Annotated in this window: 50 protein-coding genes and 1 tRNA gene (2 of these 51 only partly in view); 22 read left to right on the top strand and 29 right to left on the bottom strand. The window is 68.6% G+C overall.

Going from position 1 to position 57319, the window contains the following annotated elements:
• The 3 genes in view from ACFWZU_RS03685 to ACFWZU_RS03675 are tightly spaced (at most 46 nt apart) and all read right to left on the bottom strand, a layout consistent with a single transcriptional unit that may run on beyond the window.
• A protein-coding gene (locus tag ACFWZU_RS03685) for a peptidase domain-containing ABC transporter (protein ID WP_439700175.1) crosses the window boundary here: on the bottom strand, positions 1-56 show its beginning. It extends 1111 nt beyond the left edge of the window; the window shows 56 of its 1167 coding nt (coding positions 1-56); its start codon is at positions 54-56; its stop codon lies beyond the left edge, outside the window.
• Positions 57-102: 46 nt separating this feature from the next.
• Positions 103-1044 (bottom strand): cysteine peptidase family C39 domain-containing protein, encoded by a 942-nt coding sequence (locus ACFWZU_RS03680; protein ID WP_439700054.1) that lies wholly within the window; start codon positions 1042-1044, stop codon positions 103-105.
• Positions 1037-2314 (bottom strand): HlyD family secretion protein, encoded by a 1278-nt coding sequence (locus tag ACFWZU_RS03675; RefSeq protein ID WP_439700053.1) that lies wholly within the window; start codon positions 2312-2314, stop codon positions 1037-1039. Before ACFWZU_RS03675 ends, ACFWZU_RS03680 begins: the two co-directional genes overlap by 8 nt.
• 250 nt (positions 2315-2564) lie before the next feature.
• On the opposite strand from ACFWZU_RS03675, the gene ACFWZU_RS03670 reads away from it, so the two are divergent.
• From ACFWZU_RS03670 to ACFWZU_RS03625, 10 genes are all read left to right on the top strand, one after another.
• The gene (locus ACFWZU_RS03670; RefSeq protein ID WP_439700052.1) at positions 2565-5165 is read left to right on the top strand and encodes a glycosyltransferase family 2 protein; all 2601 of its coding nucleotides are present in this window, start codon (positions 2565-2567) and stop codon (positions 5163-5165) included.
• Between the two features lie 88 nt (positions 5166-5253).
• Positions 5254-7011, top strand: a complete 1758-nt coding sequence (locus ACFWZU_RS03665; protein WP_439700051.1) for an autotransporter assembly complex protein TamA — start codon at positions 5254-5256, stop codon at positions 7009-7011.
• Between the two features lie 118 nt (positions 7012-7129).
• Entirely contained in the window at positions 7130-10876 is a 3747-nt protein-coding gene (locus ACFWZU_RS03660) for a translocation/assembly module TamB domain-containing protein (protein ID WP_439700050.1), read from the top strand.
• 367 nt (positions 10877-11243) lie between these two features.
• A complete protein-coding gene (locus ACFWZU_RS03655; protein ID WP_439700049.1) occupies positions 11244-11423 on the top strand; it encodes a hypothetical protein in 180 nt (59 codons plus the stop codon).
• 42 nt (positions 11424-11465) lie between these two features.
• Positions 11466-11648 carry a hypothetical protein gene (locus ACFWZU_RS03650; protein ID WP_439700048.1) on the top strand — a complete coding sequence of 61 codons (183 nt, stop codon included), beginning with the start codon at positions 11466-11468 and terminating at the stop codon, positions 11646-11648.
• Between the two features lie 56 nt (positions 11649-11704).
• The gene (locus ACFWZU_RS03645) at positions 11705-11938 is read left to right on the top strand and encodes a KGG domain-containing protein (protein ID WP_439700047.1); all 234 of its coding nucleotides are present in this window, start codon (positions 11705-11707) and stop codon (positions 11936-11938) included.
• Positions 11939-12119: 181 nt separating this feature from the next.
• Positions 12120-12443, top strand: a complete 324-nt coding sequence (locus ACFWZU_RS03640) for a hypothetical protein (protein ID WP_439700046.1) — start codon at positions 12120-12122, stop codon at positions 12441-12443.
• Between the two features lie 15 nt (positions 12444-12458).
• Entirely contained in the window at positions 12459-12665 is a 207-nt protein-coding gene (locus tag ACFWZU_RS03635) for a DUF2795 domain-containing protein (RefSeq protein WP_301143854.1), read from the top strand.
• Positions 12666-12686: 21 nt separating this feature from the next.
• Positions 12687-12866 carry a hypothetical protein gene (locus ACFWZU_RS03630; RefSeq protein ID WP_439700045.1) on the top strand — a complete coding sequence of 60 codons (180 nt, stop codon included), beginning with the start codon at positions 12687-12689 and terminating at the stop codon, positions 12864-12866.
• 48 nt (positions 12867-12914) lie between these two features.
• Positions 12915-13202, top strand: coding sequence for a KGG domain-containing protein (locus tag ACFWZU_RS03625; RefSeq protein WP_209616755.1), 288 nt, complete (start codon positions 12915-12917; stop codon positions 13200-13202).
• 498 nt (positions 13203-13700) lie between these two features.
• Here the strand turns inward: ACFWZU_RS03625 and murD are convergent, their stop codons facing one another.
• The 7 genes from murD to ACFWZU_RS03590 all read right to left on the bottom strand — a co-directional run bounded on the left by murD (position 13701) and on the right by ACFWZU_RS03590 (position 23441).
• Positions 13701-15059 (bottom strand): UDP-N-acetylmuramoyl-L-alanine--D-glutamate ligase, encoded by a 1359-nt coding sequence (gene murD, locus ACFWZU_RS03620; RefSeq protein WP_439700044.1) that lies wholly within the window; start codon positions 15057-15059, stop codon positions 13701-13703.
• On the bottom strand, positions 15059-16411 hold the full coding sequence (murL, locus tag ACFWZU_RS03615; protein ID WP_439700174.1) for a UDP-N-acetyl-alpha-D-muramoyl-L-alanyl-L-glutamate epimerase: 1353 nt from the start codon (positions 16409-16411) through the stop codon (positions 15059-15061). Before murL ends, murD begins: the two co-directional genes overlap by 1 nt.
• Before the next feature lie 12 nt (positions 16412-16423).
• The gene (locus ACFWZU_RS03610; RefSeq protein WP_439700043.1) at positions 16424-16822 is read right to left on the bottom strand and encodes an endonuclease domain-containing protein; all 399 of its coding nucleotides are present in this window, start codon (positions 16820-16822) and stop codon (positions 16424-16426) included.
• 488 nt (positions 16823-17310) lie between these two features.
• A complete protein-coding gene (locus tag ACFWZU_RS03605; RefSeq protein WP_439700042.1) occupies positions 17311-19929 on the bottom strand; it encodes a bifunctional aspartate kinase/diaminopimelate decarboxylase in 2619 nt (872 codons plus the stop codon).
• 536 nt (positions 19930-20465) lie between these two features.
• The gene (locus tag ACFWZU_RS03600; protein WP_439700041.1) at positions 20466-21980 is read right to left on the bottom strand and encodes a fumarate hydratase; all 1515 of its coding nucleotides are present in this window, start codon (positions 21978-21980) and stop codon (positions 20466-20468) included.
• 253 nt (positions 21981-22233) lie between these two features.
• Entirely contained in the window at positions 22234-22722 is a 489-nt protein-coding gene (locus tag ACFWZU_RS03595) for an outer membrane beta-barrel protein (protein ID WP_439700040.1), read from the bottom strand.
• A gap of 56 nt (positions 22723-22778) precedes the next feature.
• Positions 22779-23441, bottom strand: a complete 663-nt coding sequence (locus ACFWZU_RS03590) for an outer membrane beta-barrel protein (RefSeq protein ID WP_439700039.1) — start codon at positions 23439-23441, stop codon at positions 22779-22781.
• A 140-nt stretch (positions 23442-23581) separates the two neighbouring features.
• On the opposite strand from ACFWZU_RS03590, the gene ACFWZU_RS03585 reads away from it, so the two are divergent.
• From ACFWZU_RS03585 to ACFWZU_RS03555, 7 genes are all read left to right on the top strand, one after another.
• Entirely contained in the window at positions 23582-24457 is an 876-nt protein-coding gene (locus ACFWZU_RS03585) for a PhzF family phenazine biosynthesis protein (protein ID WP_439700038.1), read from the top strand.
• A 124-nt stretch (positions 24458-24581) separates the two neighbouring features.
• Complete coding sequence (locus ACFWZU_RS03580) at positions 24582-25895, top strand: APC family permease (RefSeq protein WP_439700037.1); 1314 nt, start codon at positions 24582-24584, stop codon at positions 25893-25895.
• Between the two features lie 264 nt (positions 25896-26159).
• Positions 26160-26687 carry a (2Fe-2S)-binding protein gene (locus ACFWZU_RS03575; RefSeq protein WP_439700036.1) on the top strand — a complete coding sequence of 176 codons (528 nt, stop codon included), beginning with the start codon at positions 26160-26162 and terminating at the stop codon, positions 26685-26687.
• Positions 26684-28936, top strand: a complete 2253-nt coding sequence (locus tag ACFWZU_RS03570; RefSeq protein WP_439700035.1) for a molybdopterin cofactor-binding domain-containing protein — start codon at positions 26684-26686, stop codon at positions 28934-28936. The genes ACFWZU_RS03575 and ACFWZU_RS03570 overlap by 4 nt, the downstream gene beginning before the upstream one ends.
• A 1186-nt stretch (positions 28937-30122) precedes the next feature.
• Complete coding sequence (locus ACFWZU_RS03565; protein WP_439700034.1) at positions 30123-30545, top strand: lysozyme inhibitor LprI family protein; 423 nt, start codon at positions 30123-30125, stop codon at positions 30543-30545.
• Between the two features lie 531 nt (positions 30546-31076).
• Positions 31077-31403, top strand: coding sequence for a nucleotide pyrophosphohydrolase (locus tag ACFWZU_RS03560; protein ID WP_439700033.1), 327 nt, complete (start codon positions 31077-31079; stop codon positions 31401-31403).
• A 261-nt stretch (positions 31404-31664) separates the two neighbouring features.
• The gene (locus ACFWZU_RS03555; protein ID WP_439700032.1) at positions 31665-32027 is read left to right on the top strand and encodes a hypothetical protein; all 363 of its coding nucleotides are present in this window, start codon (positions 31665-31667) and stop codon (positions 32025-32027) included.
• A 156-nt stretch (positions 32028-32183) separates the two neighbouring features.
• On the opposite strand, the gene ACFWZU_RS03550 is transcribed toward ACFWZU_RS03555, so the two are convergent.
• The 5 genes from ACFWZU_RS03550 to ACFWZU_RS03530 all read right to left on the bottom strand — a co-directional run bounded on the left by ACFWZU_RS03550 (position 32184) and on the right by ACFWZU_RS03530 (position 36893).
• Complete coding sequence (locus ACFWZU_RS03550) at positions 32184-32789, bottom strand: flavodoxin family protein (RefSeq protein ID WP_439700031.1); 606 nt, start codon at positions 32787-32789, stop codon at positions 32184-32186.
• Positions 32790-33235: 446 nt separating this feature from the next.
• A complete protein-coding gene (locus tag ACFWZU_RS03545) occupies positions 33236-34399 on the bottom strand; it encodes an acyltransferase family protein (RefSeq protein ID WP_439700030.1) in 1164 nt (387 codons plus the stop codon).
• On the bottom strand, positions 34392-35144 hold the full coding sequence (locus ACFWZU_RS03540) for a queuosine precursor transporter (protein ID WP_439700029.1): 753 nt from the start codon (positions 35142-35144) through the stop codon (positions 34392-34394). The genes ACFWZU_RS03545 and ACFWZU_RS03540 overlap by 8 nt, the downstream gene beginning before the upstream one ends.
• Positions 35145-35445: 301 nt before the next feature.
• Positions 35446-35982: a peptide deformylase gene (def, locus tag ACFWZU_RS03535; protein ID WP_439700028.1), complete on the bottom strand. Its 537-nt coding sequence runs from the start codon at positions 35980-35982 to the stop codon at positions 35446-35448.
• Positions 35983-36116: 134 nt separating this feature from the next.
• Positions 36117-36893: a DUF4197 domain-containing protein gene (locus ACFWZU_RS03530; RefSeq protein WP_439700027.1), complete on the bottom strand. Its 777-nt coding sequence runs from the start codon at positions 36891-36893 to the stop codon at positions 36117-36119.
• Positions 36894-37201: 308 nt separating this feature from the next.
• Here ACFWZU_RS03530 and ACFWZU_RS03525 point away from each other — a divergent pair, with 308 nt between their 5' ends.
• Together ACFWZU_RS03525 and ACFWZU_RS03520 are read left to right on the top strand one after the other, a co-directional pair.
• Positions 37202-39286 (top strand): carbon starvation CstA family protein, encoded by a 2085-nt coding sequence (locus ACFWZU_RS03525; protein ID WP_439700026.1) that lies wholly within the window; start codon positions 37202-37204, stop codon positions 39284-39286.
• Positions 39283-39477 carry a YbdD/YjiX family protein gene (locus ACFWZU_RS03520; RefSeq protein WP_439700025.1) on the top strand — a complete coding sequence of 65 codons (195 nt, stop codon included), beginning with the start codon at positions 39283-39285 and terminating at the stop codon, positions 39475-39477. Before ACFWZU_RS03525 ends, ACFWZU_RS03520 begins: the two co-directional genes overlap by 4 nt.
• 88 nt (positions 39478-39565) lie before the next feature.
• Here ACFWZU_RS03520 and ACFWZU_RS03515 read toward each other — a convergent pair whose 3' ends face one another.
• From ACFWZU_RS03515 to xerD, 6 genes are all read right to left on the bottom strand, one after another.
• Complete coding sequence (locus ACFWZU_RS03515; RefSeq protein ID WP_439700024.1) at positions 39566-40462, bottom strand: DMT family transporter; 897 nt, start codon at positions 40460-40462, stop codon at positions 39566-39568.
• An 83-nt stretch (positions 40463-40545) separates the two neighbouring features.
• Positions 40546-41394: a glycosyltransferase family 2 protein gene (locus tag ACFWZU_RS03510; RefSeq protein WP_439700023.1), complete on the bottom strand. Its 849-nt coding sequence runs from the start codon at positions 41392-41394 to the stop codon at positions 40546-40548.
• A gap of 569 nt (positions 41395-41963) precedes the next feature.
• Positions 41964-42659 (bottom strand): hypothetical protein, encoded by a 696-nt coding sequence (locus ACFWZU_RS03505; RefSeq protein WP_439700022.1) that lies wholly within the window; start codon positions 42657-42659, stop codon positions 41964-41966.
• A 132-nt stretch (positions 42660-42791) separates the two neighbouring features.
• Complete coding sequence (gene purL, locus ACFWZU_RS03500) at positions 42792-46652, bottom strand: phosphoribosylformylglycinamidine synthase (RefSeq protein WP_439700021.1); 3861 nt, start codon at positions 46650-46652, stop codon at positions 42792-42794.
• Positions 46653-46810: 158 nt separating this feature from the next.
• Positions 46811-47581, bottom strand: coding sequence for a DsbC family protein (locus tag ACFWZU_RS03495; RefSeq protein WP_439700020.1), 771 nt, complete (start codon positions 47579-47581; stop codon positions 46811-46813).
• A 123-nt stretch (positions 47582-47704) separates the two neighbouring features.
• Positions 47705-48616 carry a site-specific tyrosine recombinase XerD gene (xerD, locus tag ACFWZU_RS03490; protein ID WP_439700019.1) on the bottom strand — a complete coding sequence of 304 codons (912 nt, stop codon included), beginning with the start codon at positions 48614-48616 and terminating at the stop codon, positions 47705-47707.
• Positions 48617-48662: 46 nt separating this feature from the next.
• Here xerD and ACFWZU_RS03485 point away from each other — a divergent pair, with 46 nt between their 5' ends.
• The 3 genes from ACFWZU_RS03485 (at position 48663) to ACFWZU_RS03475 (ending at position 51326) form a co-directional block, all read left to right on the top strand.
• Positions 48663-49166, top strand: coding sequence for an RDD family protein (locus tag ACFWZU_RS03485; RefSeq protein WP_439700018.1), 504 nt, complete (start codon positions 48663-48665; stop codon positions 49164-49166).
• A gap of 43 nt (positions 49167-49209) precedes the next feature.
• Positions 49210-49956, top strand: coding sequence for a class I SAM-dependent methyltransferase (locus ACFWZU_RS03480; RefSeq protein WP_439700017.1), 747 nt, complete (start codon positions 49210-49212; stop codon positions 49954-49956).
• A 92-nt stretch (positions 49957-50048) separates the two neighbouring features.
• Positions 50049-51326 (top strand): polyhydroxyalkanoate depolymerase, encoded by a 1278-nt coding sequence (locus tag ACFWZU_RS03475; RefSeq protein ID WP_439700016.1) that lies wholly within the window; start codon positions 50049-50051, stop codon positions 51324-51326.
• On the opposite strand, the gene ACFWZU_RS03470 is transcribed toward ACFWZU_RS03475, so the two are convergent.
• The 8 genes from ACFWZU_RS03470 to tolB all read right to left on the bottom strand — a co-directional run.
• The gene (locus ACFWZU_RS03470) at positions 51311-52216 is read right to left on the bottom strand and encodes a glycoside hydrolase family 43 protein (RefSeq protein ID WP_439700015.1); all 906 of its coding nucleotides are present in this window, start codon (positions 52214-52216) and stop codon (positions 51311-51313) included. The genes ACFWZU_RS03475 and ACFWZU_RS03470 overlap by 16 nt on opposite strands.
• A gap of 113 nt (positions 52217-52329) precedes the next feature.
• Positions 52330-53355, bottom strand: coding sequence for a low-specificity L-threonine aldolase (gene ltaE / locus ACFWZU_RS03465; protein ID WP_439700014.1), 1026 nt, complete (start codon positions 53353-53355; stop codon positions 52330-52332).
• 89 nt (positions 53356-53444) lie between these two features.
• A tRNA-Lys gene (locus tag ACFWZU_RS03460) sits at positions 53445-53520 on the bottom strand.
• Positions 53521-53659: 139 nt separating this feature from the next.
• A complete protein-coding gene (gene queC / locus ACFWZU_RS03455) occupies positions 53660-54355 on the bottom strand; it encodes a 7-cyano-7-deazaguanine synthase QueC (protein ID WP_439700013.1) in 696 nt (231 codons plus the stop codon).
• Positions 54356-54453: 98 nt separating this feature from the next.
• Complete coding sequence (gene queE, locus ACFWZU_RS03450) at positions 54454-55137, bottom strand: 7-carboxy-7-deazaguanine synthase QueE (protein ID WP_439700012.1); 684 nt, start codon at positions 55135-55137, stop codon at positions 54454-54456.
• Between the two features lie 10 nt (positions 55138-55147).
• A complete protein-coding gene (ybgF, locus tag ACFWZU_RS03445; protein WP_439700011.1) occupies positions 55148-56008 on the bottom strand; it encodes a tol-pal system protein YbgF in 861 nt (286 codons plus the stop codon).
• Entirely contained in the window at positions 56008-56514 is a 507-nt protein-coding gene (pal, locus tag ACFWZU_RS03440) for a peptidoglycan-associated lipoprotein Pal (RefSeq protein ID WP_439700010.1), read from the bottom strand. Before pal ends, ybgF begins: the two co-directional genes overlap by 1 nt.
• A 258-nt stretch (positions 56515-56772) precedes the next feature.
• Positions 56773-57319, bottom strand: the end of a protein-coding gene (gene tolB / locus ACFWZU_RS03435) for a Tol-Pal system beta propeller repeat protein TolB (RefSeq protein WP_439700009.1). Its footprint extends 770 nt past the window's final position; the window shows 547 of its 1317 coding nt (coding positions 771-1317); the start codon falls outside the window, past its right edge; its stop codon occupies positions 56773-56775.

Here is a 57319-nt window from a genome sequence, read left to right as displayed (position 1 = left end):
GCACGACGCAACGGGTTGAAGAAGCACCACCGGAGAAGTCCGTAGAGAACGAACAGGCCAGCGACGAGCGCGGTGAGCGGCAGGTGTAGAAGCCCATCACGATCAGCGCGTCGCCAGCGACATCAGACCATCGAGCAGAGAACCGATGAATTGGGTGGTCAGCGTCCTCTGGATGGTCTGCGACGACCCGAGGCGGGATACCACGTCGCCCATATGGCGCTTCTCGAACCAGTCCAGTGGCAGCTTGAGCAGGTGGCCGACCAGGTTGCTTTGCCATTGCACTGCAACGGTCGCACCGAGCCAGGCGACAACCCAGGAACGGGCCGCCCCGACCAGCGCCTGGAATATCGCCATCGCGCCATACCCCAGTCCCAACAAGGTGAGGAGATCGCGGTCGGCCGAGACCAGCACCTGGTCGAGCACCCATTGGGTGTAGAAGGGCGTGGCCAGCGAGAAGATTTCCAGCACGAGGGCCAGCACCAGGATCTGCGCGAAGGCGGACGCGATGCCTCGAAACGATCCGGTCAGGGCGCGCAAGGAGATGCCATGGCGCTCGTTCACGGGCTGGAAATCCGCCCCGGGGCTCAGCTCCAGCGCCACGCCAGTGAAGTGCTCGGACACCTCCGCCAGGCGCAATGCACGCACCCCGCGGGCGGGGTCATGGATGACGATACCGCGCGCGGTTACGCGCTTGAGGACCACGAAGTGGTTCATGTCCCAGTGCAGGAGACACGGCCGCTTGAGTTGCCTGAGGTCTGGCAGGTCGAGCTTCAACGGGCGGGTGGCGAAGCCCAGCTGCGCCGCCATCGACATCACCTGCGCCAGATTCACACCTTTGAGCGAGGTGGAGAAGCGACGGCGCAGGCCAGCGAGGTCCACGTCGTGGCCGTGGTAGACCGCAACCATGGCCAGACAGGCCAGCCCGCATTCGGCCGCCTCGGTCTGCAACATCATCGGCAACGCGCGGCGCCAGCCGAATTGCAACGCGGCGCGATAGCCCTCCGTGGACGCCGACCGCCGCTCCTGCCCAACGCCGTCAGCCACGGGACGGACCTCCGGCGAGGCGGTGCCCGATACCGTACAGGGGCTCGAACGCCCATTCGATCAGGCGCCGCCGCTCCATGAGGATGTCCGCCTGCAGGGCCATGCCCGGTTTCAGTGATTCGGCCTTGCCATAAGCCGGCACCGACTGCCGGTCGAGGGCGACCTGTACGCGATAGAGTGGTTCCTTCGGCTGCTGCCCCACCAGCACACCGACCTCCGCCGGAGAGAGCGCACTGCGCGAGATATCCGTAACCCGGCCATACTGCTGGCCGAACTTCTGGTACGGAAAGGCCTCGTAACGCAGCACGACACGGCTGCCAGGTTCGACGAAACCGACCGCCCGACTGGGAACCAAAAGCAAGGCCTGCAACCGCGAACCGGCCGGCAGGACCGAAAGCAGTGGCTGCGCGGCCGCGACCGTCTGCCCGACCTTGGCGATCACCGCCGAAACGGTCCCGTCGCCCGGAGCGCGCAAAACGATGGCCCGCTGCATCTCGTTCTGCGCGATGGATTGCCTGATGGCGGCAAGCTGGCGCTCCGTCTCGTTCTGCCTGGTGGAGGTGTCGAGCGGGAGCTGGTCCAGCTGCTGTTGCACGGTCGCCAGCGCCTGTCGTGCATCGAGTTGCTGTCGGACCAGTGTCCGGAATTGCGTCCTCGCTTCGAGCACTGCAGCCTCCTGCTGCTGGATCTGCAACGCGGAGACATAGCCTTTGGCGCCCAATGGACGTATGCGTTCGAGCAGCGCCTGCGCACTGGCGGCCTGCTGCTTTTGCAGCGCGACCTGATCGGTAACCTGCGCCAGCTGGGCCTCCAGCAAGCGGGCCTTGTCGTGCAACGCATCCGTCTGCTGTGTTGCAAGCTGCTGCTGCGTGGCGAGGTCGGCCTCCAACCGCTGCTCCTGCAGTTGCAGCTGGTGCCCGACCAACAAATGGGTGTCGCCGAGCAAGCTGTTGTCCTGGTTGCTGGAGATCTCAAGCAGGACGTCGCCCGCCTTGAACCGGTCGCCGTCGCGGACGAGAACGCGAGTGACCGTGCCCGGGCCGGGTGCCGCGACACCAAGCAGGCCGGCGCTGGGAACCAATTGCCCGACAACGCTCTCGCGGTGGGTGTAATGGCCCAGAACGAGGAACAGTACTATTGCCGCGCCCAACGTCGCGGCGAGGGCCAGCAAGGTCCACCGCGACAGCGGCGAGGCAATGGCGATGTCGCCCAGCCAGCTTCCGTGCCTGGCCTTCAGCACTTCCGGTCGAAAAAGCGATTCCTGGGCCACTGCAAATCCATTTGCCGAAACAGGTCGGTGGCATTACACGCGACCTTCACCGCGTCAACCATCGGAAAAATTCCCGGGTTGGCCATGCCAGCAGAACCCGTTACTCGCGCAGGCGAACCTGCGACAAACCCGGCGCCCCGCTGACCTCGCGCTGACCACCCCGCAAGGCCTTTATTGAGCCATCTCCCCCGGATCGTTAAGCTCCGCGGGCTAACTTGGCCTCACATGGAGGCGTCCGCCGGGGAAAGTCTTGAGCGCCACAGCACCCACCCACGACAGCCGGCATCCGCTGCTTGCGGCCATCCTGCTCGCCTTGCTCGTGGCCGCGCTCAATATCGCCCTGTGGTGGTGGAGCAACCGCCCGCACGGCCCGGAAGACTTCCACGGGCCGATCAGTGGCTACTCGGTGTCGGTGTTCCAGCGCTACCAGAACCCACTCAAGCAGGATTTCCCCTCCGACGAGGAGATCGACGCGGACCTGAAGCTGCTGCGCCGATACACCCCGCGCATCCGTACCTATTCGACGCTCGAGAACCCGCAGGTCTACCGGCTGGCCGAGAAGGAAGGCCTCAAGGTGATGGCCGGCGCGAACATCGATACGCGCCTGATCAACAACGAAAAGGAACTCGACGCGCTGATCGCGTTGGCGCGGCGCTATCCGGAGACGATCCATCGCGTGATCGTGGGCAACGAAGTGCTGTTCCGCGGCGACCTGAGCGTGGAGCAGATGGAGGACTACCTCGACCGCGCCCGTGCCGCGATCCGCCAGCCGGTGTCGATTGCCGAGCCGGACTACATCTGGCTGAAGTACCCGGAGCTGGCCGACCACGTCGACTTCATCACCATCCACCTGTTCCCGTTCTGGAACGGCATCGCGCGCAAGGATGCGGTCGATGCAGCGCTCGGCGCCTACCAGAACATCGTCCAGCACTACCCGGACAAGCCGGTGGTGGTGGGCGAGATCGGCTGGCCGTCCAACGGCGATCGCCACGAATACGCCGATCCGTCGATCTCCAACGAGGCGATCTTCATCCGCGACTGGCTCAATGCCGCCAAGGCGCGCAACATCGATTACTACCTGCTCGAAGCGTTCGACCAGCCGTGGAAGGAGAACCTGGGCGAGGGCCGCACCGGCGCCTACTGGGGCACCTTCAACGCCGACCGGCAACTGAAGTTCCCGTTCACCGGCCCGGTCACCGAGGACACCGCCTGGCCCTGGAAGGCGCTGGCCGCGAGCCTGCTGGCGCTGATCCCGATGATCTGGTTCGCGCGCAAGTTCAAGCGCTTCAAGCTGATGGGCCGGCTGTTCTTCTGCCTGCTGATCCAGCTGGCCTGCGGCCTGATCGTCTGGTCGGCCACCCTGCCCTTCAATTTCTATCTGAGCTGGATCGACTGGACCATGCTGGTCCTGCTGTTCCCCGCGCAGGTGGCGATCCTGGCGATCCTGCTGATCAACGGCTTCGAGTTCACCGAAGTGCTGTGGCGCCGCCGCTGGCAGCGCCACGCCGCCATGCTCAAGCCCGACCGCGCGGAGCGGCAGCCGTTCGTCTCCATCCACCTGGCCTGCTACAACGAGCCGCCGGAGATGGTGATGCTCACGCTGGATTCGCTGGCCGCGCTGGACTACGACAACTTCGAAGTCCTGGTGATCGACAACAACACCAAGAACCCGGACGTGTGGAAGCCGGTCGAGGCCTACTGCGAGCAACTGGGCAAGCGTTTCCGCTTCTTCCACCTGGAGCCGTGGCCGGGCTTCAAGGCCGGCGCGCTCAACTTCGGGTTGAAGGAAACCGACCCGCGCGCCGACGTGGTGGCGGTGATCGACGCCGATTACGTGGTGCGCGAGGACTGGCTGTCCACCCTCACCGGCTATTTCCACGACCCGAAGGTGGCGGTGGTGCAGTGCCCGCAGGCCCACCGCGACTTCGAGCACAACCGTTTCCGTCGCATGACCGCGTGGGAGTTCGACGGCTTCTTCCGCATCGGCATGCACCACCGCAACGAGCGCAACGCGATCATCCAGCACGGCACCATGACGATGGTTCGCCGCTCGGCGCTCGAAGGCACTGGCGGCTGGTCGGAGTGGACCATCTGCGAGGACGCCGAGCTGGGCCTGCGCCTGATGCACGCCGGCTACGAGCTGGTCTACGTCGACGAGCTGATGGGCAAGGGACTGACGCCCGCCGACTTCAAGGCGTACAAGAGCCAGCGCTACCGCTGGGCGTTCGGCGCCATGCAGATCCTCAAGGGCCGCTGGGACTGGATGACCAAGCGCGGCCCGCTTTCGATGGGCCAGCGCTTCCACTTCCTCACCGGCTGGTTCAGCTGGTTCGCCGACGCACTGCACCTGATCTTTACCCTGATGGCGATCTACTGGACCGCCGGCATGGTCGCCTTCCCGCAACTGTTCAGCCTGCCGATGCAGCTGTTCCTGATTCCGGTGATCGGGTTCTTCTTCGCCAAGGCGATCTTCGGCATCGTGCTCTACCGCGCGCGCGTGCCCTGCGGCTGGTACGACACGCTGATGGCTTCGGTGGCCAGCATGGGCCTGTCGCACGCGATCGCGCGCGGCATCCTGCACGGCCTGACGCGCGAGAAGACCGCGTTCGTGGTCACCGCCAAGAGCCGTCGCCTGGGCGAGTCCGGCTTCGCCGCCTTCGCGCCGGTGCGCGAGGAGCTGCTGATGGCCTGCGCGCTGGTCATGTGCATCATAGGCATGGGCCTGTCCTTCGGCACGCGCTACATCGAGGGCACGTTGTGGATGTTCATCCTGGCGGCGCAGTCGATCCCGTATTTCTCGGCGGTGGCCGGTGCGTGGATCGCGCACAAGGCGGGGGACAAGGTGGGCTGACCGCTCGCCGCGTGTTTATGCCGCGGCAACATCGGCGTGGTTAAGCTGGAGCGCCCCGCAGGCCTCCGCACAGGGACGTCCCCACCACATGCGCCGCCTCCGACGCCTGATCGTCTTGCTCCTGCTGCTGCCGCTGGCGGCGCACGCGGGCGTTCGGCTGACGGTCAAGGGCGTGGACGACCCGCTGAAGTCTGCCGTGCAGGCGGGCCTGACGCTGTCGCAGTACGCCAACCGGCCGGTCAGCGAGGCACAGATCCGCCGCCTCTACGAGGACGCCCCCGCCGAGGTCCGCGAATCACTGGAGCCCTACGGTTACTACGAGGCCAGCGTGCAGGGCTCGTTGACGCGCACCGGCACGGATGACTGGCAGGTCACGCTGACGGTCAAGCCCGGCGAGCCGGTGCGCATCACCGAAGTGCACGTGAAACTGGACGAGACGGCGCTTGCGATCCCGGCGATCCGCCGCGCCGAGCGCGAGGTGGAACGGCTCAAGGGTGACGTGCTCGACCACGGCGCCTACGGGAAAGCGCGCGACGACGTCAGCGGCGCGCTGACCGCGAACGGCTTTCTCGGCGCCAGGCTGGTCACGCACCAGGTGCGCGTCACCCGCGCCGACCACAGCGCCGTGGTCGACCTCGCCTGGCAGGCCGGCCCGCGCTACCGCTTCGGCACCGTGGCCTTCAAGGACTCGCAATTCGAGCCGGGCTTCCTCCAGCGCTTCGTGCCGTTCGACCGTGGCGACTATTTCGACCAGGCCGACCTGCTGCGCCTGCAGCAGGCGCTCAACGGCGCGGACTATTTCTCCGTGGTCAATGTACGCCCGGACGTCGACGACACGCGTCGCACCGTCGACGTCGAGGTGGAACTGCAGCCGGCCAAGCGCAGCGTCTACACCGGCGGCCCCTTCTTCGGCACCGACACCGGCTTTGGCGTCCGCGTCGGGCTGGAGCGGCGCTGGGTCAACAGCCGCGGGCACAAGTGGAAGAACGAGCTGGTGGTTGCGCAGCGGCTGAAGACGCTGTCCTCGCAGTACATGATCCCGCTCCCCGGCGGCGAACAGCGCAGCCTCAACTTCGGCGTCAACTTCCGAGACGCCGACACCGTCACCTCGCAATCGCGCACGCTGGAGCTGGTGGGCAACCATACCGACCTGTGGCACGGCTGGACGCGCACGGTCGGCGCGCATGCGCTGGTTGGCACCTTCACTGTCGGCAAGCGCGGCAACGAGCCGGACAACACGCCCGGCATCGAACGTGGCCAGAGCAAGCTGGTGTTCGCCGAAGCCTCGCTGTCGAAAAAGCACGGCGACAACCCCACGTTCGTGCGCCATGGCTGGTCGCTCAGCGTGTACGCACGCAGCACCGCCGGCTCGCTGCTGTCGGACACGCGATTCAGCCAGTTGGCGGCCGATGCGAAGTGGATCGACGCGTTCACCGAGCGGGACCGCCTGATCCTGCGCGCCAGCGCCGGCATCACCTCCACCGGCGACTTCTCCGACCTGCCGCCGCAACTGCGCTTCTTCGCCGGTGGCGACCGTTCGGTGCGCGGCTACGGCTACCAGGCGATCGGCCCGCGCAACAGCTTTGACCGGGTGATCGGGGGCCGCAACCTGCTGGTGGCCAGCACCGAAGTGGAGCACTACTTCACGCGCAACTGGGGCATGGCCGCCTTCGTCGACGCCGGCAACGCGTTCAATGGAACGGACTACCGGCCGCGCATCGGCGCCGGCCTGGGCGTGCGCTGGCTTTCCCCGGTGGGCATGATCCGCGTGGACGTGGGCACGCCGATTCACGATGACCACGCACACGGCATCCAGCTGCACGTGGTGATAGGGCCGGACCTGTGATGCGCATCCATCCGCCCTGCGCCGGCCGCGCAGCTTCCCTTCCGCCTGCCGGCACCTTCCCCCGCAAGCGCGGGAAGAATCCGGTCGCGCGGGCTCGCGGCAACGGGGGAAGGCGCGCGTGAAGTGGCTCAAGCGCATCGGCATCGCCCTGGTCGTCCTGCTCCTGCTGCTGGCGCTGGGCCTGTGGTGGCTGCTCGGTACCGGCGCGGGACTGCGCTTCGCGCTCGAGCGCGCCAGCGGCTTCACCGACGGCGCGCTCAGCGTGCAGCAATCCAGCGGCACCCTCGCCGGTCCGCTGCAGCTCAAGGGCCTGCGCTACACCGACGGCAAGGGCCTGGACGTCCATGTGGCCAGCGCCAGGCTGGACGTGCGGCTCTGGCCGCTGCTCGGCAAGCAACTGCACCTCGACAGCCTCCATGTGCAGGGCGTCGACGTCGCGCTGCCGCCACCGGCGCCGAGCGAACCGGGCAGCAGCCCGCTGTCGCTCCAGCCGCCGCTGGCGATCCAGGTCGACCAGGCGCACGTGGCCGACGTGGTGATCCACGAGGGCAAGCAGCCGCTGTTCACCGCCAACACGCTGGACATCGCCGGGCAGTGGAACGCGCAGGGCATCGCCATCCGCACGTTGCGCCTGCGCTCGCCGCAGGGCCACGCGGACGTGGACGGCACGCTCGCCATCGGCGACACCTGGCAGGGCAACGGCCAGGCGAGCTTCGCCTGGACCGTCGGCGACACCACCTACGCCGGCCAGTTGCAGGCGCACAGCGAGGGCGCCCACGCACGGCTCGCCCTCGCGCTCAGCCGGCCGATGGCGGCGCATCTGCAGGTCCAGCTCGAACAGGGCGGCGCGTGGCCGTGGACCGCCTCGCTGAAGGCGCCGCGCTTCGACCCCGCCCCCCTGCTCGGCGAGGGCACGCTGAAGAGCCTGGCAGTCGACCTGACCGGCAAGGGCGACCGCCGCAGTGGCACGCTCACCGGTGCCGTCGACCTTGATCAATGGCGCCTGCAACTGGCTCCGCTGCAGGCGCGGCTGAGCGACGACCTCAGCCGCCTCACGCTGGACACGCTCACCCTCAGCTCGCCGCAGATCAAGGGCACGCTGCAGGCGCACGGACAGATCCAGCTCGACGCCACACCGCCCACCGGCACGCTGCAGCTTTCCTGGCAGGGCCTGGAGCTGCCCGCCGAGCTGGCCGGCCAGCCGCTGGACAGCCACGGCCGACTCGACGTGCGTGGCAGCACGGCGCAGTTCCACGCGCAGGGCGACATCGCGGTCGGCCCGCCCGGCAAGCTCGCGCAGCTGGCGGTGAACGTCGACGGCACGCCACAGCAGTTGACGTTGCACACGCTGGAGGTCCGGCAGCCGCAAGGCGATTTGCACGCGCAGGGGACGCTCACCCTGCAACCGGTGTTCGGCTGGGAACTCGAAGCCGAGGCGAACGACTTCGACCCGGGCCAGCTCTTCGCCGGCTGGAACGGCGCGCTGGATGCGCAACTGACGACCCGCGGCACCCTGCCCTCGGGCCATCCCGACGCGACGCTCGACCTCGCCCGCCTGGACGGTCGCCTGCGAGGCCGCCCACTGCGCGGCCGGGGCCAACTGCATCTCTCGCCCAACCAGGTGGTGGACGGCACGCTTGCGCTTTCCTCCGGCAACAGCACGCTGTCAGTCGAGGGCAAACCCGGCACACGCAACGACGTGCAAGTGCAGGCGACCATCGCCACGCTCGCCGACTGGTTGCCCGACGCCGGCGGCCGGCTCCAGGCACGCGCCCACGTCACCGGCCTGCCGCCCGCGCTGGGCGTCGACGCCGAGGTCCATGGCAGCACGATCACCTACGCCATCCAACGCGTCGGCCGGCTCGACCTGCACGCGCACGTGCCGGACATCAGCAGCCCCAGCGGCAATGTCGAACTCGATGCCCGCGATGCGTGGCTCGGCGGCCTCGCCTTCGACACCCTGGCGTTGCATGCCGATGGCACCGAAACGGCCCACAAACTCACGCTCGACGCGAACGGCAGGCAGCTCTCTGCCCAGCTCGCGCTGCACGGCAGCCTGAAGCAGCGCCGCTGGAAGGGCACCCTCGACACGCTGGACCTGGAACCGCAAGGCCTGCCGCGCTGGCGGCTGCAGGCCCCCGCCACGTTGGATTACGCCGATGGTGCGCTGGCGCTCTCGCCGCTGTGCCTCACCGCAGGCGACCCGTTGCTGTGCGTGCAGGGCAAACAGGACAAGACCGGCAACCTCACCGCCAGCTACCGCCTGCGCGCGCTGCCGCTGGCGTTGCTGCTCAACGCCGCCGGTTACGCGGACCTGCCCATGCGCGCCGACGGCGAGCTGCATGGCGAAGGCACGCTCGAGCGCAGCGCGCGGGGCGCACTCAGCGGCAAGGCCACGCTCGCCTCCGACCAGGGCTCGGTGACCTACAGCCAGCAGGCGCAACGCCCGTTGCTGGCCTGGCGCGGCCTCACCGTCGACGCCGACCTCGCCCCTGGCCACCAGCAACTCGAAGCGCACGCCGCGCTCAATGCCAACGGCCGTCTGGATGGCCGCCTGACCATCGACGGCGACGCCCAGGCACTCGGCGGCCAGCTCAGCGTCAACCTCGACAGCCTCGCCCCGCTGGAGCTCCTCACCAGCGAAGTGGCCAACGTGCGGGGCCACCTCGACGGGCGCTTCGCCTTCGCCGGCACGCTGGCGCAACCGGCGGTCACCGGCCAGGCCACGGTGGACGGCTTCGCCGCGGAGGTGCCCGCGCTGGGCCTGGAGCTCACCGACGGCACGGTGGCGCTGCGCGCTCCCGACGCGCAGCACGTGGAGCTGGACGGCCATGTGCGCTCGGGCAAGGGCACGCTGCTGATCGGCGGCAGCTACGGGCTGACCGCGCAGACGCCCAGCGCGATCACGCTCACCGGCCAGGACGTCACCGTGGCCGACATTCCCGCGGCCCAGGTGGTGCTCACGCCCGACCTGCGCGTGCAGCGCGACGTCCAGGGAGTGCACGTCACCGGCGCGGTCACGGTGGACAGCGCCGACGTGAACCTCGACCGCCTGCCCGGCGGCGGCGCGACCAAGGCCTCGCCCGACGTCGTGGTCGTGGACGAACGCGAGCAGGAACAGGCCGCCGCGCAACTGCCCATCTACGCGCGCGTGAAAGTCGACCTCGGCCGCAAGACCCACCTGACCGGCAAGGGCCTGGACGGCAAGCTCACCGGCACGCTCACGGTGATCGAGGAGCCCGGCCGCGCCACCCGTGGCCAGGGCCAGATCGCGGTGAGCGGCACCTACCAGGCCTACGGCCAGGACCTGCATATCGAATCGGGCAAGCTGCTGTTCGCCGGCACGCCGATCGACAACCCCGGGCTGGACCTGCGCGCGGTGCGCAGCCTCAACCCCAACGCCACCATCGACGAGGGCCAGGAAGTGGGCCTGCTGATCACCGGCACGGCGCAGCGGCCGATCCTGACGGTGTTCTCCAACCCGCCGATGGAACAGTCCGACGCGCTGTCCTACCTGATCACCGGCAAGCCGCTGTCGCAGGTCTCCAGCGGCGAGGGCGACATGGTCGACGCCGCCGCGCAGGCGCTGGGTTCGGCTGCCGGAGACCTGCTGGCCAAGAGCATTGGCAGCAAGCTGGGCATCGACGAGATCGGCGTGTCGAGCAACGAGGCGCTCGGCGGCGAGTCGGCCTTCACTGTCGGCAAGTACCTCTCGCCGCGGCTGTACCTGAGCTACGGCGTGGGCCTGTTCGAGCCCGGCCAGGTGATCACCCTTCGCTACCGGCTCAGCCAGCGCTGGAACCTCGAGGTGCAGAACGCCACCGAGTTCAGTCGGGCCAGCCTGAACTACCGGCTGGAGCGCTGAACAAAGATCTCCCGCAGGAGCGCATCTGTGCGTGAGCGGATGCATGGCGGTCGCGCACACGTGCGCTCCTGCAAGGAACGCAGCGCGGCGTGCGGGCTCCACAGCCTCACCCTCCTCACCGAAAACGCCCTGCCCCGCGCGCCGCGGACCCGCGCACCACGGCGCGCGGATCCGCACGCCCGCCCACCGCGCAACCACCCGCCTGGCCGCGCCTGTAGTTCTTTCCCCGAACCTCGCCTTTTTTCAGCATGCGCTCTGCGCTGAGCAGCGAAACCCGCAGTGCTGAGCCATTCCGCTTCTGGCATCGCTGATGCAATCCCCTGGGTGCCCGGCACCTAGGGCCGGGTGTTCAACCACGGAGATGACCATGACTCGGCAACAGTCCTCCACCCATGACCAGGGCAACAAGAAATCCGCCAGCGCTTCGGCATCGCGCGCAAGCGGCCGTGGCAGCACCACCGTGCGCGAGGCCGGCCAGAAGGGCGGCCAGCGCGTGCGCGAACTGGTCAACGAAGGCCGCCAGGCCGAGCAACGCGGACGGCACTGAAGACGGGCACGGTCACCACGATCCATCACTGGAGCCAGACAGATGAGCCAGAAACAGCAAAACGATCGCGGCCAGCAGCACTCGAAGCAGGCCCAGGGCAGCGGCAAGGGCGACATGACCGTCCGCGAAGCCGGTCAGATGGGCGGCCACAAGGGCGGCCAGCGCGAGCGCGAGCTGGTCGAGAAAGGCCATGAGGCCGAGGACCGTGGCGGCCGCCGTCACTGATCCGCTGCACAGCGACCGCGCCAACTTTTTTTCTTTCCCCACCCAAGGAGACAACGATGAAGAACCAGAACAGCGACAAGGGCGACATGACCGTTCGCGAAGCCGGCCAGAAGGGCGGCGAGATCCGCAAGGAACAGTTGGGACCCGAGGGCTACTCGGCCATCGGCAAGAAGGGCGGCGAAGCGCGCAAGGAAGAACTGGGTCCCGAGGGCTACTCGGAGCTCGGCACCAAGGGCGGACACCGCGTCCGCGACCTGATCAACAAGGGCAAGCAGAGCGAGGGCGAGTAAGCAGGCAGGCGACCCGCACGCGCCCGCGAGGCAGTTCTTTCCACGGCAGGCGCAAATTACACGCCTGCCGCCCGCCTCCGGACCGTCAAGTGGCATGGCATGGCGCTTTGCGCACTGGCATACGGGTTGCAACACGTGCCTTGCCCGCCTGGCGGGCCCCCACCACAACCGGAGATCGACCATGGCAAACAACGACCGCAACAACCAGACCCCGTCCAACGCCAGCGGCAGCGGCGACATGAGCGTGCGCGAAGCCGGCCAGAAGGGCGGCGAGATCCGCAAGGAGCAGTTGGGCCCCGAGGGCTATTCGGACCTCGGCCACCACGGCGTCGAAGCGCTGCGCGAGCAGCGTGGTCCGAACGCGATGAGCGAGATCGGACGCGAGGGCGGCGAGACCCGCAAGCAGCAGTTGGGTCCGGAAGGCTATTCCGAACTCGGCCAGAAGGGCGGCGAGCGCGTGCGCGACCTGATCAACAAGGGCAAAGAGTCCGAGGGCGGCGAGTAATCGCGGAGGTTGACCATGACACGAGGTTTAGGAGGCAACTCGCCGGCCAACGTGCAGAAGTACCTGTCCGGCGTGAACTACCCGGCCGAAAAGCAGGACCTCGTCGAGGCCGCGCGCCGCAATGACGCCCCCGACGAGGTGATGCAGACCATCCGCAAGCTGCCCGAGGACCACTACGGCGGCCCGCAAGACGTGATGAAGGGCTACGGCGAGATCGAGTAGCCCGAAGCAGAGGAGACAAGCATGAGCAAGCAGACCCACGACAAGGGCGACATGACCGTCCGCGAAGCCGGCCACAAGGGCGGCGAGGCCCGCAAGGACGAACTGGGCCACGAGGGTTACCAGGAACTCGGCAAGAAAGGCGGCCAGCGCGTGAGCGAACTGGTCGACGAAGGCAAGCAGTCCGAGCGCAAGAACCACTGAGCCCGCGCGGGGCTCACTCCAACCACTGCCAACTGAGAGGTACGAACCATGGCAAGCAACAAGAACACCGGTGACATGAGCGTTCGCGAAGCCGGCCAGAAGGGCGGCGAGATCCGCAAGGAACAGCTCGGCCCCGAGGGTTACTCGGAGATGGGCAAGAAGGGCGGCGAGACCCGCAAGGAACAGCTCGGGCCGGAAGGCTATTCGGCGCTCGGCAAGAAGGGCGGCGAAGCACGCAAGGAAGAACTCGGCCCCGAGGGCTATTCGGAACTTGGCACCAAGGGCGGCCATCGCGTGCGCGACCTGGTGAACAAGGGCAAGGAGTCCGAGGGCTAGTAGCGCCTCGCGGCCGGCGGGCGGCCTTGCGCCGCCCGGCCGCGCCATCGCGGCGAAACGGCGGGTGTGCGCACACCCGCCAGCCTCGCCACCACGCATCGTCCGCCAGCGGGCTTCGGTCGAACCGGCAGGAGTCCACTGGCGGACGATGTTTTTCGGGTATGGGATCGCTACCTGCAGAGACATCCCCTGAGTACGCGCCAGGAGCGACCCATCCGCCTGTCGGCACCTCCCTGCGTTCGCGGGGGGACGGCCCAGCAGGGAGCTCCCCGCGCGCTGCCACACCAGGGCACGAGACTCGCCACACATCCTTCTCCCGCGCGCGGGGGAAGGTGCCCGAAGGGCGGATGGGGGAAGCCTCGCGGGAAACCTGCACTAGAGTCGCGCCAGGAGCACACGCCCCCCCAACCAGGGATGCGGGAGCGCGTGATCGAAAAATCCCGCCCGGCCGTTCGCCCTGACCGACGGCCGACGGCCGAAGTTGCAGGGCGCGCCCGCTCAGGCGACCCCGAGTCCCTCGATCCCGCTGATCGCCGTGCCATCGAATCCGGCCAGTTCGGCAAAGCGCCGCCCGCGCTCGGCGTAATCATGGAACTGGTCGAAACTCGGCGCGCCAGGCGACAGCAGCACGACGCCGCCGGCGGGTGTCAGCGCCCTCGCCTTCTGCACCGCCTCGGCCAGCGTCGCCACAAGCGCGACCTCGCCCAGCGCCTGCGCCTCCCGCAGCGCCGCCGCAATGCGCGGCCCGTTGGCGCCCTGCGCCACGATCGCCAGCCCGGCCTGGTCGCCCACCGCCTCGACGAACGCGGACCAGTCGAGCCCGCGATCATGCCCGCCGACGATCACCGTGACCTGCCGGCCTTCCAGGCTCGCCAGCGCCGCCAGCGTGGCCTGCGGCGTGGTGCTGATCGAGTCGTTGATCCAGGCAAGGCCCGCGCGCTCGCCCAGCGGCTGCAGGCGATGCGGCAAGGCGTGGAAGTGCGCGAGCGCCGGGACCGCAGCGCGTGCGTCATGGCCCATCGCCTCCAGTGCGGCGAGCGCGGCGCAGGCGTTGAGCGCGTTGTGCTCGCCGGGCACCGGCAGCCCGCTCGCGGCAAAGAGGCGCTCGTCGGCACGCCGGATCCAGCCGTCGTGCACATGCCAGCCCTCGGCCACGCCGAACAGCACGCGCCGCGGGTGCGCCGCCGTGCGTTCGAGCAGGGTGTCCTGCATGCCGTTGACCAGCAGCGTGCGCGCCGCCTGCGCGAGCTTGAGCTTGTCGGCAACGTAGCGCTCGCGCGAGCCGTGCCAGTCCAGGTGCTCCTCGTAGAGGCTGGTGATCACGCCCAGCGGCAAGGGCCCCGCCTCGCCGGTCTGGAAGCTGGACAGCTCCACCGCCCACAGTTCCGCCTGCGCATCGAGCAGTTCCAGCAGCGGCAGACCGATGTTGCCCGCCAGCGCCGTGCGCACGCCCAAGCTTCGGGCCAGGTGTGCGATCAGCGCGGTGGTGGTGCTCTTGCCCTTGGTGCCGGTGACGGCGACCACCGGCGCCTGCGGCTGCTCGGCAAACCACAGCGCGGTGCCGGAAGTGAAACGCGTCCCGCTGGCCTGCGCGCCGAGCAGCGCCGGCCTGTACGCCGAAATGCCCGGCGACTTCACCACCACGTCGAAGCCGCCCAGCGCGACGGCGTCAGGCTCTTCGGCGCGCACCAGCAGGGCCGGATCGAACGCCTGTGCCGCGGCCACTTCGGCGGCACTGCAGAACAGCGTCAGCCGTAACTGTGGCAGGCGCGCACGCAGGGCCGCGATCGCTGCCCGGCCCTCGCGACCGAAGCCCCAGATGGCGACGCGCTGCCCGGCCAGATCGGCGATGCGCATCAGCCGATCGCCTGCAAGGCCGGTTGCAGCCGGGCCGGCACGCGGTGTTCGTCCGAAGGCAGCAACCAGGGTTCGATGGCCAGTTGCGAGCGGTCCAGCTGCGGCAGGATCTCGCGGATGAAGCGTGCGACCAGCGCGTCCTCCTGCCATTCCGAGCGCTCGCTCAGCGCATACATCGCGGCGCGCGCCTCGGCACCCTCGCCCACGCATTCGAACGGTTTGTGGTCCTGGTATTCGAGCAGCGCATCGAAGCCCGCGGCCTGGGTCTCGTCGTCCAGCAGGTTGCACCCGAAAATCGAGAGCAGCCGCGGCTTGGGCAGGAACGGCGCCAGCGCCAGGAACACGAAATGGCACTTCGGGCACTGCCCGCACCAGCGGTCGGCCGGCTTGGGGCCGAGGATGCGGAAGTTGCGGTTGCAACTGGAGAACGCGTCGAAGTAAGCCGTGAGGCGCGCGAAGGCGCGGGTGATCGCCAGCTCCGAATACGGGCGCAGCAGCGAGCAGTAGTCCAGGTCGGCGGCGACGTGCGTGTGCAGCCAGTCCGACAGCATGGCCTCGAAGGCGAAGCCCTTGCTCCACTGGTGGTTCACCTGCTGGCCTTCGTACTCCAGCGTGGCGGCCGAGGCGGACCGTTCGTTGGCGAAGGCGATCGAGTCATAGCCGTAGACGATCGCCGCGAGCGCCAGGATGGCCGAGTTCACCGCGGTCACCGGGATGTGGCCGTTCCAGGCGCCAAGGCGATTGAGCTCGAACAGCACGGGCGAAAGCTCGCGCTGGATGTTGAGCGTCGGCAACCCGGTGCGTTCGGCGCAGGCGGCGATCAGCGGGGACTTGCCGATCCACACGGCGGTGGCCGCACCGCCGACCGACTTGATGGCCTCCACGGCGACCAGCGAGTCCTTGCCCCCGCCGATGGGGACCAGGGTGCGCCTGGGGAGATCCAGGACGGGGGCCTCCGGCAAGCGCGGCCCCTCGTCCCCGGCGGGAGAGGGAGCACCAGCGCGCGGGAACGCGATGCGTCCGCGCAAGTCCAGCCCATTGCGGTAGGCGAACTCGGCCAGACCGTGCAGGTACAGCGCGTCGGCCAGATCGGCCGTGGCCTCATCCAGCGGTTCGACGTCGATCTTCGGCGGCACGCCGGCCTTGTAGTAGCTCACGCCGGCGACCAGGTGCAGCAGCTTCAGCGCGGCGTCGAAAGCGCGCTGGCGCTCGGGCGGCAACGCGGGCGCATCCGGGAAGCGGATGCGCTCGACCATCTCCTCGCCCTGGTCGAAGGCGTAAGCCAGTTCGGCGACGCCGTCGGCGTAGGTGGCGCGCAGGAAGCGGAAGCTGTGAGTCAGGCGGGGGTTGATAGTGGTCACTCGTTACTCCGGTGGAGCGCGCTTTGTTTTTGCTCCCTCTCCCCTCCGGGGAGAGGGTCGGGGTGAGGGGCCGGGGCTCGCCAAAGCCTCCACGGCCGCCTCCAGCACGCTCTCGATGTTCGTCAATACGTCATTGTTCCAGAAACGCAGTACGCGGTAGCCCTTGGCTTGGAGGTAGCGCGTGCGTGCCTCGTCGTAATCCTGTTGATCGAAGTGCTGGCTTCCATCCAGCTCCACCACCAGCATCCGCTCGCTGCAAACGAAGTCGACTACGTACCGATCGATTTCGTGCTGCCGGCGAAACTTGCAGCCATCCAGCTGGCGGTTGCGCAGGTAGTACCAGAGCCTCTGCTCTGCATCCGTCATCCCCACGCGCAGTCCACGCGCGCGATCCACATTCATGCGTTTCATCCTTGAAACCTCGCTCCATGAAGCTTTCTCGCTAGAGCGCCCCCTCACCCCAACCCTCTCCCCGGAGGGGAGAGGGAGCAGGAGCGGTGTCGCTCGATGTGCGTCTTTCGCTAGAGCAACCCCTCACCCCAACCCTCTCCCCGGAGGGGAGAGGGAGCAGGAGCGGTGTCGCTCGGTGTACGTCTTCCGCTAGAGCGGTCCCTCACCCCAACCCTCCCCCCGGGGGAGGGAGCAGGAGCGGTGTCGCTCGGTGTACGTCTTCCGCTAGAGCGGTCCCTCACCCCAACCCTCTCCCCGGGGGAGGGAGCAGGAGCGGTGTCGCTCGATGTGCATCTTTCGCTAGAGCAACCCCTCACCCCAGCCCTCTCCCCGGAGGGGAGAGGGAGAAGGGCAAGAGGCTCGCTCGATATGGGCCGCTCGCAGAACCCGCTCCCTCTCCCCTCCGGGGAGAGGGTTGGGGTGAGGGGCCGGGGCTCGCCTCAGCCGTCCAGCACCACCTCATCCGCCTCGTCCCGCAGGTTGTACCGCGACGACATCACCTTGCCGTACGCCCCGGCCTGCGCGATCAGCATCACATCACCCTCCTGCGCCTCCGGCAGACGCCGGTCCGTACCCAGCACGTCGCCCGACTCGCAGATCGGTCCGACCACCTGGTAGAGCGCGTCGGCGGGCGTATCCAGGCGAGTAAGGTTCACGATCTCGTGCCAGGCGTCGTACAGGGTCGGGCGGATCAGGCTGTCCATGCCGGTATCCACGCCCAGGTAGCGCAGGCTGCCCTTGCCCTTGGTCTGGGTGACGCGCGCCAGCAGCACGCCGGCATCGGCGACGAGGTAACGACCCGGCTCCATCCACAACTGGTAGTGCGGATAGGCCGCCCTGACCTCGCGCAGCACGCGGTCCAGCGCCACCATGTCCAGCGGCGCCTCGCCCGGGTGCGAGGGCACGCCCAGGCCGCCGCCGATATTGATGAAGGCCACGCTGCCGATGCGTTCGGCCAGGCTCGCCAGTTGCGCATACACCTCGCCCCAGTGCTTCGGATCGAGCACGCCCGAGCCCAGGTGCGCATGCAAACCGCGCACGCTCACCTGGTGGGCATCGGCCAGGCGCAGGAAGGCATCCAGGTGTTCCACCGGCAGGCCGAACTTGCTGCCGTTGCCGCCGGTACGCACCTTCTCGTGATGGCCCAGCCCGCGGCCGAGATCCACGCGAAGCACGACCTCGCGACCACGGAACAGCTTGCCCCAGTGCTCCAGCGGATGCAGGGCATCAAGCGTGATCGTGGCGCGCGTGGCCAGTGCCTCGGCGTAGTCGGCACGGCGGGCGAAGTTGGGCGTGAACAGCAGCGGCGCGCTGTCCGGCACGGTCGCCAGCACGGCCTTCAGTTCCCCCGGGGATACGCACTCGAAGGCGAAGCCCTCCGACGCCAGCGCCCACAGGATCGCCGGATGGGTGTTGGCCTTCACCGCATAGTGCACGCGGTCGACCACGCCCAGCGACTTCATCGCCCGCACCTGCGCGCGCACCGTGGGCAGGTGGTAGACGTAGCGCGGGGTGGCCTCCGCGGCCAGTGCCAGCAAACGCTCGCGTTCGGCCGGAGCACGCCACCACGCGGCGGCCTGCACTGCGGCCTCGCCACTCCCGTACAGCGCCTGCCAGCTCGGCCCGAACAGCGCGCTATCGTCGGTGCGCAGCGCGCCGGCGGCGATCAGCAGCTCGTGCAGGTGCGGCAGCAGCTCGTCCACCACCGTCTCGTCCACCACGAAGGTGAGATTCAAGTTGTTGGACGACTGCGAGATCAGGTGCACGCGCAGTTGCCCGAACTCGGCCAGCACGTTGGACAGCGTGTGCAGCATCGAGCGCATGCCGCGGCCGACCAGCGTGATCGCCGCACACGGCGCGATCACCTTGACCCGGCACACCCTGGCCAAATCCGCCGCCAGCGCGGCGACCGCGTCCGAATCGAGCAGGTTCTCGGTCGGGTCCAGCGACACGGTCACGTTGGTTTCGGCCGAGCCGATCAGGTCCACCGAGAGACCGTGCTTCTTGAACTGCGCGAACACGTCGGCGAGGAAGCCGACCTGCTGCCACATGCCGACCGATTCCATCGACACCAGCGTGAGGCCCTTGCGTGCGCTGATCGCCTTGACGCTCGGCGCGTGCTCGCGCACTTCCGGCCCGATCACCGTGCCTTCGAGCTCGGGCCGGTTGGTGTCCTTGATCAGCAGCGGCACGCGCGGCTCGCGCAACGGCGAGAGGCAGCGCGGGTGCAGCACCTTGGCGCCGGTGGTGGCGATTTCCTGGGCTTCTTCGTAGTCCAGCCGCTGCAGCAGCCGCGCACCCGGCACCTGGCGCGGGTTGGCGGTGAACATGCCGGCCACGTCGGTCCAGATCTCCACGCGCGAGGCCTTGAGCAACGCGCCGAAGTACGAAGCAGAGGTGTCCGAGCCGCCGCGACCGAGCAGCACCGTGCGTCCATGCGCTTCGCGCGCGATGAAGCCCTGGGTGATGAACACCTCGCCCTGCGCGGCCAGCCGCCGCGCCAACGCCGGATCGGGATGCGCCTCCACCGTGGCGGACAGCAACCGCGTGCGCTCGTTCTGGTTGGGCAGCGCGATGGCGGCCAGGCACTCGCGCGCATCCACCCATTGCGTGGGCAGGCCGCTGGCCGTGAGGTAAGCCGCGCCCAGCGCGCTGGACATCAGCTCGCCATGTGCCTGCACCCGGGCCGCCCAGGCCAGTTCGCCCAGGGCCGCCGGGCCGTCGGCCGCCAGCGCCGCCAGGTCGCCCAGCCGCGTGGCGAGCGTGTCCGGCAACGCCAGCTGCATGTGGCCCAGGAGCTCATGGTGGCGTTGCGCGATGGCGCCGGCCGCCGCCCTGCGTTTGTCCCCATTGCCCTCGGCGCAAAGCTGTTTCAGTGCGTCGGTGATGCCGGTGAGCGCGGACACAACTACCAGCACGCGGGCGCCTTCGGCGCGGCGGCTGGCGATCAGCTCACGGATGTTCTGCCAGCGCGGCAGCGTCGCGACGGACGTGCCGCCGAACTTCATCACGATCCAGGGCGCGTCCGCTGCAAGCGGCGCGGGGTTTTGCGGGGTCACAAGGGCTCCATTGCAGTGGTGGCGGAAGGCAATCGCGCCAGTGTTGCGCTGCGGCAAGGGGAATGCAATGGATTTTTGCGGGCGAGATATGGACGTTTAGCCATCCAATTGCCATGAACTCGGCAGCATGGCTCGGGTCGGCAGGCCGGCACGGCAGAGCGCACGGGCTTGCCCGGCGGCAGGCTCGCTCTCCCCTCCGGGGAGAGGGTTGGGGTGAGGGGTCGACCTTGCCTCGGCCCTGCCTACCGAGCCGCGGCCAGTTCTGACTCCCCGCGAGCCCCGGCCCCTCACCTCGGTCCTCTCCCCTGAGGGGAGAGGAAGCAATGCGGCTTCTCCCAAGCCCTGGCCCCTCACCTCCATCCTCTCCCCGCAGGGAAGAGGAAGCAAAGCGGCTTCTCGCAAGTCCCGGCCCCTCACCTCAGTCCTCTCCCCGGAGGGGAGAGGAGGCAAAGCCGATCCGCGCAAGCCCTGGCCCCTCACCTCAATCCTCTCCCCGGAGGGGAGAGGAGGCGATGGAGGGGGCTGCGCGCACGGCGTTATTGGACAACGACGGGAATCTTGCCGATCCGCGCCTGCCATTCCCTCGGGCCGGTCTGGTGCACCGAGGTGCCGGACGAATCCACCGCCACGGTCACCGGCATGTCCCTGACCTCGAATTCGTAGATCGCCTCCATGCCCAGGTCCGCGAAGCCGACCACCCGGCTGGCCTTGATCGCCTTGGACACCAGGTACGCCGCGCCGCCGACGGCCATCAGGTAGACCGAGCGGTGCTTCTTGATCGCCTCGATCGCCGCCGGGCCGCGCTCGGCCTTGCCGACCATGCCCAGCAAACCGGTCTGCGCCAGCACCTGCTCGGTGAACTTGTCCATGCGCGTGGCGGTGGTCGGGCCTGCCGGACCGACCACCTCGTCGCGCACCGGATCGACCGGGCCGACGTAGTAGATGAAACGGCCGTTGAAATCGACCGGCAGCGGCTCACCCTTGTTCAGCATTTCGACCATACGCTTGTGCGCCGCGTCGCGGCCGGTCAGCAGCTTGCCGTTGAGCAGCAGCACTTCGCCCGGCTTCCAGCTCGCCACCTCCTCGCGGGTGACGGCATCCAGGTTCACGCGACGGCCCTTGGAAGCGTCATAGGTGAGCCTGGGCCAGTGCTCCAGCGACGGCGGATCGAGCATCACCGGGCCGGAACCGTCCAGCGTGAAGTGCGCATGGCGGGTCGCCGCGCAGTTGGGAATCATCGCCACCGGCAGGTTGGCCGCGTGGGTCGGGTAGTCCTTGATCTTGACGTCGAGCACCGTGGTCAGGCCGCCCAGGCCCTGCGCGCCTATCCCTAACGCGTTGACCTTCTCGAACAGCTCGATGCGCAGCTCTTCGATGCGGTTGGACGGCCCGCGCGCGATCAGCTCCTGGATGTCGATGTGCTCCATCAGCGATTCCTTCGCCAGCAGCATCGCCTTCTCCGCGGTGCCGCCGATGCCGATGCCGAGCATCCCCGGCGGACACCAGCCCGCGCCCATGGTCGGCACGGTCTTGAGCACCCAGTCGACGATCGAGTCGGACGGGTTGAGCATCACGAACTTGGATTTGGCTTCCGAGCCGCCGCCCTTGGCGGCCACGATCACGTCCACCTTGTCGCCCGGCACGATCGACATGTTGATCACTGCCGGCGTGTTGTCGCGGGTGTTCAGGCGCTTGCCGGCCGGATCGGCCAGCACGCTGGCGCGCAGCTTGTTCTCCGGGTGGTTGTAGGCGCGGCGCACGCCCTCGTTGACCATGTCCTCGAGCGACATCGTGGCGTCCCAGCGCAAGTCCATGCCGACCTTGAGGAACACGGTGACGATGCCGGTGTCCTGGCACAGCGGGCGGTGGCCTTCGGCGGCCATGCGGGAGTTGATCAGGATCTGCGCCATCGCGTCGCGCGCGGCGGGCGACTCCTCGCGTTCGTAGGCGGCGGCGAGGCTCTGGATGTAATCGACCGGGTGGTAGTAGCTGATGTACTGCAGCGCGTCGGCGACGGACTGGATCAGGTCGTCTTGCTTGATGGTGGTCATGGGCGGCTTTTCGGCTTCAACGCACCGCTTTGTGCGGCGCACAAGCCGGCTATTGTGCCGCAGCGGGCCGGGCCGGACAAAACAACGGCCGCCCAGGGCGGCCGTCGTGGTGGCCAGGCAGCGCCGTTCAGAAGCGGTATTCGGCCGTCACCATCCAGCTGCCGACGTTGGCGTCGGCGGAGACCTCGTCGGTGCTGGCGTCGACGTGGTAGTTGTCGTAATTCACGCCCAGGCTGAAGTTCGACGAGAAGTCCTAACCGGCGCCGACGCCGGCGTACCAGCCCTCGCCGTCGACACTGCTGTTGCCGTTCATCGAGCCGGCCGGCGTGCTCACGCGGTAGCCGACATCGCTGGAGGCATGCAGCCAGCCGCCGCGGGCCGATACTAACCACTGGTCGGCGATATGGTATTTGCCGGTTACGCCGAGCAGCCAGCCCTTCGCATGGACGGTGGCCTCTTCGAGGACCGCACCGCTGATCAGCGAGGCCTTCAGCTCGCCCAGGTCGACGTAGCCGCCCTCGACCCCGAAGTCCACCGGGCCGTGCCACTGGTAGCCCAATCGCAGGGCCGCGGCGGTGTCGGTGTTGTCCTGGGCATGGTTGCCGCCGGTGGTCCCGTCGACGTGGTAGCTGGCCTGGCCCACGCCAGCGCTGACGAAGAATGCATCCTTGTCCTGCGCGAGAGCGGAACTGCAGGCGCCAGCGAGGGCCAGCGCGGAAAGGGAAATCAGGTATTTGTTCATCGGTTCGTCCTTGAAGGAAAAAAAAAGCGGGCCTTCGCAGGCCCGCCGTCGATCGATCAGAAGCGGAATTCGGCGGTCACCGTGTACACGCCGATGTTCGCCTTGATGTTGCCCAGCTCAGTGCCGCTGTCGACCTTGCCGTGGTAGTTGTCGTAGTTCAGGCCGAGGCTGAAGTTCGGCGCGAAGTTGTAGCCCACGCCCACGCCGCCGTACCAGCCGTTGCCGTTGGCGTCGCCGCTGGCGTACTCGGAATAGTCCGGCGCATCGGCGTAGATCTCCTCGTAGCGATAGGAGGCGTCCGCGGTGGAGCGGAACCAGCCGGCACGCGCCGAGACGAACCACTTGTTGCCGAAGTCGTACTTGCCGTTGGCGCCGAGCAGCCAGCCGCTGGCTTCCACATCGGCCTTCTGGTTGATGATGATGGACGCGTCTTCGTTCTGGGCGTGGTACTTGGCGACCAGCTTGCCGAGGTTGGCGTAACCGCCCTCGACGCCCAGGTCGAAGCCGTTGCCGACCTTCCACGCGTAGCCGAAGCGCAGCGCGCCGGCGGTGTCCTTGTCATCCAGCTTGTAGCCCAGGCCGTCGGTGTGGCCGACGTGGTACTGCGCCTGGCCCACGCCGGCATTGATGAATAAGGAGCCGCTGGCGTCCGCGGCGCCAGCCGAAGCGGAGGCGGCAACGAGCGCCGCGCCGAGGGCGACGGTCAGAATCTTGTTCATGCTTGGAAATCCCTGTTTTTTTGTTGTGTGCAAAGCCCGGCGGGGGCGTGCCGGGCGGCGCGCATTCTAGGCCTGCGCAAGAAATTGCGCTGTAGGCGATCACCTACACTCGCCCTTCCTTCGTTAGCCGGAGCGGCGCCGTGCCCACCTTCGAATTCCTGCAACTGGACGTCTTCGCCTCGCGGCTGCTGGAGGGCAATCCGCTGGCCGTGATCATCGGCGCGGATGCGCTGGACGGGCCGACGATGCAGCGGATAGCGCGCTGGACCAACCTGTCGGAAACCACCTTCCTGCTGCGCCCCACGCAACCGGACGCGGACTATCGCGTGCGCATCTTCACGCCACGCCAGGAACTGCCGTTCGCCGGCCATCCCAGCGTGGGCAGTGCCTATGCCGCGATCGAGGCCGGTTGCGTCCCGGTGCAGTCGACACTGGTGCAGGAATGCGCCGCCGGCCTGCTGCCGGTCACTGTGCAGGGCAGCGGGGCCACCCGCACCATCCACGTGCAGGCGCCGCCGGCGCGCATCGCCCCGGCCGATGCATCGCTTGCAGCGTCGCTTGCCGACGCCCTGGGACTCGAGCTTCCCGCCTCGGCCGTGCATGCGGTCGACAACGGCCCGTTGTGGCTGGCCTGCGACCTCGACCAGGCACGCGCGGTGCGTGGGCTGGCGCCCGACCTGTCGGCGATCGCCGCGCTGTGCCTGGCGCACAACGCCATCGGGGTGAGCGTCTTCGGCGTCGAGGACGGCGGCGACGCCGCGATGGCCGTGCGCGCGTTCTGCCCGGCCGACGGCATTCCGGAAGATCCGGTCACCGGCAGCGCCAACGCGGCGATTGGCGCGCTGCTGCACCACACCGGCGGCCTGGCCCGCTACGGCCATCGCTACGTCGCTAGCCAGGGGCGCGAAGTCGGCCGCGACGGGCGCGTGGCGGTGGGCATCGACGAGGCATCCGGCGCCGTGACGATCGGCGGCCAATGCGTAGTGGGCGTGCGGGGAACGTTCGTTCTCGACTGACGTGACCGCGGCGGAGCGAGGCATGCCTTCCGCCCGGGCCCTGCAGGACGCGTGAGCTCCCTGCCCTTGCCCGCCCCGCGCACACCAGCGATGCTCCGCGCTTCATCCACGCAACGGCATCGACGTGAGCAATCCGACCCACCACTACCGGCGCAGCCTCGGCCCCTGGGACGCGGCATTGATCGTGGTCGGCGGCATCATCGGCGGCGGCATCTTCCTCAATCCGGGCATCGCCGCGCAGCGGACCGAATCGGGCCTGGCGCTGCTGCTGGCGTGGATCGGCGCCGGCCTGCTCACCCTGATCGGCGCACTCTGCTACGCCGAACTCGGCGCGCGTCGGCCCCAGGCGGGCGGCACCTACGTCTACCTTCGCGAGGCGTTCGGGCCGCTGGCCGGTTTCCTGTTCGGCTGGACCATGCTGCTGGTGATCTACTCGGGCTCGACCGCGGCGGTCGCGACCATCTTCGCCAGCTACACGGTCGCCGCCTTCGCCTTGCCGGCATCGGCCGCCTTGCCGCTGACCGTCGGCGCGCTGGTGTTCGTGGCGCTGGTCAACCTGTTCGGACTGAAACTCGGCGCGCAGGTGCAGAACCTGTTCGCGCTGCTCAAGCTGCTGGCGGTCGCGGTGCTGGTGGCGTGCGGCCTGTATCTGGCGGGCGCGCACGCGCCGGCGGCGCTGGCCGTCGACCCGGCGCGCACCGGCGTCGGCTTCATGGGTGCGGCATTGCCGGTGCTGTTCGCCTATTCAGGCTTCACCTACCTCAACAACCTGGCCGGCGAGATCGACGCGCCCCAGCGCAACCTGCCGCGCGCGCTGCTGACCGGCATGGTGGTGGTGATCGCTGCCTACGCGCTGGTCAACCTCGCCTACCTGGCCGTGCTCGGGCACGCCGGACTGGCGGCCAGCACCGCGCCGGCCGCGCAGGTGATGGACCGCATGTTCGGCCCCCTCGGTGCGCGGCTGATGGCGGTGGGCATCGCCATCTCCACGCTGGGGTTCTGCAACATCACGCTGGTCGCCGGCGCGCGCGTGCTGCAGGTGATGGGCGCCGATGGGCTGTTCTTCGGCGCCGTGGCGCGCCTGCATCCGCGCCACCACACGCCGAACGTCGCGCTGGCCGCCCTCTCGGGCTGGGCGATCGTGCTGGCGCTCTCGGGCAGCTACGGCGCGCTGCTGGATTACGCCACCTTCGGCGACTGGCTGGCCTGCGCGGTCGGCGTGGCGACGCTGTTCTGGTATCGCCGCCACGACCGCGGCGAGGTGCGCTTCCGCGTCCCCGGCTACCCGCTGCTGCCGCTGCTGTTCGTCGCCGCGATCGGCGCGGTGGTGGTCGCGACCATGCGCGACAACCCGCGCAACGCCGGCATCGGCGTGCTGATCATGCTGGCCGGCGTGCCGGTGTATTACCTCTGGCGGCGGGTGGCGCCGCGCCGGTAACGCTGGCCGGGCTCCCTGCAGGAGCGCACCCTGTGCGCGACCAGCGGTCGGCTATCCGGGCTACGTCGAGCGCCCATGCACGGATGGCCCGGGCGCCCTGCCTGGCGAGGCATCCGGCCGGAACGACCCGAGCGCGACCGCATGCGATCGCCCCAGGGGCGCCCGCGACGGCCCCGCCATTCCGCCTGAACGTCCCGGCCGCCCCCGGCTGCCTCATCACCTGCGCGATGCCACAATAGGCGACCCTCGCAAGGAGTCCCCCCGATGCAGCAAGCGCAAGCCCAGGGCCTGCCGCCCGCCACCACCGGCGACATCACGCCGGAACCGGTGCGCGAGGGCATCGACCTGATTGTCAATGGCGAGCGCTTCCGGCACACCGGCGATCCCTTGATGCCGCTGCTATGGTACCTGCGCGACGTGTTGCGCCTGACCGGCACCAAGCTGGGCGATGCGCACGGCGAGGACGGCTACGATCTGGTGCTGGTCAACGGCAAGGCGGTCTCGGCGATCAAGCGCCCGATGGCCAAGCTGGTCGGCGCCCGCGTGACCACCGTCGAGGGCCTGGCCCGCGCCGACGGCAGCCTGCACCCGTTGCAGCAGGCCTTCATTGACGAGGACGCCATCGGCTGCGGCTACTGCACGCCCGGTTGGCTGATCGCCGGCATCGACCTGCTCGCGCGCAAGCCCAGGCCTTCCGACGAGGACATCGACAAGCTTCCCAACCGCTGCCGCTGTGGCGCGCAGACGCGCGTGCGCCGCGCGATCAAGCGTGCCGCGGGGATGAAGGCATGAGCGCCGGTCCGCAGCTCTCGCGTCGGCGCTTCCTGCAGGTGCTCGCCGGCACCGCGGGCGCCCTGGTCGTCGGCGTGGGTTACGCCGACGCCGAAGTGCCGATTCCGGCGGCCATGCTCGGCGACGACTTCGGCAAGCTCGGCGCCTACGTGCGCATCGACCGCGAAGGCAACGTGCTGATCGGCGCGCGCGACCCCGACACCGGCACCGGCACAGCGACCGCGCTGCCGCGCATCATCGCCGAGGAACTGGACGCGGACTGGACCCGCGTCACCGTGGTGCCGCTGGGACTGGGCGTGGAGGCGAAGGACGGCAAACCGGTGTGGACCTACGGCCACCAGCGCAGCGGTACCGGCGATTCGATCCCCGCCGCCTGGGCGGACCTGCGCCAGGCCGGTGCGCTGGCGCGCTGGCTGATCACCCAGGCCGCCGCGCGGCGCCTGGGCATCGCCGCGGACCGCCTGCGCTGCGAGGCCGGCATGGTGGTCACGCCGGACGGCCGGCGCTTCCCCTACGGCAGCCTGGTCGAGGCGGCGGGCAAGATCGATCCGCCCAACGCCCCGCTGCCGCTCAAACCACCGCAGCGCTATACGCTGATCGGCCAGCCGGCCGGCGACGTCGATGCCCGGCAGATCGTCACCGGCCAGACCCGCTACGCGCTGGACGCGCACTACGCCGACGCCCTCGTCGCCGTGCTCGCGCAGTGCCCCTGGCCCGACGGCAGCCTGGCCAGCATCGAGACCGCCCCGGCCCTGGCCATCAAGGGCGTGGTCAAGGTGATGCCGATCCATCCTGAAGCGGACGTGCCCCCGGGCGAGACCGCGATCGCGCCGGCCGTGGCCGTCCTGGCCGAAAACACCTGGGCCGCGCTGCGCGGCCTGGCCGAGCTCAAACTCGAATGGAAACCCGGCGCCCACAGCGCCGAGCAGGACAGCGGCAAGCTCGAGACCCAGGCCCTCGCCCTGCTCGACACCGACAGCGCGCCGACCACCCGCGTGCGCGACGAGGGCGACCTCAAGGCCGCCAACCGCAAGGCCGCGCGCCGCGTCGAAGCCACCTACGTGCAGCCGTGGCTCGCCCACGCCACGCCCGAGCCGATGAACTGCCTGGTGCGCCTGGACAAGGACCAGGCCACGCTGGTGGTGCCGACCCAGGCGCCGAAGCAGGCCTGGTCCGTGGTGCAGCGCCTGACCGGCCTGGCACCGGACCGCATCGCCATCGAAGTACCCCGCGTGGGCGGCGGCTACGGTCGTCGGCTCGACCACGACTACGTCGCCGAGGCGGTGATGCTGGCCAAGGCCGTCGACAAGCCCGTGCGCCTGATGTGGACGCGCGAGCAGGGCCTGACCCACGACTACTACCGCTCCGGCACGGTGCACAAGATCAAGGCGATCATCGGCCGCAAGCGCCGCGTCATCGCCTGGGACCAGCGCATGGCCAGCGCCTCGGCGCTCACCGGCCGCGGCGTTGCCGCCGACCGCCTGTGGACATCCGAAGTGGCCGCCGACCAGTTGCCCGCCGGGCTGGTCCCCGCCTACCGCAGCGACTGGTACAGCCTTGCTTCGGCCATGCCGCGCGGTCCGTTCCGCGGGGAGCCGCATGTCACCAACGCCTTCGCGGTCGAGAGCTTCGTCGACGAGATCGCCCACACCCTGCGCGAAGACCCGCTGGACACCCGCCTGCGCCTGCTCGGCGACGCCCGGCAGATCCCGCTGACCGGCGGCGGCATGCTCGACGTCGGGCGCCTGCTCAATGTGCTCAAGCTGGTCACCGACCGCATCGAGTGGAAGAACTGGCTGCACAACGTCAACGGCATGGGCATGGCCTGCTGGCACATCGACGGCGCCTACGTCGCCCATGCCATCGAGGCCACCTTGCATGGCGACAAGCTCGAGATCGTGCGCGTCGTCTGCGCCGTGGACGTCGGCTGCGTCATCAACCCGCTAGGCCTCCAGGGCCAGGTCGCCGGCGCCACGCTCGACGCCCTCTCCAATGCGCTCAACCCGGCGATCACCTTCAGGAACGGGCAGGTCCAGCAGCAGAACTTCAAGGACTACCCACTCGCCAGCATGGCCCAGCTGCCAAACGACGTGGAAGTCATCCTGGTCCCCAATGACCGCGCCCCCACCGGCGCCAGCTTCCTGGCCATGCCCACCGCCGCCCCCGCCCTGGCCAACGCCGTCTTCCGCGCCAGCGCGGTGCGCGTGCGCCGGCTGCCGCTGATGAAAGAACTCCTGCGCCTGCTCTGAGCCAAAACCCCCAAGCCGGCGCGGGCAAGCCAGCCCGCGCCGACCATACCGCTTATCCCTCCGCTTTCGCGTCGATAAAATCTAGTGTCCCGTTCGGCGCAATATGCAATAGAGCGCCAGCCGTTCTCCGAACGGCCGCGAACGTCGTTTCTTACTGAAGGCCAAAAGAATTTTCGTCTCTTGACCTGAGTCCGTGCGCGTCCCACGATCGGTGCATATGCCCCGATTCGGGGTCTACTTAGCGTTATACGGACATGACAAAGATCGGCATCATTGGCAGCGCAGCAATCGGATTGCTGGGCGTCGCACTAGTCCTGGCCCTGCATCTAGGCCTGTTTGCGCCAAGGCTTGCCCAGGTCATGGGTACGCCTATCCGAGAAACGCCACTCGTCGATCTTTCTGGACACAAACACTCGTTCCAGGAGCTCCGCGGGCAACCGGTCAGCCTTTACTTCTGGGCGACGTGGTGCAGCCCCTGCCTGAAGCACCTAGCGGAACTAGGAAAGGCCAAGGGCGCCCGAGACACGCTACCTATTGCCCTCGAAGACGACCCGCGTGTAGTGGCGCGAACACTTCAGCGAGTGGGCTACCGCGGGCCCGTGTGGGTAGCTACCGACGGCATGTCGCTTCTACAACGTCGGTACGCTGGCAACGACACATGTCGCTTCTACAACGTCGGTACGCTGGCAACGACAAACGTGCCGTTCCTTTCGAAGTCAGGCTGGATGCAAAAGGTAGAATTTTGGGCGCCAAATATGGCGGGTAACGTATAACTATTCGTCAAGCGGACGCGCGTACCGCGCGCCCCTTGACTCGGGCCGCATCCCAGAATGCCGTACTTCAAAGTCAGACTTTCCGGCGCTGGCATATCTCTTCCCATTGACGGGGACGATCCTGCAATTGGCTTTTTCGCGACCCGTCTTGTTCGCGCGCGGGACCCGGCGCACGCTGCCAGTCTGGCCATAGAGCTTGTCTTGTCTGAGTGGCGCCCTGGCGCAACCTATGCCGCAAGCAATCTTGGCTTGCTGCCCGCCCTGGTAGTGGAGGAGTCGTGGCAGGTTGGGTTCCTTGCAGGCATTCTTGGGCGTAGGCTTGGCGGCTATTCGTTCTACACCCATGACTAGCCTGCGCCTAACAAATCGTTCAATGCGGGCGCTTCGCTGCCGCTTAACTCCAGCGTTAGGCCATGAGGATCTACGTGCGTACCCCACGAAGCTTTGCTCTGATCGCTCTCGGGTTGTGTTCAGTGGGTTTGGTTCAAGCCTCCACCCTCCAATGCGACGGCAACACGCTCGAAATCCAAGCATGCATCGGGAAGAAGCTTGATAAGGCGAACTCCCGCCTTGCCAGATATCTAACCGCAGCACAGGCGAGGATAGATAATGATTTTGCTTCAAGGCCAAACCTCAAGACCGCACAGGCTGCCTGGTTGCGCTACCGTGAACTTGAGTGCGGAGACGTCTTCGAGCTATGGGCGCAGGGCACGTACCGAACGACTGCAAGTGCCGAGTGCATGCTTCGGCTCACCGAGGAGCGTACTCATGAGATATGGCAGGCGTACCTTACCTACCAAGATTCCACCCCGCCGCTGCTTCCCGAGCCTCGGTAGGTGTTCGGGCCTTCGCAGGCCTAACCACTTGTAGGCGGATGGCTTCGCCGCCGCTTGACTCCAGCGTTAGGCCCTTGATGGATACTTCATTCACACTCGCTTACGCAACCGGTCTTCTCTTCTTCTGGTCCGGCATCGGCACGACCGTATGGCGCGTGGTTCAAATGGCTTGCCGGGTTTCGCTGAGCGGCGCGGTTCGTTTTGCGGTGGTTTCAATAGCTCTCGCAGTGGCGTCGTATGTCCCAGCCGCGGTTATCGGTGCCTGGGCGTTCTGCTTGTCGTCCACTGGCGGGCTCTGTGCCTTGGGTGGCTATGTCGGCACCGGCTTGGTGGCTGCTGGCGTCGCCCTGCTTTACCGTTCTTTCCGCGCACTTCGCGAACCCGCTGCATCCTGACCATTCTTTCAGGTCCGTCGCTCGGCGCCTGGCCTATTCAAACGGTAGGCCGCGACCGAGACATCCGTGCCGACCGGAAACCCGCAGCAAACGAACGCGCTTATCGCGTACTGCCCAGTCCGCGTGAGGGAAGCCCATGGACTTCAGCGACCTGAAAGAAGCAGCGCTCCGTCTGAACGCGCTGTACGAGAAGCTCGAAACAAAGCGATGGGGGCGCATCTGGACCACGCAGGAGCTCGCGCTTGGTTTCGTCGGCGACGTGGGCGACCTGGCAAAGCTTGTCCAGGCGCACGCCGGCGTGCGCGATATCGATGACTGCAAAGCAAAACTCGGCCACGAGCTGTCGGACTGTCTGTGGTCGATCATGGTCCTGGCAGACAAGTGCGGCATCGATCTGCAGGCCGAGTTCGTCAGGAACACCGAAGAACTGGTTGCTTATGTATCCGGCGAGCTCGGCAACTAGCCTGCCGCGAATGCGGTGGACGCCCGAGCGAGCTTTCGGCGATACCCACGCTGAAACCCAGGTCCGATAAACCATCAGCTACAGCGCCCATGGAAGGCCAGCGCGGTGCACCCCAGCTAGCTGATGCCAACGTGCAGGGACATCGCCGCCTCGCATTCAATCCACCCCTTCCTGCTGTTTCGCTGGCGCAAACAGGCGCGCGCGAGCACGATCATGGCGAAAGGTGTGGATGTCGGGCCTTGGCAGATAGGGAGAACGGACATGCTCGCAGCTTTGGTATTTGCAACCGTGCTCGCAACGTCGCAGATGGGCTTCGATGAGGCCAAGGCGCTTGCGGACAGGAACGAAGCCAGCCTGGATCGCGCGACGAGCGCGCAACTGGTGGAGGCGCAGGGCAAGGCCCTGCATCAAGCGGTAGCGGCTTGTGCGCGACCGGATGCGGACGTCTCGCGCTTTACCGTGGTGTTGTCCTTGAATGCTGACGGTTCGACGCAAGCAAGCTGGCTGCAAGGCTCGACCGCGCTCGCCAGGTGTGTACGCAACAGGCTGGCGGACGCCGGGCTGGCAGGGCGCTGGACTACGCCCTTCTACACGTCCTTCGAGGTGTCGTTCGACGGCACCTGACGGCCCGGCGGAAGCCTCGATGCCGCTTGAACACCTGCCTGCGGAATGCTGCTGCTTGCGTGCCTGCCGGTGCAAGGCCCGCTTGTGCGACGCTGAGCAGCCGGGCCAGCGCGGCTGGCAGTGGAAGTTGCAGCCGAGGGGTCGCTACCGGCCCCGTCACCTCGTCGCCGGATAGGGCTTCGCCTGCAGCAGCCCAGCCAGGTGCGCCGCGTTGCACGCCTGCGTCTGGATCGCCCCGGCCAGCGCCTTGGGTGTCTGGTCGAGGTCGATGTAGTTCTTCTTGTGCATGGCCTCGCCCACCCAGTAGGTGGAGCTGCCGCCCGGGATGCTGAAGCCGACGTCGGCCAGCGCCTGGTAGAGCTCGGCGGTGACGTGGTGTGCACCGTCCTCGTTGCCGACCACGCTGACGATGGCGACCTTGCCGAAGGTGGGATAGATGCCGTGCTCGTCGATTTCCCCGAACACCGCGTCGAGCCGCTCGAGCACGCGCTTGGCGATGCTGCAGGGCTGGCCCATCCAGATCGGGGTGGCGAGGACGAAGATGTTCGCCTCGTCGATGCGCTTGCGGATCGCCGGCCACCCATCGCCCGGACCTTCGTCGGTTTTCACGCCGGGCTTGATGTCGTGATCGACGGCGCGTTCATACGAGGTGCTGACGCCGTAGCCATCGAGCGCGCGCAATACCTGGTCGAGCAGTTTCTGGGTCGAGGACGGCTGGTTGTCGCGCTTGAGCGTGCAGTTGAGGCCGAAGGCGGAGAGCATGGCGGCTCCTTGGACGAAGCGGGTCCTGCAGTCTGCGCGTGGCCTTGTCTAGCCCGGGTCGGCAGCGCGGGCGGGCCCTCTTCACAACCGGGAGAACACGTCCACCATGGCCGAGTCGTTGCGCCGGTAGTGCGGTCCGGGGCCGTCGAAATACCGTCCAGCACGGCCAGGTCGAGCATATGCGCGACGTCGAACAACCGCTCGGACGGCGCCTCACCGTTGACCTGCCGGCCGCGCAGCAGCTCGGTGCCGCGCGTCCCCCTGCCGTGGCATTGCGGCTGCACGACACGCAGCTTGCCCTGGTAGACGAAGCCCAAGGGCCTTCTTTCGCGGATGGCTCGATCGATGAGGGTGTTGGGCATGGGCGGCTCTCCGCGCGTCGTGCCCCTGGCCCGCGCACGGCTGCGGTATGTCGCAAGCCTGCGCCCGCCGGCGTGGAAGGACGGTCAGCCCGCGGGCGAGATGGCCTCGACGGACTTGGGCACGCGACGCAACCAGCGGTCACGCAGCCAGCGGTCGCACGGCGTCGACCAGCAACGTGCAATCAGCGCGCCGAGCCCCCAGCACGCCACGAACGCCGGTAGATACCAGAGGTAGCCGCTGCGCGCGTCGGCACCGCTCCCGCGGAACAGCCGTAACAGCACGAACACCACGAACATGTGGCTGAGGTAGATCTCGTAGCTGAGCCGGCCCCAGCTGCATAGCCAGCGCAGGCCGCGTGGCACGCGCGGCGGCGCGCCGCGAAAGGCGAGCAGCAGCACCAGCGTGGAGCCGGTGAGCAGCAGCATCACGCCCTCGTGCAGCAGCGGCCACAGCCAGTGGCCGCCCAGCGTCGCGCCGAGCAGCCCGAGCGCACCGCCCCAACGCAGCAGTCGGGCCGCGCGAGGCGGGATGGAAGCGAGACGGGCGGACCACAACGCGCCGAGCACGCCGGTGGCGATCGCCGCCATGCCCGGCAGGTACGCCTTCTCCTGCCAGATCTCGTTGCCGTCCAGCGCCGCGCGGGTCCATGGCAGCGACAGCGCCAGCGTCAGCAGCAACGGCACCAGCACCCAGGTGCGCCGGACGAGCAGGCAGGCCAGCGGAAAGCCCAGGTAGAACGCCTCCTCGATCGACAGCGACCAGAGCACGTCCCAGTTGCCCGGCAGGTAGCCGGTGTGTCCTTCGTACCAGTTCAGGTGCAGGCCGAGCGCGGCGAGCAGCGCGCCGCGGAGCGATTGGCCCGGACGATGGATGGTGTAGTCCGCCACGCCCAGCCGGTGCAGCACGGCCAGCACCGCCAGCAACGCGACCAGGCAGGGCACGATGCGGGCGAAGCGGCGGGCGTAGAAGGCTTTCACGTCGATCCGGGCCAGGCTGCCCCAGCGTTCCAGCGCGTTGCCGGTAATCAGGAAGCCGGAGATCACGAAGAACACGAACACCGCTTCGTAGCCGTTGTAGTTGAGTGCCTGCAGCAACCGCACTGGCAGCACGTCTGCCAGCGCCGTGGCCTTCAGCGGCAGGCGCATCGGCAGGCCCAGGTGGTTGAGCAGAACGAACACGATCGCCAGCCCGCGCAGCAGGTCGATGCCGGCGTTGCGCGGGCGCGGGGCATGGCCGATCTCAGCCATAGCGCTTGAGCTCGCCCTCGTCCTTCAGGCTGAACGGGGTGAAGTGGGTGTGCTCGTCGTAGGTGTCCACGCCCTCGCGCGACTTGAGGAAGCCGACCACCGCGTAGGTCAGCGGCGTGAACACCACTTCCACCGCGACTTTCATCGCCCAGTTGAAGGCGATCACCTTGAGGATGGTCTGGCCCTCCCAGATGCCGGTGAAGGCGATCGGGTAGAAGGTCAGGCTGTCCACGCCCTGCCCCACCAGGGTCGAGCCGATGGTGCGCGTCCACAGCATGCGGCCGCGGGTCCAGATCTTCATGCGCGCCAGCACGAAGGAGTTGGCGAAGTCGCCCAGCCAGTAGGCCACGATGGAGGCGAGCGCGATGCGCCAGGTGCCGCCGAAGACTACCTCCAGCGCCGGCTGCAGTTGCGCGTTGAACGGCTCGCTCGGGCTCGGTGGCATGTGGATGATCGCCTGCGACATCGCCGTGGCGAACAGCATGGCGCCGAAGCCCGCCCAGATCGCCCGCCGCGCGCGGGCATAGCCGTACACCTCGGTGAGCACGTCGCCGAAAATGTAGCTCGCCGGGAAGAACAGGTTGCCAGCGCCGAAGGACAACGCACCCAGCACCGGCAACGTGATCGTGCAGACCTTGGCCGGGCCGATCAGGTTGGAACACAGCAACACGGCGACCATGCCGCCCACCAGCAGGTCGTAGTAGCGGAAGCCGCGCATCGGTGCGGCGGGTGTGGATGCTTGCATGGGGCCCCCTTGGCGTGGAGGCAGAGGATAACCGGACCAGGAGCGGGGGGCCTGGGGCTCCCTCGCCCCTTCGGGGAGAGGGCTGGGGTGAGGGGACGCGCTTGCGGGAAACCGAGCCAGGCGAGAGAGAGCAGCTTCAATCCGGCACGGCGTGGCAGTCCCGCGAGCCCCGGCCCCTCACCCCGGCCCTCTCCCCGAAGGGGAGAGGGAGCAAGGCGCGTAGCTAGCTGCCATCGGCAGGGGGAGAAGGATGCAACCTTGGCCCCCACTCTCCGTGGGGAGCGGGAGCAAGGCGAGGCGGCTAGTCGTCGGCCGCATCCACGCCGGGGAACAGCACGTCGGTGAAACCGAACTTGGCGAAGTCGGTGATGCGCGAGGGATACAGGCGCCCGATCAGGTGGTCGCATTCGTGCTGTACCACCCGGGCGTGGAAGCCCTCGGCAGTGCGGTCGATCGGCTGGCCCTTCGGGTCGATGCCCTGGTAGCGGATCAGCGTGAAGCGGTTCACCGCGCCGCGCAGGCCGGGGACCGACAGGCAGCCTTCCCAGCCTTCTTCCATGTCCTGCGAGGCCGGTGTCACCAGCGGGTTGAGCAGGATCGTGCGCGGGACTGCCGGGGCATCCGGATACCGATCGGACCGGTCGAAGCCGAAGATGACCAGTTGCAGGTCCACGCCGATTTGCGGTGCGGCCAGGCCGACGCCGCCGGCGGCTTCCATGGTGTCGAACATGTCCTGGATGAGCTGATCCAGTTCGGCGCTGCCGATCATCGCCGAGGGCACGGCGGTAGCGATACGCGTCAGGCGGGGATCGCCCATCTTGAGGATGTCGCGGATCATCTTGGGCCTCGCGGTGGATACCGGTACAGGTCTGCGGGCGCCGTCGGGCCATTACAAGATGGTCCCGCAGGGTGGGCTTCAGCTCACCAGCTCCGGTACGCCCGGATGGTGGGCTGAAGCCCACCCTACGAAGTTCAGCGGCTGCCGAACACTTTTTTCAGCAGGTCGGTGGTGCGTGCGGCGGGATTCCTGCGGATCGCCTGCTCCTGTTCGCCGATCATGGTGAACAGGCCATCGAGCGTCTTCTGGGTGACGTAGTCATCCAGGTCGAGCGGGTTGCGCTTGCCGTCGTTGCCGCCCAGCGCGCCGAGCACGTCGCCCAGTCCGCCGCCCCCGCCGGCCGCGGTGAGCGCCTTGTATTTCTGCGTGACACCGACGCGGTCGGTCGCCTGGGCGACGATCGGATGGATGCGTGCGGTCAGCGCGTCGCCGGCGACGCGGCGGAAGTAATCGGTCGCCGCGTGGTCGCCGCCGGTGAGGATGCCGCGCGCGTCCTGCAGGGTCATCTTGCGGATGGCATCGCCGAAGATGTCGGCCACCTGCGGCACGGCCTTTTCGGCGGCGCGATTCATGCTGAGCTCGAAGGCGTCGACCTTCTCGCCCTGCCCGAGCTGCCGGGCCAGGTCGCCGACCTGCTTGAGCTTGCCCGGCAGCGGGATGCGTACCTTGGCGTTGCCCCAGAAGCCGTCGGTGCGGCCGAGTTCGTTGATCGCGTGGGTGGTGCCCTTGGCGAGCGCTTCCTTGAGGCCGGCGGCGATGTCGCTGCTGGGCAGGCTGGCCGCGCGCGTGGCGTTGGTGGTGTGGCTGCCCTGCTTGAGTTGTTTGAGCAGGTCGTCGAACTGGCCACCGGCAGCAGCCGGCAGCGCGGCAATGGCCAACAGCAAGCCGAGGCAGGCAGTTTGCGGGCGCATGGCGGGACTCCGTGGGGATCCGGCGCGGAGTGTACGCGGGCCCTGGCGCGCGCGCCGTGATCGTCGCCGGCTAACCTGGGCTCGTTTCACTCGCGGGGGAGGACCGCTCGCCCGGCTCGCTCTCCCCCCCGGGGAAAAGGGTGGGGTGAGGACCGGGGCTCGCGGGGAAGCCCGTCCATACGCTTGGGGTCCCGCGAGGGCTTCCCGCCGTCCCCCGCCGGCGCCCGGGAAAAAGCGCCCACACGCGTCCGGCATTGACCCACCGCCCTTGCCGGGACGACTCTTGCCTGACCGTCGAGGAGAAGCCCATGCATACCCGCGCCTCCGTTCCGACCAGCCCCGCGGCGAAGATCCTGTGGGCCTCGATTGCCCTCGTCGGTGCCTACTGCCTGGGCGTGGTCGCGCTGCGCCGCGGCGAGCCGATCAACGCGATCTGGCTGGTCGCCGCAGCGATCGCGGTGTTCGTGATCGGCTACCGCTTCTACGGCCGCTTCGTCGAACGGCACGTGCTGCAGCTCGACCCCAGCCGCGCCACGCCGGCGATGCGCCATCCGGACGGACTCGACTACGTGCCGACCGACAAGTGGGTGGTGTTCGGTCACCACTTCGCCGCCATTGCCGGCGCTGGTCCGCTGGTGGGTCCGGTGCTGGCGGCGCAGATGGGCTACCTGCCGGGCACGCTGTGGATCCTGTTCGGCGTGGTGTTCGCCGGCGCGGTGCAGGACTTCATGATCCTCGCGCTGTCGCTGCGCCGCGACGGCCGTTCGCTCGGTCACATGCTGCGCGAGGAACTGGGACCGCTGCCCGGCGTGGTGGCGATGTTCGGCGTGCTGGTGCTGATGATGATCGTGCTGGCGGTGCTCGCGCTGGTGGTGGTCAAGGCGCTCACGCACAGCCCGTGGGGCACCTTCACCGTGGCCGCGACGATCCCGATCGCGCTGCTGATGGGCGTGTACCTGCGCTGGCTGCGGCCGGGCCGCATTCTCGAAGTGTCGATCATCGGGCTGGTGCTGCTGCTCGGCTCGATCTGGCTGGGTCGCTTCGTGGCCGAGTCGGCCACGCTGGCGCCGCTTTTCGACTTCGACGCGAAGGCGCTGGCATGGCTGCTGATCGCGTACGGCTTCTGCGCCTCGGTGCTGCCGGTGTGGCTATTGCTGGCGCCGCGCGATTACCTGTCGACGTTCCTCAAGATCGGCACCATCGCGCTGTTGGCACTGGCCATCTTCCTTGCCGCGCCGACACTGCAGATGGCCGCGGTCACGCGCTTCATCGACGGCACCGGGCCGGTGTTCCAGGGCGACCTGTTCCCGTTCCTGTTCATCACGATCGCCTGCGGTGCGGTGTCGGGCTGGCACTCGATCATCGCCTCGGGCACCACGCCGAAACTGCTGGCCAACGAAGGCGAGGCGCGCCTGGTCGGCTACGGCGGCATGCTGATGGAGGCGTTCGTGGCGATCATGGCGCTGGTGGCGGCCGCGTCGCTGCATCCGGGCGTGTACTTCGCGATGAATTCGCCGGCGGCGCTGATCGGCATCACCGCCGAGCACGCCGCGCAGACCATCAGCCAGTGGGGCTTCGTGGTCACGCCCGACCAGCTTACGCAGACCGCGCGCGACATCGGCGAAGCGAGCGTGCTCTCGCGGGCCGGCGGCGCGCCCACGCTCGCGGTGGGCATGGCACGGCTGCTGCACGAGATCCTGCCCGGCGGCGGCATGATGGCGTTCTGGTACCACTACGCGATCCTGTTCGAGGCGCTGTTCATCCTGACCACGGTGGACGCCGGCACGCGCGTGGGCCGCTTCATGATCCAGGAGATCGCCGGCCTGATCCACAAGCCGCTGCAGCAGACCGAATCATGGACGGGCAACCTGTTCGCCACGGCGATCTGCGTGGGGCTGTGGGGTTACTTCCTCTACCAGGGCGCGGTCGATCCGCTGGGCGGCATCAACACGCTGTGGCCACTGTTCGGCATTGCCAACCAGATGCTGGCGGCGATCGCGTTGCTGCTGGCGACGGTAGTGGTGGTGAAGCTCAAGCGCGAGCGGTTCGTCTGGGTGCCGGGCATCCCGGCGGTCTGGCTGATCGTATGCACGCTGGCGGCAGGTTACGAAAAGCTGGCGGGGCCGATCAGCTTCACCGCGGCTGCGCAGAAGTATGCCGCTGCGGCCGCCGAGGGCCGATTGCTGGCGCCTGCGCACAACGTCGCCGAGATGCAGCGGATCGTCACCAACAACTACGTGGACTCGGCGCTGACCGGTTTGTTCATGCTGCTGGTGGTGGCGATGGTGGCCTTCACCCTGCGCACGATCGTGCGCGCCTGGCGTACCAACCACCCGACCGCGCACGAGGAGCCGTACGTGCCGGTCGACGCCGTTGCCGGGAGCACGCCATGAAGCGCTGGCTTCGCCTCGCCTGGTCGCGCGCCGTGCAGACCGCACGCCTGTGCTGCGGCGTGCCCGACTACGACACCTACGTACGCCACCTGCGCGAACACCATCCGGAGCGCCCGGTCCCGAGCTACGCGGCGTTCTTCCGCGAGCGCCAGGAGGCGCGCTACAAGGGCACCGGCGGACGCTGCTGCTGAGGCTCGCGTACCGTAGGGTGGGCATCAGCCCACCGCACGCCGCCGGAACGGTGGCTGATGCCCACCCTACGCGGAGCGGCCTGGAGCGCTACACCTCGTGATGGATCGCTTCCGCCTCCAGCGCCACGCTGCGCCTGGGCGCCAGCTCCACCAGGTACATCGCCCCCAGCACCAGCGCGCCGCCGGCGAGCATGCGCCAGCTCAGCGCATCCACGCCCAGCGCCACCGCGAAGCCCGCGGCGAACACCGGCTCGGTGGTCATCACGATCGCCGCGCGCGCGGGCGGCAGGTGCGCCTGCGCCCAGGTCTGCATCAGCATCGCACCCGCGCCGGCGACCAGCGCCATGTACAGCACCGCCAGCCACGCCGAGCCGTCGGGAGGCAGCGCCGGCCCTTGCGGCGCAGTGGCCAGCAGGCAGATCAGCGCGATCGCCACCACCTGCACCGCCGACATGCCGACCGCGTCCTGCTCGCGCGACCAGCGACCCAGGCCGACGATGTGCAACGCGTAGAGGGCCGCCGAGGCCAGCGTCAGCCACACGCCCAGGTCGATGGACACACCGTGCAGGGACAGCAGCGCCAGCCCCCCGGTCGCCAGCGCGACGGCAAGCCAGACGACGCCCGCGATGCGCTCACGCAGCAGCAGCCAGGCCAGGAGCGGCGTGAACACCACATACATGCCGGTGGCGAAGCCGCTGACGCTGGGCGCGATCAGCTTCAAACCCCAGGTCTGCAGCAACTGGGCAGCGCCGTAGACCAGGCCCAGCAGCAACGCCCGCGCGACCTGGCCACGCGGCAGCCGCCACACCGGGAGCGCGAACAGCAGCAGCATCGCCACCGCCGCCACGCTGAAGCGCACGGCCAGGAAGTCGACCACGCGCATGCGCCCGACCACGTCCTTGATCAGCACGAAGGTCGAGCCCCACACGGCGGTGAGGGCCAGCAGGCCGATGGTGGCGGCGAAGGTGCGGGGGCGGGTCGTCATGCGTAGTCGACGTTCTCTTGCGGGGATCGCTCGCGCGCGACCCCTGCGGCCATGTTGAAAAAACATCGCCCGCGAGCGGGCGCCTACGGGGTGCGGCGCCTGGCCCGGGACAAGCGCCGTAGCTGGCCAGGTACCTGCAGCGCGAAGTGTGCCCAGATGCCCAGCCAGACCACGCCCGCCACCAGCGGGTTGCGCGCAGCCGGATCGAACTTGCGGAACCAGCGCCACATGCCGCGATGCTTGTGCCGGCTGACGAACACCGGCCGGTGCCGGCTCGAACCGCCCTTGCCGTGCAGCACGCGCACGTCGCCGGCGAGCAGCACCGAGTAACCCGCATCGCGGGCGCGCCGGCACAGGTCCAGGTCCTCGCAGTGCAGGAAGTACGCCTCGTCGAAACCGCCCAGTTGCTCGAACACCTTGCGCGGCAGCAGCATGAGCGCGCCGGATACCGCTTCGGCGGTTACCACGCTGGCCGGAACGTCACCGTCGATGTTCATCCCGCCACGCGCGCCCAGCAGCGTCGCCAGCGCCGGGCGCAACAGTGGATCGCGCCGGTACGAGGCCGGATCGGGCGTGCCGTCGGCAGCGCACACCACGGCGCCGACGATGCCCGCCTGGGGATGCTCGTCGATGACGTCGAGCATGCGGGTCAGGGTGTCCGGTTCGAGCAGGCAGTCGGGGTTGAGCACCAGCAGGTGCTCGCCCTTCGCCACCGCGGCGGCACGGTTCACCGCCGGGCCGAAGCCGAGGTTGGCGTGGTTGTAGATCACCTTCAGCCGCGGCTCGTCAGCGTGCGCGCTTTCGATCGACTGCGGCACGCCGTCGGTCGAGCCGTTGTCGATCAGGATCAACTCGAGCGGCACCACGCTTTCGAGCACCCGCTGCGCGCAGTCGCGCAGCGAGGAGCCGCTGTCGGCGCACACCACGATCACGCTGACCGGAAGCGTCCTTGCGAGGGGAATGGGAGTAGACACCCGGCAAGTATGCGTGAGGGGCGGGGTGTGGAGAACTGCCTGCAGTTGCCCGCGAGCCCCGGCCCCTCACCCCAGCCCTCTCCCCGGAGGGGAGAGGGAGCCCGTTCGCCGCACGTCCATGCCTTCCGCTCCGGCCTTCCGCTCCGGCCTTTCGCTCCGGCCTTCCGCTCCGGCTTTTCGCCTTGGCCTTGGCTCCTCTGAAAAGTGCGCGCAGGAAGCGCGCTGCTCTACCCGGGTCCCCTATGGCGCGGCGGGCGGGTGGCGGATCAGCCCGCAGGGTGGCCGGCAGGACGCCGGCCAGTTTTTCGTCGGGGCAGGAAGCCCCGTCGAAAAACCCCGCCGCCCGCACGCGTACCCGAAGGGCGCGCCATCGGGGTGCCCTTCTCTTTGGTTACTTTCTCTTGGGCAAGCAAGAGAAAGTGACTCGGGCGCCAAAGGCGTCCGAAGGCTCTTGCTCTGAAGGAAACCTCAAGGCGAGCCCCCGCCCCTCACCCCAACCCTCTCCCCGGAGGGGAGAGGGAGCAGGATCAGTGGCGACCAAGCACCTCACGCCAAGCCATCGCCGGCCCCGCCTCTCGGGCGAGCCACGGGCCGTCATGCCAGCCGCACAACTCCCAGCCACGCAGGCGAGAAAGGCGTCCATGGTCACGGTCGAGCAGCGCAAGACCGCGCGACGTGCGTGCAACGAACCAGCGACCATCAGGGCTGAACGACGCGTGCGCCTGCACCCGCTCCACCGTCGCATCGGCCAGCACGAAGCGCCCCGCCTCCCAGCGCACCTCGCCCCCGCGCGGATCCGGGCACGTACCTTCCGACCACGCGGGCGGCACCAACTCGACCACCACCGCCCCGGGGCCGATTGGCGCCAGCGCGAGGCTCGGCCAGTCACGCAACTTCGGCTGCGCGGCCTGCTCGCGCCGCCCGCGATCGAGCCATGCCTCCAGCCCGGCCAGCAAGGTGAAGCCCGCCAACGCCCCCAGCAGCGCCATCGCCCAGGCAAACGCCTCGCCGCCCAGGGCGCGCTGCCCTGCGAACAGCACGCCCGGCAACCCCCAACGCAACGCCAGGCGCAACACGGGCGCGTGACTTTCCAGTCGATCGCTGCCGAACAGCAGCACCGCCGCCACCGACAGCAATAACGGCAGCCCCAGCCACCACGGCAGCAGCGCCAGCAGGAGCAGCCAGGCCGGCGCGAGGAGCCAACGTGTGGGCAACCCGGTCACGCCACCACCGCTCCCCCGGCACCGCCGGGAGAGAGAGGGATTGGAAAAGGGCTCGCCGTGCCAGACATGCGCCGACCTTACCGCGCGCGAGGGAGCCGCAACGTCAGCGGTCGGCTACGCGAAGCGCGTCCCTCAGCCGCACCACACCCGCGCGTTCCGGAACATGCGCATCCACGGCGAATCCTCGCCCCAGTTCTCCGGATGCCAGCTCAACTGAACGCTGCGGAACACGCGTTCCGGATGCGGCATCAGGATGGTCACGCGCCCGTCGGCGGCGGTGAAGCCGGCCAGGCCGCCGGGCGAGCCGTTCGGGTTGAGCGGGTAGTTCTCGGTCGGCCTGCCGCGGTTGTCGACGAAGCGCACCGCCGCCTGCGCCTTGGACGGGCTGCAGGCATAGGGGAAGCTGACCCGGCCCTCGCCGTGCGCCACCGCCACCGGAATGCGCGAGCCGGCCATGCCCTTGAAGAACAGGCTGGGCGAGTCGAGCACTTCGAGCGTCGCCAGGCGCGCCTCGTACTGTTCCGAAGCGTTGCGCACGAACTTCGGCCAGTGCCTGGCGCCAGGGATGATGTCCTTCAGCTGCGAGAGCATCTGGCAACCGTTGCAGGCGCCCAGCGCGAACTTCGACGGGTCGCTGAAGAACGCCTCGAACTGCGCGCGCATCGCCTCGTTGTAGAGGATCGAGGTGGCCCAGCCGCGGCCGGCGCCCAGCACGTCGCCGTAGGAGAAGCCACCGCAGGCGGCGAAGCCGCGGAAGTCGGCCAGCTTGTGGCGACCGGCCGCGAGGTCGGACATGTGCACGTCCACTGCGTCGAAACCGGCGCGGGTGAACGCGGCGGCCATCTCGACCTGGCCGTTGACGCCCTGCTCGCGCAGGATCGCCACACGCGGGCGCGCGCCGCGGGCGATGTACGGCGCGGCGACATCCTCGGCCGGATTGAACGTGAGCTTGGGGTTTACGCCCGGGTCGGCGTCGTCCAGCCGCCATTCGCACTCGGCATCGGCGCTGGCGGGATTGTCGCGCAGGCGCTGCATGGCGTGGCTGGTCTGGTTCCAGGCGCCGAGCAATTGCGTCCAGTTCCACTTGAAGACGGCATCGTCGCCCAGGTAAAGCTTGATGCCGAGCTTCTCCTTCGGACGGCCGATGCGGTGGCTCATGCCGGCCAGGCCGTGCTTGACCAGCAGCGCCTCGAACGCTTCGCGATTGGCGCTGGCCACCTGCAACACGGCGCCGAGTTCCTCGTTGAACAGCGCGCGCAGCGTGGCCTCGGCCCAGCCGTCCAGGTGAATCTGCAGGCCGCAGTGGCCAGCGAAGGCCATTTCCAGCAGGGTCACCAGCACGCCGCCGTCGGAGCGGTCGTGGTAGGCGAGCACCAGGCCGGCGCGGTTGGCCTCCTGCACCAGTTCGAACAGCGCGCGCAGGCGCTTTGGATCGTCCAGGTCCGGCGGCACGCCGCCGGCGCGGTTGAACACCTGGGTCAGCGCGGAACCGCCCAGGCGATCGCGCCCGGCGCCGAGGTCGATCAGCCACAACTCGGAATCGCCACGGTCGAGCTTGAGCTGCGGCGTGAGCGTGCGGCGTACGTCGTCGACGCGGGCAAAGCCGGTGATGACCAGCGACACCGGCGCGACCGTACGCTGCGGCTGGTCGCCGTCCTGCCACACGGTCTGCATGGAGAGCGAGTCCTTGCCGACCGGGATGGCGATGTCGAGCGCGGGGCACAGCTCCATGCCGACTGCCTTGACCGCGTCGAACAGCGCCGCATCCTCGCCCGGGTGGTTGACCGCGGCCATCCAGTTGGCCGACAGGCGGATCTCGCCCAGCGAAGCGATCGGCGCGGCGGCCAGGTTGGTGATCGCCTCGCCCACGGCCAGCCGCGCGGCATCGGCGCTGTTGAGCAACGCTACGGGCGCGCGCTCGGCCATGGCCATCGCCTCGCCCTGGTAGCCGTCGAAGTCGGTGAGCGTGACGGCGCAGTCCGCCACCGGCACCTGCCACGGGCCGACCATCGGGTCGCGATGGTTGAGGCCGCCGACAGTGCGGTCGCCGATGGTGATCAGGAAGTTCTTGCTGCCCACGGTGGGCAGGCGCAGCACGCGCTGCACCGCCTCGTCCATGCCGATGCCGGAGAGGTCCGGCAGCAGGTCCACGCGCGGCTTGATCCGCTGCGCGTCGCGGTGCATGCGCGGCGGCTTGCCGAACAGCACGTCCATCGGCAGATCGATCACGGTGAGGTTGCGGCGCGGGTCGGTCACCCGCAACGTGCGCTCGGCGGTGGCGGTGCCGACCACCGCGTACGGGCAGCGCTCGCGCTTGCAGTAGGCCTCGAACTCGGCGAGGTTTTCCTGCGCGATGCCGAGCACGTAGCGCTCCTGCGACTCGTTGCTCCACACCTGCATGGGCGAGAGCGACGGGTCGTCGCAGGGCACCCTGGAGAGGTCGATCTGGCCGCCGACGCCGGCGTCGTTGAGCAATTCGGGAATGGCGTTGGACAGGCCACCGGCGCCGACGTCGTGGATGCTGACGATCGGGTTGTGCTCGCCACGCATCCAGCAACTGTCGATCACCTGCTGGCAGCGCCGCTCCATCTCGGCGTTGTCGCGCTGCACCGAGGCGAAGTCGAGCTCGGCGCTGGAGGCGCCCGAGGCCACCGAGGAAGCCGCGCCACCGCCCAGGCCGATCAACATCGCCGGGCCGCCCAGCACGATCACCGCGTGGCCCGGCTGGATGTCGCGCTTCTGCACGTGGTCGTGGCGGATGTTGGCCAGACCGCCGGCGATCATGATCGGCTTGTCGTAGCCGCGGCGCACGCCGGCTTCGCCGGTCTCGTGCTCGTAGGTGCGGAAGTAGCCTCCCAGGCACGGCCGGCCGAATTCGTTGTTGAACGCAGCGGCGCCGAGCGGCCCGTCACGCATGATCTCGAACGCGCTGGCCATGCGCGGCGGCAACGGGCGATCGACTTCCCACGGCTGCGGCGCGCCCGGGATGCGCAGGTCCGACACCGAGAAGCCGGTCAGGCCGGCCTTGGGCTTGGCGCCGCGGCCGGTGGCGCCCTCGTCGCGGATCTCGCCGCCGGCGCCGGTGGCCGCACCCGGCCAGGGCGCGATCGCGGTCGGGTGGTTGTGCGTCTCGACCTTGATTGCGTAGTCGACCTGTTCGTCGTGCGCGCGCCAGGTGCCTTCGCCATCGGTGAGGAAGCGATGGGCCGTGTGGCCCTCGATCACGGCCGCGTTGTCCTTGTAGGCCGAGAGCGTGTGCGCCGGGGAGCACTGGTGGGTGTGCTTGATCATGGCGAACAGGCTCTTGTCCTGTGCTTCGCCGTCGATCGTCCAGCTCGCGTTGAACACCTTGTGGCGGCAATGCTCGGAGTTGGCCTGCGCGAACATGAACAGCTCGGCGTCGGTCGGGTCGCGGCCCAGTTCCGCGTAGCGCTCGGCGAGGTAGTCGATCTCGTCGTCGGCCAGTGCCAGGCCCAGGCGCGCGTTGGCGGCGGCCAGCGCCTCGCGCGCCGCGCCGCCGAGCTCGACGTGCACCAGGTCGCCCGGCGTGCCGGCCAGGAACAGGCCCTGCGCTTGCGCCAGGTCGGTCAGCACCGATTCGGTCATCGGATCGTGCAGCACGGCCAGCACCGCCACGTAATCGGGCGTACCCGCAGCCGGCAGGCCGGCGACCTGCCAGGCCACGCCGCGCTCGACGCGGCGCACGTCGAAGCCGGCGCCGTGCAGGATGTCGGTGGCCTTGCTCGACCACGGCGAGATGGTGCCCAGCCGTGGCACCGTCCACAGGGTGGCGGACTCGGGCGTGGCGTCCTTGGCTTCCAGCACTTCGAGCAGGCGCTTGCGCTCGGCGCCTTCGGGCGCGTGGCCGGCGTCGAGCACGTAGACGAACCAGACAGCCTGCACGCGCGCGCCGCGGTGCACCGCGTCGAGGCGGGCGTTCAGGCGTTCAAGGCGAAACGGCGAAAGGGCGCTCTGCCCGTCGAAAGCGATCATGCGGGGGGATTCGGCGCTGAAGGGAAGCGCCCTATTCTACCCGATGCGACCGGGCGGCCCATCCAGCCCACCAATCCAAGCAGACCGATCCTTGAGTGTAGGAGCGCCCTTGGGCGCGACCGCCATCCCGGTCGCGCCCAAGGGCGCTCCCACAGGGATCAGCTGCCTTTTTCTAGCATCTTCAATAGCTTGTCCGGCGTGACGTAACCGCCCAGCACCATCCCGTCGGGTCCCAGCACCATCGGCGTGCCGGTGACGCCGAGCTTGACGCCCAGGTCGAACTCGTCCTTGACCGGATTGGCGCACTCGGCGGGCTTGGGCGCCTTGCCCTGCTTGGCGGCGGTGAACGCGGCCTTGCGGTCGGCGGCGCACCAGACCGAGACCATTTCCTTGTACGTGTCGGTGGGGGCGCCGGCGGTATCGGTCACGCCCTCGCGCGGCCAGGCCAGGTATTCCACCGCGATGCCTTCGTCGTTGAACTGCTTGATGTGCGAATGGAACATGCGGCAATAGCCGCAGTTGACGTCGGAGAACACGGTCACCGTGTACTTCGGGTGCGGCGGCGCGAACACGATCCGCTGGGACGCCGGCACCTTGGCCAGTTCGGCCTTGCGGAAGCCCGCCCAGGCGCGTTCGCTCAGGTTCTCCCTGGCGGCCAGGTCGACCACGTCGCCATTGAGCATGTACTTGCCGTCGGCACTGACATAGACCAGTTGTCCGGAGGCAATCACCTGGTAAAAGCCCGGCAGCGGCGAGGCCGTGATCTGGTCGATCTGCACGCCCGGGGCGAGCTTCTTCAGGGCCGCGCTGACAACCTGCCCGGCGGACGGATCGGTCGCGCTGCCGGTGGCGGCGTCCTGGCGGTCCGCCGCGCAGGCGGCGAGCGCGAAGGCGCTGGCGAGCAGCGCGACGGAGAGTTTCTTGAACATCGGAACCTCGCGGCCGCGTGGGGAAAGCGGCGATCGGCCGATTCTGGCACAGCCGGGATAAGCGGGAGCTTACGAGCCCCGGAACCCCGCAGGCCTGGCTTCAGCCTGGCCGGATCGTCTGCGTCAGCCGCGAGGGTGGTGTTTCGCGTGCAGGCGCTTCAGGCCTTCCTTCGCCACCAGCGTGTAGATCTGCGTGGTGCTGAGCGAGGCATGCCCCAGCAGCAGCTGCAGCGCGCGCAGGTCGGCGCCGTGGTTGAGCAGATGGGTGGCGAAGGAGTGGCGCAGCACATGCGGGGAGATGCGTTTGCCCTCGATGCCGACCGCCAGCGCGTGCCGCTTGACCAGCGTCCAGAACATCTGCCGCGTCATGCCCTCGCCGCGCCGGCTGAGGAACAGCGCCGCCGGCTGGCGGCCTTTTGCGAGCTGCGGCCGTGCGTCGGCGAGATAGGCCTCGATGCGCTCGAGCGCGACTTCGCCGACCGGCACCAGGCGGTCCTTGCCGCCCTTGCCGGTAATCCGCAGCACGCCCTGGCGCGTGTTGAGCGCGGCCAGCGGGAGCTCGACCAGCTCCGACACGCGCAGGCCGGAGGCGTACATCAGCTCGAGCATCGCGCGGTCGCGCAGGCCGAGGGTGGAATCCACGTCCGGTGCGGCCAGGAGCGCCTCGATCTCGCGCTCGGCCAGCGCCTTGGGCAGGCTGCGTGGCATGCGCGGGCGCTCGATCAGCAGCGTGGGGTCCTCGAAACCCGGGGTGTCGCGCGCGAGCTGGCCGTAATAGCGCCGGAACGCCGACTGGCGCCGCGCCATCGAACGGACCGCCGCCGGCTGGCTGCCGTGGAACGCCGACAGGTCCTCGCGGCGCGCCGTCTGCAGGCCGCGCCCGCGCGAGGCGAGCCAGCGCGCCAGTCCCTCCAGGTCCTGCCGATAGGCTTCCAGGGTGCGGTCGGCCAGGCCGTCTTCCGACCAGACCCGTTCAAGGAACGCGGCGATGCTGCGCTGGTCGGCTTCGGCGATACTTGCGCTCTTTTCCTCCATGCGCAGATGCTCGCCGCGGTTCGCGACGGGCGCAAGCGAAACGCCGATGACCCGATCGCACGACCCCGCTGCCCTTCCCTGCCCGCTGTGGCGCCGCCTCGCCGCGCTGGTCTACGACCTGCTCGCCGTGGTAGCGATCGTGATGGTGGTGGGGCTGTTGTGCCAGCTCGCCACCGGCGGCCAGGTGGTGGCCGCTGGCACGCATCCGGCGATCGCGTGGTGGTACCAGCCGCTGCAGGGCCTGGTCGTGGGCGCGTATTTCGTCATCTCGTGGCTGCGCGGCGGGCAGACGCTCGGCATGCGGCCGTGGCGCCTCCGTCTGGTGACCGCCGACGGCGGGAAGCTGCGGCCGGGACAGGCCTTGCGGCGGGTGGTCGTCGCCGCGCTGCCGTTGCTGTTGCTCGGGCTGGCGCCGTGGCTGGGCCTGCGGGGCGCGGTGTGGGCGGTGCTCATCGGCTGGGCGGTGTGGTTCGCGCCCGCGCTGTTCGACCCACGCCGCCGCACGCTGCACGACGTGGCCGCCGCGACCGAGCTGCGGCAGATCGGTTAGCCGTTTCACATCCGCCGCGGCCGCGCTTGCTGTACAAAGCCTCATGGCCACTCCCGCCCCCATCCGCAGCGATGCCGAGCTGCTCCGCGTCAACCGCGGCTTCTACGAAGCGCTGTGGGCGCAGGCGCGGCTGGTCGATCCCGAGCGTTTCAACACCTGGCCGCTGTTGCGCGAGCTGGCCGCGGCGGCGCCGCGCCGGCTCGAGGTTGCCCCCGGCCTGCGTCCGCGCCTGCCGCTGGATGGCACCTGCTTCGTCGACCTGAGCCACGCGGCGCTGCGCCAGTTGCGTGCGCGCGGGGCCAGCGCCATGCACGGCATGATCGGTGCGCTGCCCTGCGCCGATGCCCGATTCGACCTGGTGTGCGCCTTCGACATCCTCGAGCACGTCGCCGACGATGAAGGCGCCTTGCGCGAGCTCGCGCGCGTGGCGGCGCCAGGGGCGACGCTGTTGCTGTCGGTGCCCCTGCACGCCGACGCCTGGACGGCGTTCGACGAGTTCGTCGGACACTGCCGGCGTTACGAGCCGGAGGCGATCGAGGCCAAACTTGCCGCACACGGGTTTGCGCTGGAACGCAGCGCGATCTACGGCATGCAGCCCAAATCCTCGCGCTTGCTCGACCTGGGGCAGTGGTTCCTGACCCATCGGCGCGAGCGCGCGATGTGGTGGTACAACCATGTGTTCATGCCGCTGGGGCTCAAGTTCCAGAAGCCGCTGCAGTGGCGCGAAGGGTTGTCCCAGGTGGACGGCGTGGACGAAGTGCTGCTGATTTGCCGTCGGCGCGGCGGCTGAGGCAGGCGTTACGACTCGGCCGTCTGCCGCAGTGCAGCATCCGCGGGACAAAGCCACTAGAATGCTGCTTTGTCCTGCATGACCCGGTCGCCATGCTCTACCAAATCCACGAATGGCAGCGCGCCTTCATGGGCCCGATGAGCTACTTCGCGCAGGCCAGCGCGAAGATGTTCAGCGAGCCAGGCAGCCTGCTTGCGCAGTGGCCGGGGGCGGCGCGCTGGGCAGCCGGCTGCGAGCTGATGTACCGGCTGGGCAAGGATTACGAGAAGCCGGCGTTCGGCATCCACGAGATCCAGGCCCATGGCTACACCGTCGCGGTGGTGGAACAGACCGCGCTGGAACTGCCGTTCTGCCGGTTGAGGCGGTTCAAGCGCTACAGCGACAACCCCGAGGTGATCGAGGCGATGCGCCGCCAGCCGGTGGTGCTGGTGGTGGCGCCGCTCTCGGGCCACCACGCGACGCTGCTGCGCGACACCGTGCGAACGCTGCTGCGCGACCACAAGGTCTATGTCACCGACTGGGTCGACGCGCGCATGGTGCCGGCCGAGGCGGGCATGTTCCGGCTGGACGACTACGTGGCCTACGTCGAGCGCTTCATCCGCCACATCGGCGCGAGCGATCTGCACGTGGTCTCGGTGTGCCAGCCGACCGTGCCGGTGCTGGCCGCGGTATCGCTCATGGCCGCGCGCGGGGAGGAGACGCCACGCAGCCTGGTCATGATGGGCGGCCCGATCGACCCGCGCCGCAGCCCCACAAGCGTCAACGACCTGGCCACCACCCAGCCGTTGTCCTGGTTCGAAGCCAACCTGATCCACACCGTGCCGGCCAACTATCCGGGGCGCGGGCGCAAGGTCTACCCGGGCTTCCTGCAACACGCCGGTTTCGTGGCGATGAATCCGGGCCGCCATCTGTCATCGCACTGGGATTTCTATCTCGATCTGCTGCGTGGCGACCTGGACGACGCCGAGGCACACCGGCGCTTCTACGACGAATACAACGCCGTGCTGGACATGCCGGCCGGGTATTACCTGGACACCATCGGCACGGTGTTCCAGCAATGCCTGCTGCCGCGCGGCCTGTGGGACGTGGCCGGCGAGCGCGTGGATCCGGGCGCCATCACGCGCAGCGCGCTGCTCACCATCGAGGGCGAGCTGGACGACATCTCCGGTCTGGGCCAGACCGAGGCGGCGCACGCGCTGTGCACCGGCATCCCGGCGAAGCGGCACGCGCACCGCGTGATCGAAGGCGCCGGCCACTACGGCATCTTCAGCGGCCGGCGCTGGCGCGAAACGGTGTATCCACAGGTGCGCGACTTCATCCGTCACCACGCGGCACGGCCACCGCGCCGGACGCCTCAGCGCAAGGGGTGAGCCTCGACGCCCTGCCGCGTCATCCTCACCGGAAGGATGCGGCCGCGGGCGTCGAACTCCAGCCGATCGATGCAGACCACGCGGTGGTTGGCGGCCGTTTCGCCCCTGGGGCGCCGGTGGTAGACGATGTACCAGCGACCATCGGGCGTGTGCAGCAGCGAGTGGTGGCCGGCGCCGGTGGCGATGGAGGGGTCCTGTTCGAGGATCTTGCCGATGCGGCGGAACGGACCTAGCGGCGAATCGCCAATCGCATAGGCCACCGAGTAGTCCGGCCCGGTCCAGCCACCCTCCGACCACATCAGGTAATAGCGGCCGTCGCGCTTGAACATCATCGGGCCTTCGACGTAGTGCTCGGGCGTGATCTCCTTGAACACCGTGCCGTCCGCGAAGGGCATGAGCCCGGTGAAGTCGTCCTTCAGCCGCGCGATGTTGGCGTGCTTCCAGCCACCGTAGATCAGGTAGTACTGGCCGTCGTCGTCGCGGAATACCGACTGGTCGATCGGCTGCGCGCCGTTGTGGAAGGCGCCGACCAGCGGCTTGCCCAGCAGGTCGCGGAACGGGCCCTGCGGGTGGTCGGCCACCGCCACGCCGATGCCGCCTACCTCGCGGTCGCTCTGGATGTCGTTGGCAGCGAAGAAGAGGTAGTAGCGCCCACCCTTGGCGACCACGGCCGGCGCCCACATCGCGCTTCTGGCCCAATGGATCGCACGCACGTCGAGCACGTGCGGATGGCGCGTCCATCGCACCAGGTCCGGCGAGGAAAAGGCATCGATGAAGAGCTGGCGATCGTAGTCGTCCGACCAGGTCGGGTAGATCCAGTAGGTCTTGCCGAAGATCGCCGCCTCCGGGTCCGCGTACCACCCCGGGATGACCGGGTTGCCGGCGTGCATCCGGGCGCCACGGGCCACTTCAGCCGCAACAACCGGGCAGGCCGGCACGAGGGCCAGCAAGGCTGCGATCAGCAGCCGCGTGCCCCGCAGGCGAGCCGCTGCCCTCCGACCGATCACGCTGCCTGTCCGCCCAAGAACCGGGCAAACGCCTCGACCGTGCGGGCGATACCGGCGTCGTCGACGTCCAGGTGGGTCACCAACCGCAGCGTCGGCAGGTAGCCGATGCTGATGCGGATGCCGGCCTCGCGCAGATGCACGTCCAGCTCGCGCAGCCGCTCGGCGGGCACCTCGACGAAGACCATGTTGGTGTGCTGGCCGAGCAGGCGCAGGCCCGGCACGGCTTCGAGCTGCCGTGCCAGGGTGACGGCGCGGGCGTGGTCGTCGGCCAGCCGCGCGACGTGGTGATCGAGGGCGTACAGGCCAGCCGCCGCCAGCATGCCGGCCTGGCGCCAGCCGCCACCGGTGACCTTGCGCCAGCGCCGCGCCTTGTCGATCAGCGCCGCGGAGCCCACCAGCACCGAACCCACCGGTGCGCCGAGCCCCTTGGAGAGGCACACCGACACGCTGTCGAAGTGCCGCGCGATCTCGCGCGCGGGCACGCCCGCCGCCACCGCCGCGTTGTACAGGCGGGCGCCGTCCAGGTGGAACGCAAGGCCGCGTTCGCGGGCGAAATCGCGCGCAGCCCGGAGGTACTCCATCGGCAACACGCGGCCATGCCACGTGTTCTCCAGCGCCAGCAGGCGCGTGCGGGCGAAGTGCGGATCGACCGGCTTGATCGCGGCCGCCACCCGGTCCAGCGGCAGCGAACCGTCGGCGTCCTGAACGATCGGCTGGGGCTGGATCGAACCGAGCACCGCCGCACCACCGCCCTCGAACTTGTAGGTGTGCGCGTCCATGCCCACGATGTACTCGTCGCCGCGTTCGCAATGCGACATCAGTGCCAGCAGGTTCGACTGCGTGCCGCTGGGTACGAACAACCCAGCCTCGAAGCCGAGCTCGCCGGCCAGGCGCTGCTGCAGGGCATTGACGGCGGGGTCCTCGCCGTACACGTCGTCCCCCACCGGGGCGTCCAGCATGGCCGCACGCATGGCGGGCGTGGGCCTGGTTACCGTATCGCTGCGCAGGTCGACCCAGTCCACATTGTGCTCCCGGCAAAGGAGGCAGCTTCGCGCGCGGTCTGGCCTGAAGCAAGCGGGCACAAAAAACCCGCGACGGGCGCGGGTGAAGATGGTGGGTCGTCCGAGACTCGAACTCGGGACCAATAGATTAAAAGTCTACTGCTCTACCAACTGAGCTAACGACCCATCAGGCGAACGGGCGATTTTAAGGTTTGCGCGCGGGGCGCACAAGCAAAGCGCCGGCCGCACGGCCTGACGCACGGTGGGCATGAGCCCGCCGCGCCCTTCGGAAGGCCTGGTGTGGGCCAAAGCCCCACCCAACGGATCAGGCGTATCGGGTGGGGTCGGCGAGGCCAGCGTTGCGGAACCCCTCGGCGCGCAGATGGCAGGCATCGCAGTGCCCGCAGGCACGGCCCTGGGCGTCGGCCTGGTAGCAACTGACCGTCTGCGCGAAGTCCACGCCCAGGCGCCCACCCTCGCGGGCGATGTCGGCCTTGCTCATGCGCATCAGCGGCGCATGGATGCGCAGGCCCGCACCCTCCACACCGGCCTTGGTGGCGACGTTGGCCAGTTGCTCGAAGGCATCGATGAAGGCGGGCCGGCAATCGGGATACCCGGAGTAGTCGACCGCATTGACGCCGCAGAAGATGTCGTTGGCGCCGAGTACCTCGGCCCAGCCCAGCGCGATCGACAGCATGATCGTGTTGCGCGCAGGCACGTAGGTCACGGGGATGCCTTCGCCGCCCCCGCTCCTTGCGAGATCGGTGGGCACGTCGATGTCGGCGGTGAGCGCGGAGCCGCCAATGCTGCGCAGGTCCACCTGCACGGTCTTGTGCGCGAGCGCCCCGGTCGCGCGGGCAACCCGCTCGGCCGCTTCCAGCTCGGAGCCGTGGCGCTGGCCGTAAGCGACGCTCAGCGCGTACACGGCAAAGCCCTGTTCGCGCGCGATGGCCAGGGTGACGGCGGAGTCCATGCCGCCGGAGACGAGCACGACGGCCTTGCGCGAGATGGTTTCGGACATGGAACGGTTCCTTGCGTACGGCCGGTCACCGGCCGGAGAGCACTCGCGGCGTCACAGGCCACGGTACGTTGCCCGCCCTTGAGGCAGGCGTGAGAGCTTCAATGTCCCGCCGCGTCGTTCCACAGCAGCTTGTGCAACTGCAGCTGGAAGCGCACCGGCAGACGGTCCTCGATGATCCATTCGGCGAGGTCGCGCGGTTCGACCGCTCCGTGCACGGGCGAGAACAGCACCATGCAGCGCCGGTCGAGCGCATGCTCGGCCACCACGTCGCGCGCCCACTCGTAGTCGCCGCGACTGGCGATGACGAACTTGATCTGGTCGTGCGGCAGCAGGTGCTCGAGATTGCTCCACAGGTTGCGCGCGCTTTCGCCCGAATCGGGCGCCTTGAGGTCCATGACCTTGCGTACGCGCGGGTCGACCGTGGACACGTCCAGCGCGCCGGAGGTCTCCAGCGACACCTCGTAGCCGGCGTCGCACAGGCGGCGCAGCAGGATCAGGCAGCGCTTCTGCGCCAGCGGCTCGCCGCCGGTGACGCAGACATGGTGCGCGCCGTGGCGGGCGACTTCGGCGAGGATGTCGTCGATCGCATGCCACTGCCCGCCGTGGAAGGAATACTCGGTGTCGCACCAGACGCAGCGCAGCGGGCAGCCGGTCAGGCGCACGAACACGGTGCGCCAGCCGATCGCGTCGGCCTCGCCCTGGATCGAGTGGAAGATCTCGGTGATGCGCAGGCGTTCGGCCACCGCCGGCACGGCGGGCGGCGCGCCCGCGTCACTACCCATCACCCGACCCTCAGCGGATCGCCGATTGCAGCTGCAGTCGGCGCAGGCGTTCCTGCGCCAGGCTGGCGGCGCGGGAGTCGGGGTACTTGCTGGTGACCTGCTGCAGCGTGGCCTTGCCGGCATCGGTCTGCTTGAGCTCGAGCTGGCTGTAGCCGACCTTGAGCAGCGCGTCGGGCGCCTTCTCGCTCTGCGGGAACTGGCTCAGGAGCCGCTGGAAAGCCTCCAGCGCCACCGGGTAGTTCATGGTCACGTAGTAGGACTCGCCGAGCCAGTACCAGGCGTTGGGCGTGAGCGTGTTGTCCGGGTACTGCTGGATGAAGCTGCGGAAGCCGCGCGAGGCCTGCGCGTAGTCGCCGCCACGCAGCGCCTGGAAGGCGGTGTCGTAGGCGGCCTGCGCGTTGGCGTCGGGCGCCGCAGCGGGCGCGCTGCTGCCGCTGGCCGGAGTGGCGGCGGGCGCCTGTGCCGGAGTGGCCGGGGTCGCCGCGGCAGCGGCCGAACCGGCGGAGGCCGGAGCGCTGCCCGCGGGCGTGGAATTCGTGCCGGCGCCATGGCCCTCGAGGCGGCCGAGCCGCGAGTCGAGATCGATGTACTGCGCCTTGTTCTTTTCTTCGAGCTGCTGGAGGGTGTGTTGCAGCTCCTCGACCTGGCCCTGCAACTGCTGCACCTGCGATTGCAGCTGCTGCACCTGGTTGACCAGGCTGGTACCGCCCTGGTTCTGGGCCTGCGCCTGTTGCTCCAGCCGCGACACGCGGTCGGCGAGGCTCAAGCGGGAGTCCTGTGCCAGGGCCGGAACGGCAATGAGCATGGCGGACGCAAACGCGCCCGCCATGCCGAGCCTGGCCGAAAAACGCTTAGCCAGTGCGCTCTTCATTACTTCGCCGTGTAGACGATCTCGACGCGGCGGTTCTTGCTCCAGCAATCCTCGTTGTGCTCACGGCACACCGGCTTTTCCTTGCCGTAGGAGATCACTTCGACCTGGCTGGCCGAGCCGCCGTTGGCCTGCAGGGCGTCGGACACGGCATTGCCGCGGCGCTCGCCCAGGCCCAGGTTGTACTCGCGGGTGCCGCGCTCGTCGGTGTTGCCTTCCAGGCGGATGTGCGATTCCGGACGGTCCTGCAGGTACTTGGCGTGGCAAGCCATGATCTGCTGGAACTCCGGCTTGATCTCGGTCTTGTCGAAATCGAAGTACACGACGCGCTGACGCAGGCAGGCGTCGGTGTCGAGGTCGGCCGGGGTGTACTTGTTGCTCTCCGGGGCCGGCTGGGTCGTCGGCTGCGGCTCCGGCTGGGGCTGCGGCTTGACTTCCTGCTTCTTCGAGCAAGCGGCTGCGCCGATGCACAGCAGGGCGACCAGGGCGACGCGAGCGGTCTTATTCATGGGTGACGTTCCTTCAAAACGGGTTTGAGTTCCGACAGTCAATATGACGATTGCGGTGTTGGGACAGTGATCGCCGGTGGTCCGGCTTGTTCTGTGACGCTTGGTGTTACCGCGGGCCAGTCGCTGCTCGCGCCTGGCAACCGTTGGCTGGACGCCTGGACCGCGCCCCGCCATAAGCGAAATGGCGCCGTAGCGCCGTTTCGGCCCATTCCATGGGCATTCCGCCGGAGCGCTTGCGCGCCCCAACGGACAAAAAACTCAACGCTTCCGGTACGGCCCCCAGGCCGGCTCGCGGACATCCCCGTCGGACAGCACGAGGCGCTGGCGGACCTGGCCATCGGCCGAAACGGCATACAGCACGCCGCGGCGCCCTTCCGTGGCCGCGTACAACAGCATGCTGGCGTTCGGTGCGAAACTCGGGGAGTCGTCAATCGGGCCGGGGGAGATGAAACGCACCTGCCCACCCAGACTGCGATCCATGATGGCAATACGATACACGTTCCCATTGCCCTGCACCATGGCGATCAGCTTGCCGTCGAAGCTGACGTCGGCGTTGGCGTTATTCTGCCCTTCGAAGCTGATGCGGGTGGGCGAGCCGCCGGTGGCGGACATCTGGTAGATCTGCGGCCGGCCAGAGCGGTCGGAGGTGAAGTAGAGGCTCTGCCCGTCGGCCGACCAGGTCGGCTCGGTATCGATCGACAGGCTGTTGGTCAGACGCGTCTCATGGCGCGAAGCCATGTCGATCACGAAGATCTCGGGGTTGCCCACGAACGACAGCGACACCGCCAGCTTGCTGCCGTCGGGC

It is taken from the genome of Frateuria sp. GZRR33, assembly GCF_051900425.1.
Taxonomy (GTDB): Bacteria; Pseudomonadota; Gammaproteobacteria; order Xanthomonadales; family Rhodanobacteraceae; genus Frateuria_A.
The sequence above is the reverse complement of the archived record's forward strand: the minus strand, read 5'-3'. Positions and strand labels throughout refer to the sequence as shown.

What these genes read in the sequence shown, in the direction of transcription:
- ACFWZU_RS03655 (WP_439700049.1), top strand. Translation starts at nt 11,244, where the DNA reads ATGACTCGGCAACAGTCCTCCACCCATGACCAGGGCAACAAGAAATCC.
- ACFWZU_RS03530 (WP_439700027.1), bottom strand. Translation starts at nt 36,893, where the DNA reads ATGCGCCCGCAAACTGCCTGCCTCGGCTTGCTGTTGGCCATTGCCGCG.
- ACFWZU_RS03595 (WP_439700040.1), bottom strand. Translation starts at nt 22,722, where the DNA reads ATGAACAAATACCTGATTTCCCTTTCCGCGCTGGCCCTCGCTGGCGCC.
- ACFWZU_RS03610 (WP_439700043.1), bottom strand. Translation starts at nt 16,822, where the DNA reads ATGAATGTGGATCGCGCGCGTGGACTGCGCGTGGGGATGACGGATGCA.
- murD (WP_439700044.1), bottom strand. Translation starts at nt 15,059, where the DNA reads ATGCGCATCGCCGATCTGGCCGGGCAGCGCGTCGCCATCTGGGGCTTC.
- ACFWZU_RS03515 (WP_439700024.1), bottom strand. Translation starts at nt 40,462, where the DNA reads ATGACGACCCGCCCCCGCACCTTCGCCGCCACCATCGGCCTGCTGGCC.
- purL (WP_439700021.1), bottom strand. Translation starts at nt 46,652, where the DNA reads ATGATCGCTTTCGACGGGCAGAGCGCCCTTTCGCCGTTTCGCCTTGAA.
- xerD (WP_439700019.1), bottom strand. Translation starts at nt 48,616, where the DNA reads ATGGAGGAAAAGAGCGCAAGTATCGCCGAAGCCGACCAGCGCAGCATC.
- ACFWZU_RS03545 (WP_439700030.1), bottom strand. Translation starts at nt 34,399, where the DNA reads ATGGCTGAGATCGGCCATGCCCCGCGCCCGCGCAACGCCGGCATCGAC.
- ACFWZU_RS03475 (WP_439700016.1), top strand. Translation starts at nt 50,049, where the DNA reads ATGCTCTACCAAATCCACGAATGGCAGCGCGCCTTCATGGGCCCGATG.
- pal (WP_439700010.1), bottom strand. Translation starts at nt 56,514, where the DNA reads ATGAATAAGACCGCTCGCGTCGCCCTGGTCGCCCTGCTGTGCATCGGC.
- ACFWZU_RS03570 (WP_439700035.1), top strand. Translation starts at nt 26,684, where the DNA reads ATGAGCGCCGGTCCGCAGCTCTCGCGTCGGCGCTTCCTGCAGGTGCTC.
- ACFWZU_RS03630 (WP_439700045.1), top strand. Translation starts at nt 12,687, where the DNA reads ATGAGCAAGCAGACCCACGACAAGGGCGACATGACCGTCCGCGAAGCC.
- ACFWZU_RS03525 (WP_439700026.1), top strand. Translation starts at nt 37,202, where the DNA reads ATGCATACCCGCGCCTCCGTTCCGACCAGCCCCGCGGCGAAGATCCTG.
- def (WP_439700028.1), bottom strand. Translation starts at nt 35,982, where the DNA reads ATGATCCGCGACATCCTCAAGATGGGCGATCCCCGCCTGACGCGTATC.
- ACFWZU_RS03650 (WP_439700048.1), top strand. Translation starts at nt 11,466, where the DNA reads ATGAGCCAGAAACAGCAAAACGATCGCGGCCAGCAGCACTCGAAGCAG.
- ACFWZU_RS03480 (WP_439700017.1), top strand. Translation starts at nt 49,210, where the DNA reads ATGGCCACTCCCGCCCCCATCCGCAGCGATGCCGAGCTGCTCCGCGTC.
- ACFWZU_RS03640 (WP_439700046.1), top strand. Translation starts at nt 12,120, where the DNA reads ATGGCAAACAACGACCGCAACAACCAGACCCCGTCCAACGCCAGCGGC.
- ybgF (WP_439700011.1), bottom strand. Translation starts at nt 56,008, where the DNA reads ATGAAGAGCGCACTGGCTAAGCGTTTTTCGGCCAGGCTCGGCATGGCG.
- ACFWZU_RS03550 (WP_439700031.1), bottom strand. Translation starts at nt 32,789, where the DNA reads ATGCTCTCCGCCTTCGGCCTCAACTGCACGCTCAAGCGCGACAACCAG.
- ACFWZU_RS03560 (WP_439700033.1), top strand. Translation starts at nt 31,077, where the DNA reads ATGGACTTCAGCGACCTGAAAGAAGCAGCGCTCCGTCTGAACGCGCTG.
- ACFWZU_RS03600 (WP_439700041.1), bottom strand. Translation starts at nt 21,980, where the DNA reads ATGACCACCATCAAGCAAGACGACCTGATCCAGTCCGTCGCCGACGCG.
- ACFWZU_RS03495 (WP_439700020.1), bottom strand. Translation starts at nt 47,581, where the DNA reads ATGTTCAAGAAACTCTCCGTCGCGCTGCTCGCCAGCGCCTTCGCGCTC.
- ACFWZU_RS03590 (WP_439700039.1), bottom strand. Translation starts at nt 23,441, where the DNA reads ATGAACAAGATTCTGACCGTCGCCCTCGGCGCGGCGCTCGTTGCCGCC.
- ACFWZU_RS03575 (WP_439700036.1), top strand. Translation starts at nt 26,160, where the DNA reads ATGCAGCAAGCGCAAGCCCAGGGCCTGCCGCCCGCCACCACCGGCGAC.
- ACFWZU_RS03520 (WP_439700025.1), top strand. Translation starts at nt 39,283, where the DNA reads ATGAAGCGCTGGCTTCGCCTCGCCTGGTCGCGCGCCGTGCAGACCGCA.
- ACFWZU_RS03540 (WP_439700029.1), bottom strand. Translation starts at nt 35,144, where the DNA reads ATGCAAGCATCCACACCCGCCGCACCGATGCGCGGCTTCCGCTACTAC.
- ACFWZU_RS03635 (WP_301143854.1), top strand. Translation starts at nt 12,459, where the DNA reads ATGACACGAGGTTTAGGAGGCAACTCGCCGGCCAACGTGCAGAAGTAC.
- ACFWZU_RS03470 (WP_439700015.1), bottom strand. Translation starts at nt 52,216, where the DNA reads ATGCACGCCGGCAACCCGGTCATCCCGGGGTGGTACGCGGACCCGGAG.
- ACFWZU_RS03485 (WP_439700018.1), top strand. Translation starts at nt 48,663, where the DNA reads ATGACCCGATCGCACGACCCCGCTGCCCTTCCCTGCCCGCTGTGGCGC.
- ACFWZU_RS03565 (WP_439700034.1), top strand. Translation starts at nt 30,123, where the DNA reads ATGAGGATCTACGTGCGTACCCCACGAAGCTTTGCTCTGATCGCTCTC.
- ACFWZU_RS03625 (WP_209616755.1), top strand. Translation starts at nt 12,915, where the DNA reads ATGGCAAGCAACAAGAACACCGGTGACATGAGCGTTCGCGAAGCCGGC.
- ACFWZU_RS03665 (WP_439700051.1), top strand. Translation starts at nt 5,254, where the DNA reads ATGCGCCGCCTCCGACGCCTGATCGTCTTGCTCCTGCTGCTGCCGCTG.
- ACFWZU_RS03645 (WP_439700047.1), top strand. Translation starts at nt 11,705, where the DNA reads ATGAAGAACCAGAACAGCGACAAGGGCGACATGACCGTTCGCGAAGCC.
- queC (WP_439700013.1), bottom strand. Translation starts at nt 54,355, where the DNA reads ATGTCCGAAACCATCTCGCGCAAGGCCGTCGTGCTCGTCTCCGGCGGC.
- queE (WP_439700012.1), bottom strand. Translation starts at nt 55,137, where the DNA reads ATGGGTAGTGACGCGGGCGCGCCGCCCGCCGTGCCGGCGGTGGCCGAA.
- ACFWZU_RS03555 (WP_439700032.1), top strand. Translation starts at nt 31,665, where the DNA reads ATGCTCGCAGCTTTGGTATTTGCAACCGTGCTCGCAACGTCGCAGATG.